We start from the raw sequence: 49,876 nt of genomic DNA, 5'->3' as shown, positions 1-49,876 counted from the left end.
CGGAACGACAGCGGGAAGCGGAAGTACAGCCACACGCAGTGGGAGATGACCTCGACCGGGTACCGGTGACCCTTGTATGACCGACACGGCCTCCACGGACAGCCCCCTCCGGCACGATCAACCAGAAGATCATCTCACCCGGTCAACCAACGTGACAGCGCCCTCAGCAGCCTTCGGCATGGCCTTGTTCCCTGTGCGGGCACCGCATGCAGCCAGCTCTGCCGCAGTGGCCCCGAGGTTAGGCTGCCTGCCAACCCGAGTCTCAGCCGGTGTCGCCGACGCATCTGGAGGAAGCCATGCTGGACCTGCACCGTCTGATGCTGCTCCGGGAAATCAAGATCCGCGGCAGCATGAGCGCGGCGGCGCGGAACCTCGCCTACAGCCACTCGGCGATCTCGCAGCAGATGGGCATCCTCGAGAAGGAGGCCGGTGTGCCTCTGCTCGAGCGTGTTGGCCGCGGTGTGCGGCTCACCGACGCGGCCGAACAGCTCGTCCGGCACACCGAAGAGGTGCTGTCGATCCTGGAACGAGCGGAATCCGATCTGGCCGCCGCGCACGAGGAGATCCGCGGCTCAGTCACCCTGGCGGCGTTCAGCACCGTCAGCCGGGTCGTGATTCCGAGCGTGGTGGAGCGGCTGGCGCGGCTCCATCCGCAGCTGCGCGTGGACTTCGAGGAGCATGAACCGGAGGAGGGACTCGCCCGCCTGGCCGCAAGACGCCTGGATCTCGTCATCGCCGACGAGTACCCAGGAGCACCGCTGTCGGTCGGCCCGGGCCTGCACGCCGAACTGCTCTGTCAGGATCCGATCGGTGTGTACCTGCCGGCCGGCGTGGACGCGGACGCCGTCGGCGACCTGGCGCGGCTGGCGTGGGCGATGGAGCCCACGGGCACCGGTTCGTTCGCCTGGACGGTGCGCATGTGCCGGGACCTGGGCTTCGAGCCACAGGTCAAGTACAGCTCCCCTGACCTGATGTTCCACCTGCGCATGGTGGCGTCCGGGCTGGCGGCCGCATTCCTGCCCGGACTCGTCGTACAGGAGTCAGGGACGGAGCTGGTCCCCAGCAGTCAGTTCCCAAGCGGTATGAGCAGGGGCATCTACGCGGTGTCCCGAGAGGGAAGCCAGAATCGGCCTGTGATCCTCGCCTGCCAGACAGCGGTCCAGGAGGCGCTCGCAACCGTCCTGCTTGATTCCCCTCAGACCTGCGACGACCCGGGCCCATGATCTGAAAGTTCAGCTAACGGATAGCTGTCAGTAATCTTCGCTTTTCCTTATACGAGGGTGAATCTACGCTCGCGGCAGCGGCCTGCTCCTCTTGGCCGCCGACCCTGCACTCGCCATTCGGCCGGGGTCGCTCACTCCTCGTGCAAGGACCCTCGATGACAGCCACATCTGTCCCCTTGGCCGATCGCGCGTCAGACCTGGTCGGCTCGATCATCGACTCCTCGACGTCACTGCTCGCCGCCCAGACGCACGACATCGTGCGGTTCGCCATGGGCGCGCCGGGTGACGATCTGGTTCCCGTCGAGCTGTTCGACGGATACTTCGCCGAGTCCTCGGACGGCAAGTACGGCTACGGCGCCAGCGAGGGTGAACCGGAACTGGTCGAGCAGGTTCTCGCCCTCAGCGAGGCACAGGGAGTGCGGTCCACGGCGGAGCGCGTCGTCATCACCACCGGGGGCATGCAGGGCCTGGACCTGGCGTTCAAGCTGTTCGTCGATCCCGGTGACCTGGTGATCGTCGAGGGCCCGACGTATACCAACGGCAACAGCACCGCCCTCAGCTACGGAGCGAACCTCCTGGAGGCGCCGCTCGACGAGCACGGGCTGGTGGTCGAGCGTCTGCCGGAACTGGTAGAACGCGCCGGGCGTACCCCCAAGGCCATCTACACCATCCCCAACTTCCAGAATCCGTCCGGCGCCACGCTCTCCCATGTCCGGCGGGAACAGCTCCTCGAACTCGCCGAACGCTGGGGGTCCGTGATCATCGATGATGACCCGTACGGGCTGCTGCGGTTCGAGGGGCAGCGGGTGCCGTCGTTCGCCGAGCTGGCCCCGAACCACCCGCTGGTCTTCTCGGTCCGCACCTTCTCCAAGATCCTCGCCCCGGGACTTCGCGTCGGCTGGGTGGACGCAGACCCCGGGCTGCGGCAGTTGCTGATCAACGCGAAGCAGGCCATGGACACATGCACCAACGTCCCGGCGCAGCGCATGGTGACCCGCTTCCTGTCCGACGGCCACCTGCCGGGCCACCTGGCCCGCATCCGGGGCCTGTACCGCGCCCGCAAGGACGCCACGGTGGGTAGCCTGCGGCGGCACTTCGGGGAAGGGGTGCGCAGCACCGACCCGGACGGCGGGTTCTTCCTGTGGCTGACCTTCCAGAACGCCTACGCCGGTCTGGACACCCAGAAGCTGTTCGAGCCCGCCCTGCGGCATGGCGTCGCCTACATCCCGGGGTCGGCCTTCTCCACGATCGGTTCGTTCTCCGACGCCCTGCGACTGTGCTTCGCCACCTCCAGTCCGGAGCGCATCGAAGAGGGCGTCGTGCGCCTCAGGCGGGCCGCCGACGAGTTGCTGGCAGGTGTGGCATGAGCACCGCACAGGCCCAGCAGTCCCCGGTGGCCGTGGTGACGGGCGCGACTTCCGGCATCGGCGTCGCCACGGCCCGGCGACTGCACCGCGACGGCTTCACCGTGATCATCACCGGCCGGTCCGCCGAGCGGGGCAAGGCCGTGGCTGCCGAGCTGGGCCAGCGGGCGCATTTCGTGTCGGCCGACCTCACCGTGGACGGGGAGCCAGAGCGGCTGCTCAGCCAGACCGTCGACCACTTCGGGCGGGTGGACGTCGTGGTGAACAACGCGGCCGCCGACCACACGGGCGATCTGCTCGACGTGCCCGGCGAGGAGGTCCGCCGCACGTTCGAGATCAACACCTTCGCCGCCATCGCGGTACTGCAGGCCGCCGGGCGTGCCATGCGCGCGACGGGCGCCGGGTCGATCGTCAACATCACCTCCCGGCTCGCCTCCATCGGCGTCCCCACGATGGGCGTCTACAGCGCCAGCAAGGGAGCGATCAAGGCGCTGACCACCGCTGCCGCGGTCGAGCTGGCCCCGTACGGCATCCGGGTCAACGCCGTTGCCCCCGGCATGACCCTCACCCCTCTGTACGAAGCCTGGCTCGGTGAGCAGGAGGACCCGGCGCAGACGGCCCGCCAGGTGGTGGACGGCATCCCGCTGGGGCGCCTGGCCTCACCCGAGGACGTCGCCGGCGCGGTGAGCTTCCTGGCCTCGCCGGACGCCGTCTACATCACCGGCGCCACGCTTCCAGTCGACGGTGGCTACACCGCTCGCTGACGCCCCGGCGGCCTCATCGCCCGCTGACGCAACCTCAAAAACCCCCGTACCCGGGAGACTTCCATGCCCAACGAAGCCAACCCCGTGCTGCCCGGGCCCGCTCTGTGGAGCGCCCAGGCCCACATGCCGTCCGTGCTCGGCCGCCAGCTGGTCGTCGAGCGCGCCGAGGGCTCGTACCTCTTCACCACTGACGGCCGCCGCTTGTTCGACGGCACCGCCGGCCTGTGGCACGCGAACGTCGGCCACGCCCGCCCGGAGCTGGCCGAGGCGGCGTACACCCAGATGCGGCGCCTGGAGACGTACCACATCTTCGGCCGCTACCTGAACGATCGTGCGGTGGAGCTGGCCGAGCGCCTGGCAGCCCTCTCACCCATCGCCGACCCCAAGGTCATCCTCAACAGCGGCGGCTCCGACTCCATCGACGTGGCCTGCAAGCTCGCGCGGCGCCACTGGCAACGCGAGGGCCGCACCAGCAAGACCGTCATCCTCAGCCGCGAGTTCGCCTACCACGGTCTGCATGCCTACGGCACCAGCATCGCGGGCCTGGACTTCAACCGAGCCGGCTACGGCACCGAGTCCCTGGTGCCGGAGACCGCCCGCGTCTCCACGTACGACATCGCCGCCGTCGAGCGGACGGTGCACGAGATCGGCGCGGAGCACATCGCGGCGATCGTCGCCGAGCCCGTCCAGGGCACCGGCGGCGTCATTCCGCCCGCTCCCGGCTACCTGGAGGGCCTGCAGCGGATCTGCCGCGAGAACGACATCCTCCTCGTCGTCGACGAAGTCATCACCGGCTTCGGCCGCACCGGCCACATGTTCGCCTGCGAGCGCTACGGCCTCGACGCGGACCTGGTCACCTTCGCCAAGGGCGTGACCTCCGGCTACGCCCCACTGGGCGGCGTACTGGTCTCACCGCGCATCTGGCAGCCGTTCTACCGCGACTCCGAGCAGACGCCGATCTTCCGGCACGGCGCCACCTACGCCGGGCACGCCACCGCCTGCGCCGTCGCCCTGCGCAACATCGACCTGCTGGAGGAGGAGAAGCTCCTGCCCCGCGTCGCGGAGCTCGAACTGCTCCTCACCGGCGAGCTGACGCGGCTGCGGTCCCGCGAGGCGGTCACGGACACGCGGGTCGCCGGGCTGCTGGGCGGCGTCACCCTCGCCGACCACCTCAGCGCCGAAGCGGTCACCGACGAGGTCCTCGAACGCGGCTTCGTCACCCGCCCGCTGCGCGGCAACACCGTCCAGATCAGCCCGCCGTTCATCACCACCGACGACGAACTCCGCGAGCTCGTCGCCGCCATCGACGCGGTCATCACCGCGCAGGAAAGCGAGTGACCGACATGACCTCCAGCACGCGGCTCCTCACCTCCGACCCGGCCGCCCGGGCCGCCGCAGACAAGGTCGGCGCCCGCCTCGGCGGCGGCCGGGAAGGCGCGCGGGGCACCATCGCGGTCCACGACCCCTCCGACAACTCCCTGATCACCCGGGTGCCGGACTTCGACGCCGAGCAGGCACTCGACGCGGTGGCCCGCGCCGACGCCGCCGGACGCGCCTGGGAGGCGACCACGCCCCGGCACCGCGCGGACGTGCTGCGCCGCTGGTACGACCTGCTCATCGAGAACGCCGAGGACATCGCCCTCCTCATCACCCTGGAGATGGGCAAGCCGCTCGCCGAGGCGCGCGGCGAGGTCAGCTATGGAGCCGACTTCGTGCGGTGGTACGCCGAGGAGGCGGTCCGGCCCGGCGGCAGTGTCCGTGACGCGCCCGCGGGCGGTGCCCGCCTGTTCACCCGGCGCAGCCCGGTCGGCCTGGCGGTGCTCATCACGCCGTGGAACTTCCCCCTGGCCATGGCCACCCGCAAGATCGCCCCCGCGCTCGCCGCGGGCTGCGCCGCGGTCGTCAAGCCGGCCACCCTCACGCCGCTGACCACACTGCTGGCGGTGCGGCTCGCCGTTGAGGCCGGGGTGCCGGCCGACCTCGTCCAGACGGTCACCACCAGCGACGCCGGCGCGTTCAGCCGCGCGGTACTGACCGACCCGCGCGTGCGCAAGGTGTCGTTCACCGGCTCCACCGGCGTGGGCAAGGTGCTGCTGCACCTGGCCGCGGACAACGTCCTGAAGAGCTCCATGGAGCTGGGCGGCAACGCACCCCTGCTGGTGTTCGACGACGCCGACCTCGAACGCGCCGTCGAAGGCGCCTTCACCGCCAAGATGCGCAACGGCGGCCAGTCCTGCATCGCCGCCAACCGCATCCTCGTCCAGGACGGCATCGCCGACGCGTTCGTCGAGGGCCTGACCGAGCGCCTGGCGGCGGTCCGCACCGGCAGCGGGCTGGCCCCCGGCGTCGGCCTCGGACCCGTCATCGACGACAAGGCCGTCGCACGGCTCACCGGCCTCGTCGACGACGCGACCCGGCGCGGAGCGAAGCTGCTCACCGGCGGCACCGCCCCCGAGGGGCCGGGCTCGTTCTTCGCGGCCACCGTGCTCGACGGCGTCCCCGCCGACGCGGACGTGGCCACCACCGAGATCTTCGGCCCGATCGCCGCCGTCCAACGGTTCTCCACCCAGGAGGAGGCCGTCGCCCGCGCCAACGACACCGAGTACGGGCTCGCGGGCTACGTCTTCACAGAAAACCTCGACCGTGCCTTCAATGTCGCGGACCGGCTGGCCACCGGAATCGTCGGCATCAACCAGGGCGTGCCCTCCAACGCCGCCGCCCCGTTCGGCGGCGTCAAGCAGTCCGGGCTCGGCCGGGAGGGCAGCGGCGAAGGGCTCGAGGAGTACCAGGAGATCCGCTACTACAACCTCGCCCTCCGCCCCACCACCTGACCGCCCCCGCTCACCCGCTGTCCGACAGAACACCCAAGCCAGCACTCAGAAAAGGCACCACCATGCGCATAGGCGTCGTCAAGGAAATCAAGACCAAGGAAGCCCGGGTCGGGCTCACCCCGGCCGGTGCGGCTGTGCTCGTCGAGGACGGCCACGACGTCCTCGTCGAACAGGGCGCCGGCGCCGACGCCGGCTTCGGCGACCACCTCTACGAGCAGGTCGGCGCGAAGCTCGTCGCCCAGGAGGAAGCCTGGGCAGGCAGCGAACTCCTGGTGAAGGTGAAGGAGCCCATCGCCGCCGAGTACGGCTTCCTGCGCGAGGACCTGACCCTCTTCACCTACCTCCACCTGGCGGCGGACCGACCGCTCACCGAGGCCCTGCTGGCCGCCGGGACGCTGTCCGTCGCCTACGAGACGGTCCAGGACGCCACCGGCCTGCCGCTGCTGGCCCCGATGAGCGAGATCGCCGGACGCCTCGCCGCCCACGCCGCCGCCACCTACCTCACCGCTCCCGAAGGCGGCCCCGGCGTGCTGCTCGGCGGATCGCCGGGCGTCGCACCGGCACGCGTCCTCGTCATCGGCGGCGGGGTCGTCGGCACCCAGGCCGCCCTCCTCGCCCTCGGTATGCAGGCCGAGGTCACCGTCCTGGACACCTCCGCCCGCCGTATCCGCGAACTCGACACCCTCTTCGCGGGACGCGCCCGCGTCGTCGTCTCCGATCCCGAGACCCTCTCCCGCGAACTCACCCAGGCGGACGTGGTCATCGGAGCGGTTCTGGTGCCGGGGCAGACCGCGCCCAAGGTCGTCCGGCGGGACCACCTTTCACTACTGAAGCCGTCGGCCCTGCTCATCGACGTCGCCATCGACCAGGGCGGAGCGTTCGAGACCTCCCGCCCCACCACGTACGCCGACCCGGTCTACGTGGAGGACGGCATCCGTCACTACTGCGTGGCCAACATGCCCGGCGGGGTACCGCAGACCTCCACCCGCGCCCTGACCAACGCCACCTTCCCCTTCCTGCGCAGGCTCGCCAAGGGGCCCGCCGCCGCAATCGCGGCCGACCCCGCCCTCGCCACCGGTGTCAACACCCGCGACGGCGCGATCGCGCACGCCGGCGTGGCCCAGGCGTTCCCCGACCTCCCGCGCGCCTGAGCCGCCCCGCACCGCAGTCCCTCTGCCTCACCGCCTCCGTGACCGGGGCCGTTCCGGCCCAGGTCGGCCGCGCACCCGACTGGCCGCCCTTTCCCCGCTCCCCGCACCGCAAAGGACACTCCCGTGGCAGAAACCAGAACAGGAACCAGAACACCGGCTTCCACCCTGCTGCGTCGCAAGCCCGTAGCCGTACTCGTCGCCGAAAGCGGGTCCAGCACGCTCCCGCCCGGGGCCCCCGAACACGGTGGGCGCTCCGGCATCCACCTCCGCCGCTCGATCGGGCTGTGGCAGCTGTCCGCCATCGGCATCAGCTGCACGATCGGCACCGGCATCTTCTTCGTGCTGAACTCCGCCGTCCCCGAAGCAGGCCCGGCCGTCCTGTTGTCCTTCGTCATCGCCGCGATCACCGCGGGACTGACCGCGCTCTGCTACGCCGAGCTGGCCTCCGCGATCCCCGTCGCCGGCTCCTCGTACTCCTACGCCTACGCCACCCTCGGCGAGATCGTCGCCTTCGGCGTCGGCGCCTGTCTGCTGCTGGAGTACGGGGTGTCGGCCTCCGCCACCGCGGTCAGCTGGGGCCAGTACCTGAACAAGTTCCTCGACCTGACCGTCGGAGTCACCATCCCCGACGCGCTCGCCGCGCCGCCCGGCGACGGCGGCTACGTCAACCTGCCGGCCGTGGTCCTGGTCGCCCTGTGCTGCCTTCTCCTGGTCCGCGGCGCCAGCGAGTCGGCCAAGGCCAACATCGTGATGGTCGGCATCAAGGTCGCCGTGCTGGTGCTGTTCGTCGCGATCGCCGTGACCGGCTTCAACTCCGGCAACCTCACCCCGTTCATGCCGCTCGGCGTCAGCGGCGTGGGTGTCGCCGCGTCCAGCATCTTCTTCTCCTTCATCGGCCTGGACGCCGTCTCCACCGCGGGCGAGGAGGTCAAGGACCCGCGCCGCACCATGCCACGGGCCATCCTCATCGCCCTGACCGTGGTCACCGTCCTCTACCTCGCCGTTGCTCTCGCCGCGGTCGCCGCCCAGCCGTGGAAGCGGTTCAACGGCCAGGAGGCCGGCCTCGCCCAGATCCTCCAGGACGTCACCGGGCACACCTGGCCCGCTCTCCTGCTCGCCGGCGGCGCCATCGTCTCGATCTTCAGCGTCACCCTGGTCACCCTCTACGGGCAGACCCGCATCCTGTACTCCATGGGCCGCGACGGCATGCTTCCCCAGCGCTTCGCCCGCGTCTCGCCCCGCACCGGCACCCCCGTCTGGAACACCCTGGTGGTCGGCGCCGGAGTCGCGCTGCTCGCCGCCTTCGTCCCGCTGGACGCTCTGACCGACCTGACCAGCCTGGGAACCCTCGTCGCCTTCACCGTCGTTTCGACGGGCGTCATGATCCTTCGCCGCACCCAGCCCGGCCTGGACCGCGGCTTCAAGGTCCCCGGCTACCCCGTCACCCCGGTCCTCAGCATCGCCTTCTGCCTGTACCTCATCTACGGCCTGCATCCCGTCACCTTCGCCATGTTCGGGGTGTGGCTCGCCGGCGCCGCCGTGCTCTACTTCGGCTACAGCGTCAAGCACTCTCGCCTGGCTCGGACCGAGCCGCAGGAGGAGCTGCTCACAGAGCCCCGATAGCCCCTCGCCGAACCTGTTCGCGCGCCGTGGCCATGTCCGGCGCGCGACAGGTTCTCCCGCTGCCGTGTCCCGTGGTCGCCGGGCGGCTCCAGCCCACGGCAGGCCGTCACCGACGACCGGTACGACCGCACCACCCGGAAGAACAACACATGACTGTCACCCACACCAGGCGATCCGAGGCCCGGCACCACCTCACCGACCGCTGGCGCCCCACCGTCGCGGTCGTGGACCTCGACGCCATCGCCGACAACCTCAGAGCACTCTCGCCCGCCGCAGTGGCCACCATGCCCATGGTGAAGAACAACGCCTACGGCCACGGCGACCTGCCCGTGGCACGCACGCTGCTGGCCGCGGGCGCAACCTGGCTGGGCGTCGCCCTGGTCGAGGAGGGCATCCGGCTGCGCTCGTCCGGCATCGACGCCCCGGTGTTCGTCACCACCGAATGCCCGCCCGGCTCCGCGGAGGCCGCCCTGCGCGCCGGGCTGACGACGACCCTCTGCACCGACGCCGGAATCGACCGGCTGGCAGCCGCGGGACGCGCGCTGGGCGTGCGGCCCGAGGCCCATGTGCTGATAGACACGGGCCTGCACCGGGGCGGCGTGACGCCCCAGACCGCCGCCTCTTTCGTCACCCGAGCGGCACAGGCGGGCGTGGAGCCGACGGGACTATGGACGCACTTCGCGACCTCCGAGGACGTCGACGACCCCTTCACAGAGGAGCAGATGAAACGTTTCCTCGACGCGGTCCGCGCCGTCCGCGACCGCGGACTGACCCCGCGAGTCCTGCACGCGGCCGCCACCGGGGGAATCATGGCCTGGCCCCAGTCGCACCTCGACTTGGTCCGGCCTGGCATCGGCCTGTACGGGATCGTCCCCGGCGCCGGACTGCCGCGCACTTTCGGGCTACGGCCTGCCATGTCGCTGCTCAGCCGGGTTCAGTCCACCTTCCGCATCCGGGCCGGTGAGGGTGTGTCGTACGGCCTTACCTACCGACCGAACCGCGAAACGACCATCGCGACCCTTCCCCTCGGATACGGGGACGGCTACCCGAGGAGCCTGTCGAACTGTGGCCACGTCCTGATCCGAGGACGGCGGTACCCCGTGGCCGGCGCCGTGTCCATGGACCAGGTCACCATCGACTGCGGGGACGATCCGGTCGAGCCCGGCGACGAGGTGGTCCTTATGGGCGATCAGGGAGGCGAGGTCATCTCGGCCGACGACATCGCCGGGTGGGCCGGGACGATCGCTGACGAGGTCGTGTGCCGCATCTCCGAGCGGGTGCCCCGCACGTACGTCGGTGAGCCCGGCACCAGCCTGAGCAACTGATTCCGAAGCCGCTTTCCCACGAAGCGGAGCGCGAAGCCGAAGAAGAGTTCAGCCGTCGATGGTCACGCATCAGGTCTTCGCCCCGGAGAAGCCCCTGCACGCCGGCACGATACGCCGGCTGCCCCTTTCCGCTACGCCAATGGAAGCCGGACATGGCCCGAAGCCCGTATCAACGCGTTGTGCCCCACGGGAACTCCCGTGGGGCACGGCGAAGGCGGTCGTGAGGTGCATTCGGAGTCGGCCGGGAACCTGCCGCATTCCTCATTCGTCGGAAGGTAGCCGTCCCGGTCCTGCTCTGCCCCGTCGTCACAGACTCACTTCTGACCGCTTCCGAGGCGCTGGCCCACACCAGGCGGATGTAGTTCAGGGCACTCGACTGCCCGGAACGGAGTGCGATGTTGCGGGCGTGCCGGCCGCCTTCGTGCTCGGGGTGCAGCAGGAGCTGCGTCAGATGGCCGAGGGTTCCGCCGGCACGGGCCACGTGGCAGGCGATGGCCGCAGTGATCCGGTGCCCGGGCTCGGCCGCGCCCTGACGGTCGCCGCGCAGGGCAACGGTCCGGCGGTCGGAGGCGAGCCTGCTGTAACTGGCGGTCGCGTAGCGCCCGGTGAGGTCGCCGAGCAGGATCAGGTCGGCCGCGGCCGGAGGGAGTTGGCGGAGGCCCAGCGGGCCGCGTGCGAGAGGGAGGTGTCGTTGGGGAGTGGTTGGTGGGTGCTGTGTGACGCGGTGGGGTCGTCTGGCAAAGACGTGGACGCCACTCAGGCCCGCTAAAACCACGGGCGGCATCCGGAACCGACCTCCATCGGCGCCAGCAAGGTCCCCAGGATGGCCGTCCTGGAGGCCCTCGTGCGACTGGGCCCGAGCGGAGGCAGGCGTCCCATCGCAGCTCGACCGAGGTCGAACCAGAGCCCCGCCAGAGTGATCCATTCTTGATCCACACCGGTCAACTCAGGTCCCTCAGAGCCCAGTTGCAGAGGTCGCTGCCTCTGACTGCCTCTGACTGCCTCTGAGCGGTCCGGGTCGAACCGGGGTCGAATCAGTGTGTTTTCCTCTGACTGCCTCCGATCGCCTCTGCAACCCGTCCTAGCAGGTCACAGCCTCATCGCCCCCACACAAGCGCAGGTCAGAAAGATGCGCTAGCTGTACTACTGGTTTCTGGCGAAGGCGGTCGTGTGGGGCATGGCGTTCCCGTCCCTGTCGGCGGGGCGTCGTCGCACCGCGTGCCGTGGTTGGGATCAGGGTCCTGATGGTTGTGGTTGCCGCGCAGGCGGCTTCTGACCGGATGATCACGACGTCACACAGGCCCTGGGCGTGCTCCTTGCGGAGCAGCGCATCGGCAGGTTGCGTCGCCCAGGGCAGTCGGACGGTGAGGTCATCTCCGAGCCGCCACAGATGCCTGTCCCAACCACGCGCAGCTAGCGCGCGTGCGCGACGATCTGGTCGACGAGGGGCCGGGTGATGGTCAGCATGTCGGTCAGGATAAGCAGAGGGCCGTCCCCGTACCGAGGGTGGCACGGGACGGCCCACATGCTGAGCCTCAAGGCTCGGATCAGTTGAGCGTCTTCGCGGTCTGAAGCTCCTCGTCCGCGTCCGGCAGGCCCGCCTTCCGGCGCCGGACGAACTCCAGGAAGGAGTTGAGCTCGCGCTTGACCACGGGGGCTAGCAGGTAGAGACCGATGATGTTGAACACCGACAGCAGGAAGAGCGCCGAGTCGGCCAGGCTGATCAGCGTGTCGAGGGAGAGCAGGGAGCCCGCGACGACGAACAGGCTCCAGATGGCCTTGAAGATGATCTCGCTGGTCTGGCTCTTGCCGAAGAGGTACGTCCACGCCTTGAGGCCGTAGTAGCCCCAGGTCAGGATCGTGGAGAAGGCGAACAGCAGCACCGCGACGGTCAGCAGGTCCGGGAACCAGGGCAGCACGGTCTCGAAGGCGTCGGAGGTGATGGTGACGCCGCCGATGTCCTCGCCCTCGCGGGCCGCGGCCCAGCTGGCCGGGTTGGCGATGGCGATGGTCAGAGCGGTCATGGTGCAGATGATGACCGTGTCGATGAACGGTTCCAGCAGGGCGACCAGACCCTCGCTCGCGGGGTGCTTGGTCTTGACCGCGGAGTGGGCGATCGGGGCCGAGCCCAGACCGGCCTCGTTGGAGAAGGCGGCGCGCTGGAAGCCGACGATCAGGGCGCCGATCACACCGCCCGCGACACCGTCGGCCTCGAACGCGCCCTTGATGATGCCCTGGACGGCGTCGGGTACCGCGGTGACGTTCGCCAGGATGACGACCAGGCAGGCCACGATGTACATGCCGGCCATCGCTGGGACCAGCTTGCTGGTGACCGAGGCGATGGAGCGGATACCGCCGAGCAGCACCAGGCCGACCAGCGCGGCGACCACCAGGCCGAAGAGGACGGCACCGGCTGAGGAGGCCATGAAGCCGTCCTCGCCGCCGAAAGTCGAAGCGACTTGCGCGTAGCTCTGGTTGGTCTGGAACAGGTTGCCGCCGAAGAGGCCGAAGAAGAGGATCATGATGGAGGCGAGGACGGCGAGCACCTTGCCGAACTTGGCGCCGCCGCTGCCGAAGCGCTCGGCGAGCCCCTTGGGCAGGTAGTGCATGGGACCACCGGAGACGGTGCCGTCTGCATGCTCCTCGCGGTACTTCACCCCGAGGGTGACCTCGACGAACTTGCTCGCCATGCCGAGCAGGCCGCACAGGATCATCCAGAAGGTTGCGCCGGGGCCGCCGATGGAGACGGCGACGGCGACACCGGCGATGTTGCCGAGGCCGACGGTGCCGGAGACGGCGGCGGTCAGCGCCTGGAAGTGGTTGACCTCACCGGGCGAGCCTTCCTCGTCGTACTTGCCGCGGACGACGTCGATGGCGAGCTTGAACTTGCGTACCTGGATCAGCCCGAACCAGGTGGTGAAGATCAGGCCCGCGATCACGAGCCAGGCGACGATGAGGGGGAGGTCGGCGCCGCCGACGGGCACGGTGTAGAAGACCACCTCGCCGACGTTGGTGGCGACAGGTTCAAAGAAATCGCTGACGGCGTCGTCGATGGATGTGGTGACGGACTCGAGTGACATCTGGTCTACCTCGGTGGGGCGGGGACGTGCTGGTGTGGCGCAGCAGTGGGGGGTGCAGGTAAAGGGACGGTGTATGCATGGCAAAGGCCGACCCAAGAAGGAATTGGGAAGTCCTATCACGTCCTCTACGCGGCCTTGAGTGACCCAAGTCACGCAAAGAGGCCCTTGGGGTACAAACCCCAGGGGCGGTAACGCGATCGTTATCCGGATTTGAGCGCCCGCTGAGAGAACGCAGCCTGAAACGGCTTGACAGGGTCAGCACACAAAGGTGCAGACGGTCATGACAAGAACGGCTGGCCCTCAGGTCACGGCATGAGCGTCTTCTGGAGTCCGCCCAGCCGGAGACACGCCATCGCTACGGTTTGTGCGCATCGTTGTCCGGCGGCCGGTAGAGGAGGTCGGTGTCCTCCTTGTTGAGGACGTCGAGCCAGGAGTCAATCGCGAGCCGCAGGTCGTTGCCTGCGCCCAGTGGACCTCCGGCCGGCGGCGGGCACGACAGGACGAGTGAGGTGAACAGGCTTTCGCCCAGTGGGTGAATGGACACCAGCGCCCGCAGGGGCGCGGCCTTCATGTTTTTGGAGTTCACGCCGCTGTGCTGGCGCTGGGCTCCGGTGCCGGACGGCCCGTAGCCGCGCCAGGCGAGCAGCCAGCCCAGGGCCTCGCCGGACGGTACGGGGACCTCCTGCGGGGTCCGGTCCAGCCAGGGCTGGTTCGATCCCGACGGCCTCGGCATCACCAGTTTCCCGGGCGGAGCCTGGCGCGAGCACTCCGCCGCAAGACGGGGATCCTGGAGAAACGGCCGGTGCGGGTCATAGAGGTCGAACCGGTGCCGCCACCGGTCAAAGTAGGCGTTCACGGCGCCCGCATCGAACCGGCCCGTCGACAGCAGCGCGTCGAAGCGGTCCTCCCACGCCTCCCGGTCGGGCACATCAAGGCCGCTGGCGCGGACCGCGAGCGCCGTCAGGAGGCGCCGCAGCATCGACTCCACCGCCGGGTTCGCCACCTCAAGGTCTGCCACTGCATGAGCGGCCAGAAGAGCCGTCCGCAGACCCCCTCCCCGGCGGCCACCAGGCTCGCCCCCCGGCACCAGGGCCGCTAACTCTTCGGGATCCACATCCCGACGGAACACCAGCGTGACGCACGGTTGGTCAGCCGTGCTGAAGGCACGCATGATCCCCCTCCTCACACTTTCGGAAACGTCAACAGCGCCAGAAAACCGACGAGTTCACACACCGTCGCCGATCCCAAGCAGAGAGCGACGCTAAGGGGATCTGTGGAGTAGGCGCAACCGGAACCATCAGACTCGCTGCAATTGTCAGAGCCACCCAATACAGTCCCCGTGGACGCATTCTGCGCATGCAGAGGTAGCCCGGGGATGTGTGGAGCAAATCGCCTTAAAGTGTCCCAGCTTCGCGTCAGTGGAGATTGACGCTCCGGCTCGCCCGATCGAATGGCTTGAAAGCGCGTCCAACGACTGGCTAACGGTCGCGATCGAAAGGGAGGGTCTGTCGTGACATGTAACAGAACGGCAAGGTCGCCCAGGCCTTGCGGGTCGGCAAGGGTTGGCTCCGCAGCAGCGGAGGTGTCCCGTTCTCGACGAACCGCCACATATGGTGCTCTTCGTTGGCTCCGCACCCGCGGAGGTATGTCGGCGTTCCCCGCGCCTGCCCAATGCGCCACTGTGTTCGCTCTGTGCCCCTGCATAGGTGTCCCGAACCGGGAGGGTTCCCTCGGCGACGGCCAAGTTGGCCGCCGCTGACAGAGCTCACGGCAGCGGAACTGACCAATGTCAGCAGGCAATACAGCAACTGCCCACGGCGCCGTGCTCCCTGATGCGAGCGAAGACGGGAGCAGCCTCTTCCAGCGCGGACCGTTGCCCAGCGGGGGCCTTCAGGTCGTAGCCCGCGATGATCTGGTCCATGACACCGGTTCGTAGCATTGCTGACCTGCACCGACGCGCGGAGGGTCCGCTGTGTGGACACGTGAGGCGTGGCTGTCGTTCTGTCTCGCTGACGTCGACCAGTCGCACCTTGTCGACCTGTAGAGGGGCGTGTGGTGGCGTGAGTGTCGGGGGCGCGCCGGCGATGCGGAGGGCACGCTGTGGCATGACGAGAACCCGGGGAACTTCGTCGCGCAGTTGTCCACGAGGTGGCGCTGACCTGCGGGGTGATGCAGATGCATCCGTGACTGACCTGCGCGGATGGGTCTTTCCGATGAGTGCGCGAAGGATTGTCGGCGCGATGTCGGGGCACCGCCCGAGCGGTGCTCCGACAGGTCCCGGTCAGACGCGGCGGCGGGTGAAGCGCTGGTTGGGGTTGCCGCTGTAGGTGTACTGGGCGATGCGGGCGCCGTCGGCGGTGGAGTACTCCCAGACATCCATGGCCAGGCCGGACTCCCGGTTGACGAGGCTGATCACACCTCCACCGTGATCGACCACGCGCCACTGCTGGCTGGTGGCGCTGGTGTCGGCCTGCTGGACGATATCCGCGCCGGTCGCGGTGCCCGTGGGCTGGAGGAACAGGCCACTGTGCAGCGCCTTGACGCGGACGTGGCCGTCGCCGGCGTCGACGAACTCGAATTGCTGGTTCGGGCGACTGCTGGTGGTTCGCTGGACGAGTTGTGCGCCGGCGGCGGTGGAGGCACCGTTGATCTCGGCGGCCTTGCCGCTGTGCTGGGCCAGCAGGGTGTAGAGGCCCGGGCCGCCGGGGGAGTCGCCCAGCTGGGCTTCCCACCTGGTGTTGGACCCGGACGCGTCGGCCGGGAGGCGGTCCCGTGCGGCGGTGTCGCCGTACATGGTCCAGCGGGCCCAGTCGACGACGGTCCTCGGGAAGCGCTGGTCGCTCCAGAAGCTGGTGTGGCTGCCGCCGACGAAGGTGAGGAACGCCTTGGGCCAGGTGATCTCCGAGTATGCCTGCCGGGCCGAGGAGTACGCCGTGGTCGAGTCCCGGTCGCCGTGGACGAACAGGACCTTGGCCGAGACCGAACCGGACGGGTTGCCCATGTCCACGCAGGACTGGGGGTTGGCGGACTTGATCCGGCTGTCGGGCCAGGAGGTCAGCAGACCGTGGGTGACCATGCCGCCCAGGGAGTGGCCCGAGACGCCGACGCCGATGCCGGTGTTGATGTGCCCGGCCAGCGGTCCGCTCGCGTTGAGCGCGAGGGTGTTGGTGAGGATCTGCGAGACGTCCTTGGAGGTGTTGCCGTTGTTGACGTCGTTGAAGTTGTGGTTGAAGTGCGGGGCGGGGACGATGAAGCCCGCCGAGGCCAGGGCCCGGATGATGAACAGGGAGTTCTGCGGGCTGCTCCCGTAGCCGTGGGTGAAGTTGTAGACGGGGAAGACACCGGCGGCGACCGGGGCGTCCGTCACCGGACTGCCGCCGGCGGTGCCGGTGGCGGGGTAGTAGACGTAGGTGGTGCACGGGCGGCTGCCACGGGTCCAGTCGTACCGGCGCACGCCGACCGCGAACGGCGTGGTCGGCGCGGTGTCCAGTGGCCCGGCGGCGGCTGGTGCCTGCCCTGCCCCTAGCAGGGACAGGCCCACGCCCGTCGCTCCGGCCGCGGTCATGCTGAGGAAGGTCCGTCGTCGCAGGGTCATGGTGACTCCTTGGGTGCGGGGATGAGTGGAGGGTTCGGCGTTCGGCTGGTCCCGTTGCCGGGTGCGTCCCGTCGGCGCCAGAGGTCGACAGATCGACGGGTCGCGCGGCGCGACAGCGGGTCTGGGTGCTCCTGCCACCCGCGAGGGGCGGCAGGAGCGGCATGCGGTTGGTCGGGTGCACCGGATGCCGGGGTGAGTGTGGCCGTTCCGGTCGAACACGGCCTGGTTCTCCCAGGCGCTGCTGCAGTTGTTGCTGTTGGCCACCGAGTGAGCGGAGCACTGCTGTGAAGCGGTGATGATGTCGCCGGTGCCGTCGTGGTCTCGGTGGCGCGACGTCGGTGAAGCAGGCTATGAGGTGGTCACGTCGTGTTCGCCGTGGCTGGGCATGACGTCGATGACCGCCGTGACCGGTCCTGTGCCGGTCGTCCCGGTGACTGTCACCTCACCCGGCCTGTCCGTCGCGCCAGGTGGCAACGGCTGCCAGCGGACTGGGACAGCGGTGATCTTGTTGTTGGCGGTGGTGAGCATGCGGATGGAGGAGGGCAGCTTTGGGGCGGCCCTCACCATCGTGCTGGTGTAGATGGCGTCCTGGAGGATGTGCTTGGCGCGGCTGGCGTTGAAGACGTTGATGGACGCGTGCGGCTCCCACGTGTTCGCCAGTCCGGGCACGGCCCGGAACATCGGCTGGTAGCCGGCCGGTTCCCACACCAGTGCCCCTGAACCTCGGTTGTCGACCACGTCGTTGGCGGCCTGGAACACCCTGCGGATCGCGTCCGCCTGCCCCTGAATGGTTCGCGGGTACGGCGAGTTGGGCAACGGCGAGCCGTCGCCGCCCGACGCGGGGTAGGCGGTTTCGGCGATGTCGATCTCGTAGCCGGGATAGGTGGTGGCCATGGTGTTCAGGTTGAGATCCAGCGCCTCGGGCGTACCGTGCCACTCCGGGTAGTACGAGATGGCCAGCACATCGGGGTTCTGGCCCTTCGCCTTCACCCGGGTGAGGAACTGGTGCCAGAACTCCATGGTTTTGTCGAGCTTGTCCTTGTCGACGATCACGTGTATCTCGACCTTGGATGTCGGTGACGCGTCGCGGACGGCCTTGATCCCAGCCGCGGCCAGGGTGGTGAACCGGTCCCACGACTGGTCGTAGAGCTGCCGCTCCACCGGGTCGGTTGACCCCCAGTACTTCCACAGCAGGCCACCGCCGGGCTTGGACTGGTAGATATCGGCCTGGTCGACGAAATACGGCGGATTCGTCGTGCCGATGTGGGCCGCCTCGCTGCCGTACATGAAGCCATTGATGATCTCGTTGCCGACGGCCACCTTCTCCGGCCTGGTGCCCTGCCGGATCAGCCGCTTCAGATAGTCGGCGGTGAAGTCGTACACGGCCTTGGACAGGTCCGCGAACTTCAGTTCGGCCCAGGCGCGTGGTTTTGGTTGCTTGCTCGGGTCCGCCCAGGAGTCCGCGTAGTGGAAGTCGATCCCCAGGCCCATGCCCCGCTGCTTGATCCACTTGGCTGAGGCCAGTGAGCGCTCCGGGCCCTGGCGCGGTATCGGCGTCGGTTGACCGGTGCTCTCGCTGCGCGGCTCGTTGAATATCCGCAGCCGGCTGTACTCGATGCCACGGTCCTTGGCCACGTCGAGCAGGTGTGGCCCGGCGCCGCGGTCTTCGGCCAGGGGGCCGACCCAGTACTGCTGGTCCTGGACGTCGTCCATCCAGGACAGATCGGCGCCGAGGGTGAGGTCGTCGCGCAGGTAGTTGAAGACCTGGAGCTCGCTGACACCTGCCCGGGCCCGGCCCGGCCCACCTGTGAACGTCAGCCGGACGAAGCGCGTTCCCGGCCGGGTGAACAGGTGCACTTCCCCTCGCGACACGGCTCGGTTGTGGGACCTGTCGGCGATGGCCTTCCACCGGCGACCGTCGGATGAAGCCTCGACGACGTGCTGGTGGGCCACGCCGCGGCCCGGGAAGAGCACCTTGACCTTACGCAGGTTGTCGTAGGTTCCACCGAGGTCGACGGTGAGCCACTGCCGGGCGCCGGCACTACCGGGTTGCCAGGACGTCGTCGGGTCGCCGTCGATGGCCAGACGGGCGCTGGACGAGCCGGAGGCGGCTGTCGCCGAGGCCCAGGGCTTGGCGGCGATATTGCTTTCGATCGGCTTGATGTCCGCGGTTCCGAAGGTCGCGTGGGCCGGCTCGGGCACCATGAGTAGGTTCGCGGACACCATGGTGACCAACGTCGTCGCGACCGCGATGGCGCGGGGCAGACGCGTTCTGCTCATGTCCTTCTCCTGACGATGTCACGTACGGGCGGCATGGGTTGTTCCGTACGCTCTGCCGGTCGCAAAGACCGGCAGAGCACGGGATGTCAGTCAGCCGACATCGAGGTAGTCGACGTTGGGCAGTCCGGTTGCCGTGGTCGGATCCAGCCGGATGGTGTTGCTGCCGGCGTTCAGCGGGACCGTCACGGTCTTGGTCGTCCACGTCGTCCACGCGCCGGTGGACTCGAACGAAAGCGCCCCTGCCGTGGCTCCGTTGACGACGAGGTTCGCGGGCCTCGCACCGGTGGTGGCGCCATTGGCGAACCGGATCCCCAACGTCGCCGTACGGGCGGTCGCGGAGTTCACGGTGAACTCCGCGAAGGCCCCCACAGCGCTGTCGCCGTCGCAGAACCCGCTGCCGGAATAGCCGGCTTGATTCGAGTCGATCGTGCCCCGGCACTGTGCCGGAGCGGTCTCTGCCTCGTAACGCCCCGGAGGCGCTGGTGTGTCGGCAGAGGTCTTGACGAGTGAGAGCTGGTCGACGGTGACGCCGCCCGAACCCGACGCCCGCACGGTGACGGTGGCGGCCCCGCCGGGCAGCTCGATGCCGGTGAGCTCGCGCTTGGCCCAGCCGCTCGACGACGGGATGCCGAGGGTGCGCTGGCTGCCGTTGGCGCCGGTGATCACGACCTGTCCGGCGCTACCCCGAGCGTGCAGGGACAGGGTGTAGGTGCCTGCGGGCACCGACTCGATCCGCTGCTCGACGCCGCCGCTGTTGCTCACCTGGAGGGCGAAGCGAGACCCGTTCACACCACCGTTGACGTTGGTCACCGAACCGCCGAGGTTCCGCCATCCCCGTACGCTGGAGACGATGACGCGGTCGGCCTGGATGTCGGGGTTGAGGATGTAGTTGTTCGCCGGCCCGACGCGCCACTCCCCGGTCGTGGCGTTGAACTGCCACTGGCTCACCGAGTGGAACTGCGGCCGTGCGCCGGTCTTGGTGATCGGCACCCACTGGTTGTACCCGATGCCGTTCCAGGCGAAGTCGGCCCAGCGGTCGCCGGCGTAGAGCACCGTGTTCTGCTTGGTGCCCTTGACCGTCACGAAGAACCCGGTCTGGGTCACGTGGCTGTAGTCCATCTCGGTGCCGGCAAGGACGTACTCGCTGCTGTAGGAGCCCTGGACGTTGCTGCTGGTCGACTCATTGACGTAGTTGACAGAGGTGTTCCAGCCGTGCAGGTCCGACGTCGCGTGGTAGTACCTGCCGTCGAGCTTGAACATGGCGTTGCCCTCGCGACCGGCGCCGCTGCGGATCTGCACGCCTGGCTCGATCCGCAGCGAGTCGGACTCCCGGAACTTGGCCACGAAGCCGCGCGACCGTCCTTCGCGGTTGGAGAAGATCAGGTAGTCCTTGCCGTCCTCGTCGGTGAAGACGGTCTGGTCTCCGGTGCCGGTCGTCGGCGAGTTGGTGATCTGGGTCTGGAAGTAGCCGTAGTCGAAGGTGTCGGTGGGTGAGTCGCCCTGCAGCAGCAGGACACCGTGCCCGCCTCCGACGTAGGCCTGGGTGGCGAGCACGTACTTGCCGGTGTTCTCGTTGTACGAGACCCCGAGCCGCCCGACCCATCCCGCCTGACCGAGGGTGGCCCCGTTGTTGATCTTGGTCGAGCGCGTCGCGACGTTGTTCTCGAACTTCCAGTTCACCAGGTCCTTGGACGAGTACACGGGGACCGAGACGAAGCTGACGTTGCCGTCGTACTTCTTCGTCGGATTGGCCCGGTAGAGCTCGGCGCCGGTGTAGTGCACGCCGTACCAGTAGTAGGTGTCGCCGAACTTGAAGACCCCACCGCCCTGCGAATAGATGGGGTTGCCGCTGGTGTCGTTCCAGAAGGTGTTGTTCGTGATGGTCTGGAACGTGCCCTCGTCGGCGGCCTTCAGATCGCCGGCGGCGGTCATCAGCGCCGTCTTCGCGTCGGCGACGTCCGACGTGATGGCCGAGGAGTCGTCGGCGACCTCAGCCGCGGCGGTCAACGCCTTGGCGAAGGGCTTCCAGGAGTCAGCCGTGTACTTCGTCGGAGTGCGCGTCTGGTAGTCGGACACCAGGTACTCGAGGCCGCGATCCACCACCGGTCCAGCAGCCGCCCCCTGGTCCTGGAGGTCCGTTGCCTGTCTCTGCGTTGCAGGTGTCTCCGCCGCGGCGGTGCTCGCCGAGAGCGGTGCCGCCAACGCCACGGACAACAGGGTGGCGGCGGCTAACTTCCAGTACTTGGAGACGACACGCGATCTTTGTTTCAAGAGGTCACCTTCCGTCATTCTCAAAGGCGCCGAGATCCGGCGCGCTTCCGTTGAAGGGCAGTCCCACGTCGGTGCCCTTGTCGATCAGGGCACTGGTCGCTGCGAGACGCAGGTGGGGCAGCACGGGCAGATTCCCGTCGGTCTGGCGGGGCGCGTCCCAGCCGGACGCCGACACACTCCGGAACTGGGAGTCCGACAGGGGGACGCCGAGGTTCCAGGTGTTGTACGCGGCGTTCGTGCCGCTCATGTTCGACGTCGCCGTTCCGGTGTAGGCGATGTTGTTGCGCAGGGTGCCCCGGCCGACGGCGGCGCCGCGCGAGTCGGTTCCCAGCATGTTGAAGTTGGGGTGGTTTCCGTAGCCGGTGTTGTTGAAGAAGTCGTTGGCCACCGGGTGGTGGTTGGCGTAGAAGCCGGCCGCTTTGTTGAGGAACGCCACCGAGTAGCGGACGGTGTGCTTCGGCGCGTTGGCCTCGTAGTCGCCCCCGTAGCCGCCGGACTTGAAGCCGGCTCCGTTGCCGGAGGGCGTCGTCGTCCCCGGCACGTACCCGTTGCGCCAGGCCCACGAGTTCTCGATGATCACGGGCGAGTAGGTGGAGATGAGGTCGAACCCGTCATCGGCGTTCCACCACGCGCGGCAACCCCGGAACACGTTCGCGGGGCGGCCGGCCGGCGTGTAGTGCGAACCGAACCCGTCGGCGTTCTCGCCGGGCCCGTCGTTGCTGCGCAGGTCGTAGTTGTCATGCGCGTCCGAGTTGAGGACGAGGTTGCCGCCCCCGCCGCTGATGAACAGGCCGGTACCCATGTGGTGGTGGGTGTTGATCTGCTCGAAGACGTCGTTGCTGCCGGAAACCCAGATCCCCCAGGACTCGGCGTTGCGGTTGTTGTTCTGGGGAACCCCCTTGACTTCCAGTCCTTTGAGGTGGATCCAGCTGCCGGTGACGCTGAAGCCCTTGATGCGGCAGTTGTCCGTCATCCGCGAGAAGTCGAAGACCGGTTTCTCGCCCGGCTGGGCCCAGTACCGGATCGGGTTGCCCGAGCTGCCGCTCTTGTTGAGGGTGATCGCGTCGACCTTGGCGGTCTGGCTCGAACAGGCGCTGTTCGCGCGGGAGTAGGCGTAGGTGCCGCCCCGGAAGTAGACCGTGTCGCCCGCCGTGGCGACGGCCTGTGCACGGGCGATCGATGCCCACGGGGCGGCCTGGGTGCCTGCCGCGCCGTCGTTCCCGTTCGGGGCGACGTAGTAGGTGTTTCCGGCCGTCGCGGCGCTCGCGGACGCCGAGCCGGGGGCCATGGCGACGGAACTCGCCGTGACCACCGAGAGCAGGAGGGCAGGGGTGCCGAACTTCGCGGTTCTCACAGCTTCATCTCCCGAGTCAGGTGATTTCCCGTGCGGCAGTGGGGCTCGTGCCTGCCTGAAGAACTCAGCGCAGGCGAAAGCTGCTTTTCGAGGGGTGGGACCACGCGCGTGTTTCTTCAGAACTTCATGGCGCCGGCGGCCAGGTTGGCGATGAAGTGGCGCGAGCCGATCAGGAAGACCCCGATCAGCGGGATCACTGACATGAGTGCTCCGGCGATGACCATCGACTGGTCGGTGGTGTAGACGCCGTTCAGCTGCTGCACGGCCACCTGCAGTGTCACCTTGCCCGGGTCGGTCATCACGATCAGTGGCCACAGGTAGTCGTTCCAGATGTGGAAGAAGGTGAAGATCCCCAGGAACGCCAGCCCCGGGCGCAGCACCGGCAGTCCCACCGTCCACCACTGGCGGAAGAACCCGGCCCCGTCGACCCTCGAGGCCTGGATCAGCTCGTCGGCGATCGCCCCCTGCGCGTACTGGCGCATCCAGAAGATCCCGAAAGCGTTGGCCGCACCGGGAATGATCAGCGCTTTGAGCGAGCCGACCCAGCCGAGCCAGGCCAGGGTGACGAACTGCGGCACCAGCGCCAGCTGCATCGGAATCATGAAGGTGGCCAGCACGATCCAGAACAGCACCCTCCGCCCGGGGAAGGCGTACTTGGCGAAGGCGAAGGCGGCCAGCGAGTCGAAGAGCAGCACCAGGAACGTCACGGTTGTGGCGGCTACGACGGTGATGCCCATCGACCCCCAGAAGTCGATCCCGTCGAACACCTTGTTCATGTTCTCCCACAGGTGGGAGCCCGGGATCAGCCTGGGCGGGTAGGCGAAGATGTCCCCGGTGGTGTTCGAGGCCATCACGAACATCCAGTAGAACGGGAAGATCGTGATCAGCGCGCCCAGCAGGAGCACGGCGTGGCCCACGATGGTCCGCGACCGGGCTGCGGTCTCAGCGCGCACGGGACTTCCCCTTCCGCTTGCCGGTGCCGATCGCGTCCTCGTCCCGGCCGCCGATCAGCCGCCAGTTGATGACGGAGAACACCGCGATCAGGAGAAACAGCGCCCAGCCGACGGCCGCGCCGTAGCCGAACCGGTTGAAGATGAACGCCTGCTGGTAGAGGTAGAGCACGATGGTGGTGGCCTCGCCGCCGGGCCCGCCGACGTTCCCGTTGTCGTCCACCGGAACAGCACCTGCGGCTCGGTGAACAGTTGCAGCCCGCCGATGGTGGAGGTGACGGCGACGAACAGGATCACCGGGCGGAGCGTCGGGATGGTGATCCGGAAGAAGGTCTGGCGGTTGTCGGCGCCGTCGACCTTGGCGGCCTCGAACACGTCGCTGGAGATGGCCTGCAGGCCGGCCAGGCAGATGATGGCGTTGTAGCCGACCCATCGCCAGATGGTGATCGCCGCCACGGAGATCTTCATCGCCCACGGGTCGGACAGCCAGCCGACCTCGCCGGAGTTGATCGCCCGCAGCGCGCTGTTGAGCAGCCCGGAGCTGTCGCTGAAGACGGAGCCGAGCACCAGGGTCATCGCCACGATCGAGGTGATGTTCGGGACGAAGTAGGCCACCCGGTAGAACGCCTTGAACCGCACTGCGGTGTGCAGCGCGTAGGCGATGACCAAGGCCAGAAAGACCATCGGGACGGTGGACAGGATCCAGATGATCAGGGTGTTGCCGATCGACTGCCAGAAGTCGGAGTCGGTCACCAGGTACGCGTAGTTCTCCCAGCCGATCGGCCGCGTCTCTCCGATGCCGTCCCACGACATGAATGACAGGTAGATGGAGAAGCCGACCGGGAAGACGCCGAATACGGCGAAGAGGAGGAAGAACGGGGAGAACCGCCGTGTACATCGGCCAGTAGCGGCGCCAGCCGGGCAGCGGCCTGGACCCGTCCGGTGGCGGCTTGGCGGTCCTCCCGCGCAGCGCATCGGCGAGGCCCATTCAGATCGCCCCCTCGCGGGTGAGTTCACGCTCGATGGTGTTCTGGGCGTCCCTCCATGCCGTGTCGACGTTCTTGCCGGACTCCACGTTGGCGAGCTCGGCGGCGAAGACGGGGTCCATCACCCGGTCGTACGGGCTCTTGTAGACGGTCCTGACCTGCCGCGCCGACGGTCCGAACACCTCGATGGTGCGCTGTCCGCCGTAGAAGGGCCGGGACTCACGCATCTCCGGCCTCGTGAAGGAGTGCGGGGAGGACGGGAACAGCGACATCTCCGTGAACGCCTTGACCTGGTTCTCAGGAGACTGCAGCCAGGTGATGAACTTGTAGGCCGCTTCGGGGTTCTTGGAGTACTTGGTGATCGCCAGGAAGGACCCGCCGACGTTGCCGGAGCCGCCGGGCGGGTCGGCCACCCGCCACTTGCCCTTGGTCTTCGGCGCGGCCGACTCGGGGAAGGCGAGGCCCCACCACACCGCGCCGATACCGACCGGCTGGCGGCCGCTGGTGATCACTCCGTACAAGTCGGGGGAGCCCTCCGGGGCGCCGGCCGACAGGCCGTCCCTGCCGATCCGGTAGGCCAGTTCGAATGCCTCGCGCAGTTCGTCTCTGTCGCCGATGTACCGGCCGTCCTGGGTCATGAACTTGCTGCCCAGCTGGCCCAGGCGGATGCTCCAGACGTGGCGGATGTTGGGGCAGATCACCGCGCGCTCCTGGGACTTCCGCAGTTCCTTGCCCAGGGCGATGAAGCCGTCCCAGTCCGGGGCGCGGGCGGCGAGCTCCTTCGGGTCGGTGGTGATCCCGGCTTCCTGAAGCAGGTCGGCGCGGTAGAACAGCCCGGTGGGGCCGGTGTCCATGGGGAACGCGATCATCCGGCCCTCGGGCGTGACGCACTCGTGCCACTTCCAGTTCAGGTACCGGCTCTTCAGCTCGGCCGCGCCGAAGTCGTTGAGGTCGACGAAGACGTCCTGGTTGGGGAAGTACGTGGCCACGTCGGAGTTGATGCCGATGATGTCCGGCACCAGGGACTTGCCGGCGAGCGCGGTACGCACCTTGGTGTTGAAATGGCCGCCGATGTTGGTGCGGCTGAGTCTGAAGCCCTGGGCCCCGGGTATGCCCTTCGTCTCCGCCCGGGCGACCAGCTCGTCGCTCACCGACCGGTCCCAGGTCCACAGCGTGATCTCATCCGGGTCGCCGAGCGAGCGCTGCGACCCGCAGCCGGCCGGCCCGAACCCTCCGGCGGCCGCTCCGGCGCCCAGCGCCAGAAACCGTCTTCGTGACACTGCCATGGACGCGTGTACCACCTTCCGAGCGAGCGGCCCACCCCCTGATCGCTCAGGCGGTGGCCGAACAGACATCGCGAACGGCTGCTCTGGTTGAACGGGGGGCGGCGTGCTTGAGGAGGCTCAGCACCGCCGCCGACACGCTGCACACATCGCTGCCCACGAGCGCCGGTGCGGACCTCATGGCCCACAGGACGAAGTGGCCGCGCAGCTCCGTGTCCGTAAGCCGGGCGGCCGACCTCCGGCATGCCCCGGCCGTTGATTTCGGTGATCCACGCGAACGCGGCCACCGTGGTCGCCGATGATGGCCTTGGGCGAGCACCAGTCGTACGTGAGGCAGCCCAGGCCCGAAGCGGCGAACTGGCGGGCGTCCTGCGTGTGCCCGGTCGCACCCTCGCCCCGGCCTCCTTCTTCGTCGCACGCCGCGGCCTGGTCGGAGCCAAGCCGTTTCCGTACGCCATCGTCAGGTTCAGGTAGGGACGACTGCGTCCTCGGTCTGCTGCACCGCCGTCGTTGAGGCCACCCGCGAACCGACCGGCCTCGGTTCGCGCCCACCGCCGCGTGCTACGTGAGATACACGGCGAGCGGGAGGTTCTGGCGGCGCACGTCACCGGCGACGAGCCCTGCGACCCGCTGGGCGCCGTAGGTGTCGAAGTGGGTGTGGTCGTTGCAGAAGAAGGTGCCCAGGGGACCGCTGCCCCCGTAGTCGCCGTTGTTCGGGCAGAAGTGCAGACTGTTGTAGAGCGAGACACTGAGCGTCTGCAGGTCGATGACGGGCGCCCTGGTGACGGCGCCGGCGGCGAGGGTCTGGGTGACAAAGCCGCGGTTCTTGGTCGCTGTGCCGCCGGAGCAGGTGATGGCGGCCACCGGGGTGAGCAGCACCGGGTGCGCGCCCCGGGCCAGGGCGGCCTGCGCCATCTGGGTCATCAGCTGTTGGTACCGGGCCGGGCCGACGTGCCGGGGGCAGGTCGAGGAGGAGTCATTGATGCCGAACTGGATGAGCAGGTAGTCACCGGCCTTCATTCCGGTGGTCGAGTTCAGCATCGCCTGCCAGCGGGACGAGTACGTGGTGGACGTGAGGCGGCACTCACCGTCCGAGCCCTTGGTGCCGCTCACGTTCCCCTCGTACAGCCAGGTCTGGATGCTGCGGCCTCCGACGGCCTGGTTCTTGACGGTCACTTCGCTTTTGAACAGGGCGTCGAACTGGCTGCCCCAGCCGACCGGGCACCGGCCGGAGCTCGGGTTGGCCATGGTGGAGTCGCCGGCCAGCCACACGGTGACCGGCGCGGCGGCCGCCTGTGCGGCCGGGGCCTGGGCGCGGGAGGCACTGGTGCAGTCCGTGGCGACGCGGTCCGCCGCGGATGCGGCGCTGACACCGAGGCTCGACAAGGCGATCATGAGCGCGGTCGTGATGAGAATCCGTAAGTTCCTCAACGGGTCCCTCCTTGGGACTGGCGCCGGGCGTTCGGTCAGCGCAGGTACGCGGCCAGGGGCAGGCGCTGCTCGCGGATGCTCTGGAGCACCAGCCCGCCCATCTGGCTCGCGCCGTACTGCGAGAAGTGGGTGTTGTCCGTGACACCGTCGACGGATGAGCGCAGGAAGAGCTGTGCGGAGGCGGACGGGCCGAGGGACTCGACCAGCGTCTTGCTCTTGGTGGTCAGATCGATCACTGGCACGTTCTGCGCCGTGCCGACCGAGCGCATCTCGGCGGGCAGGTTCACTCCGAGGCCGTTGACGTGCAGTGCTGTGGGCGTGAGCCGGCTGCCGTTGAACTGGCGGCGGACCGGCGGGGTCACCAGAACGGGAACGCCGCCCTTCGCACGGACCTGCGTGATCATGGAGGTGAGGTTGCTCCGGAAGGCTGACGCGCTGGTCTGCTTGTCGTTGTGGCCGAACTGGATGAAGACCGCGTCGTTTGCCTTGACCTTCGGCAGCAGGGCCGGGAAGAGCGCCGAGTTCCTCAGGAAGCTGCCCGAACTCTCCCCCGAGTCGGCGTAGTTGGCGACGGACGCTCCGGGACCCACCGCAGGCGTGATCATCTGGCCCCATCCCGTGTACGGGGCCACGGGCTGGTCGCACACGGTCGAGTCGCCGGCCAGGTAGGCGACCAGCGGCTGGGCCGCCGGTTTCACCGAGACGGCCGACACCTGCGGGTTGGTCCCCGAGAACCGGATGTCCAGACCGGGGTTTCCGGTGCCGCCCTGGCCGGTGGGCTGCCCCTCCGGCTGCCGCACGTTGACCGTGAACGAGTACGTGGCGGCGGCACCGGCACCGCCGATGGAGACCGTCACGTCGTAGTTGCCGGGTGAGACCGCGTAGTGACACTTGATCGGCGCGCTGCCGGAACAACCGGCCGGCAGCGCCCGCGTGGCGGCATCGGCATGCGCCGCACCGGTGCCGACCAGCGTCGCGAGGGTCAGCAGACCCACTGCTCCCAGCCTGACGCCGTGCCCTTCGAGACTCGATGTCATGCTCATTACAATCACCAATCCCAGTCCTTGACCGGAGAGTTGCCCGGGTTGAGGTCCATGGCCCGCCGCTCAGGCCTGGGTGAAGCCGTTCATGATTGCGGTGGGCCGCTTGCTGGAGGAGTCCCAGGCGCCCATGTTGTAGCCGGTGAACGGGGACATGCACTCCGGCTCCCAGTAGAAGATGCCCTGCCCGCCATTGGCCTTGAGGGCCTTGATGTAGGCGACCAGCGCGGCCTGGGTGGAGGAGGCACGGTCCACCCGACCACCGAACTCGCTCTGCAGGAACGGTTTGCCGTAGGCGTCGGAGATCTTCTTCATGTTCGCCACGATCCCGGGGGCGAGCTCGGCGCTGCCGTAGGACGAGAACACCGACATGTCCCACTTGCCGCCGCTCGCCGCGTAGCGGCTGAAGAACGTCGTCATCACGTCGTACTTCTGCGGCTGGGCCAGGTGGATACACACGGTCGAGTTCGGTGACACCGCCTTGACCTGGTCGTATGCGGCGTTGAGCAGCCCTGTCATCTGCGCCACGTTGGAGACGCTGCCGACCGGGCGGCAGATCCCGCTGTTGATCTCGTTGCCGATCTGCACCCAGGTGGGCAGCACGTCGTTGTTCCTCATGACCGTCATGGTCTGGTTCACGTACGTGCCCATCGCGGTGAGCATCTGGCTGTAGCTCATGTTCTTCCAGGCGGCGGGCGGGTTCTGCACACCCACGGAGTTCCAGGTGTCGCCGAACATGTAGTCCAGCATGATCGACATCCCGGCGGCCTTGACCCGCTTGGCGAAGGCGGCCACCTCGTTGATGCCGCAGTGCCCGTTGGCCGGGTCGTTGGACGGGTTGACGAAGGTGCGCAGGCGTACGGCGGTGATGCCGTAACCCTTGAGGATCGTCAGCAAATCCTGGGTCTGCCCGCCGGCGTTCTTCCAGGAGTAGCCGCGCGCCTCCATCTGAGGTGCCCAGCTGATGTCGACGCCCTTGACGAAGCTCGCCGCGGCCTCGGCAGGCGTCTCGAGTTCGGCGAACGCGACAGCGGTGGCGAGCGCCCCGGCGGTGGCGGTGGTGGCCTTGAGCAGGGTTCGCCGGCTGATGTGTCCGGCAACTGGTGTGGGGGGTTGCGGGGACATGTTCGGTCCTTTCCTTCCGTCGTTCGCAGGGGAGACGTCGCGGTCGGCGGAGAGCGGGTCAGTGAGGAAGAGACTTCCAGGAGCGAGGCGGGTGATTGGGGCAACTGGCTCTCACGCCCGAGGAGTTGGTGTAGCCGCGTGCGATCCAGCCGATGAGCCTCCCTCGGTGTGGCAGCAACTAAGGCAGGAGTGCTTACGAGTGGCACGTGTCGAAGGGCGCGGCCGTGGCATGCCAGGGACGCTCCTCCAAGTCTGAACTGTGAGCGATCACAGAGGTCTTGCGACGTATGTGCGTAATCGCATCACAACGAACTTGAGGTACATCACGCAGCTTCTCGATCGGGCACGAAGCTGTCAACCATTGCTCACCAATCCATGGAAGAAGCAGTGCGATCCTGTGGGTGGGGGTACGCCGCGCCTCGGCCGTGAGCTGTCTGAAACAGCGGGAGTCGGCGCAGTTCAAGTGCCTTTTAGAAGGAATGCAGCGACGGGGCGAGGCTGCGCACGGAACATCTCGTTGACTCGCATCCGAACATGCGTGAACAGAAGAGCCCAACAGAATGCTTGACGGGCCATCAGTGAACATCTATCTTCCCAGCGAATGGGAACGTTCCCACATCTGTGGTTGGACCGCCTTCTCCGCGATCTTCATACCCCCACACCGGAGGTCGTAGTGACCGTCCCGCACCGGCGTCCGCGCACCGCATTGCGCCCATGGCGATTCCAACGCAGGTCAAACAATTGGCTGTTCGGCGGCCTGACGGCCGCCACCGCACTGACCCTCTCCGCACTCACCGGAATACCGCAGACCGCGCACGCCGCGACCGCGCGGCAGGTGGAACGCCTCGACCGGGGCCGGACGCGATGCACGTGGGCGACCTCGACCTGCCCCGGCCGGGTCTGGAGGAGTTCAAGGTCGACGAGGACAGCTCCAAGCCGTCCTCCTGGATGGCGGACGCGAGGACCGGCCAAGTCCTCTGGTCCACCCCGGCCGGCGGTGACAACGGCCGGGGCGTGTCCGGTGACATCTGGTCCGGCAGCGCGGGCGCAGGGTCGTGGTCGTCGCTCGTGAGTGGCGTCCGCAACCCCAAGGGCGCGGTGGTCGCCAGTCGTAAGCCCGGCCCAGCAACTTCCTGGCGTGGTGGGACGGCGACACTACGCGCGAACTCCTCGACGGCACCGACATCGACAAGTACGGCACCTCCGGGCGACACCCGCCTGCTCACCGGCGCCGGGGTCCACTCCAACAACGGCACCGTCGACGCGGTCCTTGTCCGGCGACATCCTCGGCGACTGGCGCGAGGAAGTCATCTGGCCGACGTCCGACAACACGGCCCTGCGGATCTACTCCACGCCGTACCAGACCAATACGCGGATCACGACCATCCTCCGCGACACCCAGTACCGCACGGCTCTGGCCTGGCAGAACACTGCCTACAACCAGCCCCCCGCACCCCAGCTCCTTCATCGGCAGCAAGATGCCTACGCCACCCCGCCCCACCGTCGCGCTGCCGAACAGTCAATGAGCTGGACAGCGGTGTGCGGTTCCGGTCGGGCTGGGCGAGCCGGATCAGATGGTCCCGTTCCTCCTCGGCCAGACGCAGGGCGTGGGCCACGGCGGCCATCACCTCGGTCGACATGGTTTCGCCGTAGCCCTGTTCCAGGCGTGCGTAGTACGCGTATGACACTCCCGCCGGCTCCTCGCGCCGCAGGCCGGGTACCCACCGCCGCTCGTATGAGGGCAGGCCATGTCCTCCGGATTGAGCCGGGCTCTGAGAGACCGCAGAACCTCCTGAGCGCGGCACGCCGGCCAGCCCGGCAGACACCTCGTCGTCGGTCGTACATGTGAAGACATCGCTGTCCTCCGTTTGTCAGACGTGCTCCCAGATGCGGAGCAGCGTAGCTTCTCCGGCTGGTCGGCGCGCAGTTGGCGAGATTGCACACCGTGTGGCATCACCACTCGGCCCAACTGCGCGCCCACGAGGTGTGTAGAGGGATGTACCCGTCGCCGAGACTCGGGTCCTGCTACGTGCCGGACGGAAGGCCGGAGCCGGCGACACTGCCGCTGACGCCGGTCATGATGGCGTTGATGATGCCCTGCTGGGTGACCGTGAGGGAGCGCCGGTTGAACAGCCCGAACCCGTACCGATCGGTTGCACCGTTGTCCCAGTAGATGGAGGCCGCGCCGTACTTCTTGGCGGTGGCCGCGACGGCCCGTGCGAAGTCCGCGCGATACCTATTGTTCGACGAATCGAAGGATGACTTGTCGATGGCGCCGTATTCGCCCACCACCACCGGATACCCCTTCGTGACGAACACGTCGCGCATCATCTTGAACTGCGCGTCCAGATAGTCCTCCTGTCCCCAGGTCGACGTCCTCGACGGGTTGGTCGCTGCCCGGCCCCACTGCGTGATGGTGCCGCTTTCCTCTCCGGCGAAGTCCCACGGGCTGTAGTGATGAACGGAGATCATGATCCGCCGCTCACTTGCGGGAATGGAGGAGGAGCGGTACTGGTCGGACGGAAGGGCGAAGCCGTAATTCCCCGCGGTGTAATCGATGTTCGTGTTCCAGCCGGCCACGAGCAGCCACCTCGAACTGTTGTTGCCGCCCGTCTTCCGCACGGTGTCCACGAAGATCTGGTTGTAGCTGTTGATGTTCGAGTAGCACGGTTGGGTCGGGCGGCCGTACTGCCCGTCGAACACTTCGTTCATGGACTCGAGGATCAGACGCTGGTCGTAGTTCTTGAACCTGTTCGCGATCTGCTGCCAAGCTTTCTCGTACTTGGCCTTGATCGTCGCCTGGGAGGGTGAATCGCAGATCAGCCAGGAGCCGTTGACGCTCTTGTACCCGTCGCCGTGCATGTTGATCAGCACATGCAGGCCTCTGTTGTAGGCGTAGTTGACGACTTCTTGGACTCTGTTCAGCCAGGCTGCGTTGATCGTGTAAGTCGGGCCGGGCCCTATGGCTCCCAGGTAGGAGACCGGAATCCGGATCGTCTTGAACCCCGCCGCCCTCACTTTGTCGATGAGGGCCTGCGTCACCGTCGGCTGGCCCCACGCTGTTTCGCTGGGGTATCCGTTGGTGGTGGCTTCGAGTTGGTTCCCCAGATTCCATCCCGCGCCCATGTCGGCCACGATCTGAGAAGCGCTTGACTGTGCCACGGTATCGGCCGATGCCTGATGCGCCGCGCCGTACACAGATGCGGCAACTGTCAACAGGACGGCAAGGAAAGTGACTCTGATCTTCCCTGCTAGTGAAACCATGTGCTTTCCTCTCTCGTGCCGTTGAGGGTGTCGGACCCCCAAGTGGATCTATCTGTACGAGTGGGAGCGGCCGGAGCTGTCTTCTGTCCGGGCGGTGGTGTTCACGCCGGCCTGGACACGAACACAGTCGATTGCCCACGCACGCTGTACGGCCGGGATGCGCGGCGATCACGGCAGACGCGCGCACACGGCCCTTGCGTGGTTGTTCCTCAGCTCAGGGCGGATTCCCAGCTGGTCGTGCTGGATGCGGCGTCGGCGCGAAGGCGGTCGCGGGCCCCGGTGTCGCCGTAGAGACTCCACCGCATCCAGTCCACGGAGGTGTTGACGGTGCGGGAGTCGCCGAAGTAGTTGCTGTGCCCGGCGCCGCGGAAGGTCAGGAACGCCTTGCCGGCGGGCAGTTCCCGGTACGCCTGGCGGGCGGAGGAGATCGGGCACGTTCCGTCCCGGTCGCCGTGCGTGAACAGGACCTTGGCGCGGACCGACGGGCTCGGGTTGCCCATGTCCACACAGGACATGGGGATCGCGGCGGTGATCCGTGCGTCCGGCCAGGCCGTGAGCAGGCCGTGGGTGGTCATGCCGCCCATCGAGTGGCCGGAGACACCGACTCCGACCGCTGTGTTGATGTGGCCGGCCAGCGGGTCGCTCGCCGTGTTGAGGGCGAGGGTCCGGGTGATGACCTCGGAGACGTCCTTGGACTGGTTGCCGTTGTAGACATCTTGGCCACTGAGGTTGGCGAAGTGGGGGGCGGGGACGATGAAGCCGGCCTCGGCCAGGGGGCGGATGATCGCCAGGGAATTCTGAGGGCTGCTGCTCAAGCCGTGCATGAACTCGCAGACCGGGAAGACGCCTTGGGCGACGGGGGCGTTGGTGACCGGGGAGCCACCGGGGGCGCCGGTGGCGGGGTAGTAGACGTAGGTGGTCCACCGGCGGCTGCCGCGGCTCCAGGCGTACTGGCGCACGCCGAGCGCGAACCGCTGGGTCGGAGCTCCCGCCCGCGCGGTGGCACCTGCCTGGCCCGTGCCGAGCAGGAACATGCCTACGCCCGCGGCTCCGACCGCGCTCAGGGTCAGGAAGCTACGCCGTTGCATGGTCATGAAGACTCCTGGTGGGGGGTGTGCGGAGCGCTGCTCGGTCAGGCGCCGGGAAGAGACGTCGGTGATGCCGCGGCGGTGAGGCTGACCCAGGTGGTGGGGGGAGTGGTCGTGGGGGTGGTCAGGTCGGCGAATCGCGCACGGCGGAGGACGTTCCGGTCCTGCCCGTGGTGGTCATCGGCGTGGTGTGGCCTTGCCGGCAGAGACGCGGCGAGCCGCTGAACACCGGCCGAACCGTGACTCATTGTGGGAGCGGCCCTCCGCGCCCACCTGCCCGCCTGTCTGATGGGGAGGTGTTGATTCTGCGGAAGCGGCGCAAGGGTGCCTCTCCTTCCACTCGTCGTGTGCCGCAACTCTGGGAGCGTTCCCACATGTCCTGCAACAGGTACATTCCCGATCGGGCGCCGATCTGTCAATCATTGGCGCCCAACTCTGTTGTCTTCGACGCGGATTCGACAGATCGCAGGCGCTGGAGGCACCGTGTGACGCCTTCGAAGCCCGCCCGATCACACTCTCGGCGGCCCGCCGTCAGCCGTGGCCGACACCCGCACTCATGCCGGCGATCGTATGGGCCCTGATGTCGGGGTGCGGCCCCTGCGCGAATCTGGTCACCACGGAGCGGACATGGTCCTGGGCCGGCTGGAGCAGTCCGTCGTACACCGCGACGCAGACTTCCCGCGCCCGCGACCGGGGCCAGCCGGGCGGCAGCAGCCCGATGGGGAGCAGCGGGTCCAGAATGGGGAAGTGCCGGTAGGCGTGCATGACCTCGGTCCGTGCGCGCACCGCGTCGGCACCGGTGACACGGTCGGTGCTGATGTGCGGAAGCAGTCCGCACCAACGGTCGATGAAAGCCCGGTAGTGCTCGGCGATGCCGGGCAGGTCCCACGCCTCGACCGGGTTGCGGTCGGCCTCCGTGTCCAGTTCCTCCTGCCGCGCGCGGAACACGGTCACCGCTCCCCGCGCCAGGTCGGCCACCTCGATCCGCCCCTTGGGGGTCAGGGGGTGCGGCGACACCCAGAGCGCGTCGTACAGCGGCGCGAATCCGCGCCACCGCAGCGCGGTGCGCAGCGCGCGCCGCCGCGTGCTCTCCTGCTCCGGGACGGAGAAGGCGATCAGTGTCCACCGACCGTCCCATGAGTCGGGTTGGGTGGTGAAGGTGGCGATCGAACTGGCGCCGCTCCACAGATCGACGGCGGCCTGCGATGTCAGCCGGTAGGAGCTGTACCGCCCTTGCCGGCTGCTCTCCAGCACCCCTCGGCGCATCAGCCTGCTGATCGTCGTACGGGCGGCACCCGCGGTCACGTTGAACTCTCCGAGCAGTGCCACGATCGCCGCCGACGGCAACCACGCCCGGACGGGGAACGTGTAGTCGGCGATCAATGTCACCGTGAGTCCCTGCGGCGATACGTCGCTTTGCCAGCCGGGCGACCGCACGGGGCCGGCGGCACCGTCACCCTCGTCGGAGAAGATCTCCTCGAGGTGGGACAGGTTCGGCAAGGTCGGCTCCGGCGCGGTGGACAGGGTCGGAATCACTGTAACGGTTGTGGAATCGCCGGGTGCAGCTCCGCCGCGATTGCTCCACCAGGCGAGGTCTCCGCGCGCAGGCGAAGGCGCCCCGGCAGCGCCCAGGTGTGTAACACCGGTGTACTTGGAGGGTGACGGCAGCGAACAGTCGTCCTTGGCACCGTGCTTGCGGGGCCGCGGCGCGTTGGGCGATGTGGGCGTTCGTCATCGTCAATGTGGTGGTCGTCGAGGTGCTGTTCCTCAGCGCCGGGTCGGGCAAGAACGAGGTGCTGGCCGTCGCCCTTCGTGACGACTCGCCACTACGGCGAAGTGGAGGCGGCCTGGACAGAATCGGCCCGGTGCAACGTCAACGAGGTTCTGGAACTACTTGGGGCCACGCGCGTACACGAGGATGCACTCCACGACGGCTGCAGCACCAAAGGTGAGCGACGGCGGCAGTCCGCGACCAGTTCGGCAGGAATGGCTGCGAGCGTCCCGTTAGCTGGATCAAGGCTTGGGCCAGGTGGTCCAGGATGTACAGGCGGCGCAGGCCGCGAGAGGCGACGGCCAGCTCCGGGTCGAGTTCGTGCAGGAACCGGCGCAGCTTGTTGCCGATTGCGGTGCGCTGGGTCACCGGGCCCCGTTGGTCGACCAACAGCTTGATATGCCGACTCGGGCCGTCCAGGCATGCCTTGGGCAGGTTGGGCTCGCGCGGAGCGACCTGGGCCACCGCCTCGGCATCGCTCGGGACGGACTTCCCGCGTTCCCGGGCTGAGCGTCGTGCGCCGGCCATCAGCCGGGTGTGAACCCGCACTACTGCGTGCCCACAGTCGAGGAAGTCTGCCTCGCACCGACGGGTCATGTGGCGGCAGTCCTCGACGGGCCGGGGCCTGTGGCATCAGCGGGCGAAAGGTGACGCAGGCGGGGGACGTCCTGCGTTCGAGCGGACAATCAGGGCCACCATCGGCCTCGTACGTGTCTGGTAGTGCCTCGCTGACGTTCGCAGGCACTTGCGGCTACGGCGATCGCAGCAGCCGGGGTAGCGAAGAAGGCGTGCACTCCCTGGTGAGCGGGGAGTGCACGCCGGGGGGTTACAGCGAGCAGGGAACGGATCACTCCGTCCCGAAGCGCCCTGCAGAGGATTCTGCGGCATGTGCGGACGGCGTACCCGACGGTGTGAGCACCCGGCGTACCGCGTCGGCGAGTGCGGGAGCCGCGTTCGCGTCGGCATCGGCGATCCCGACGCCGTAGCGGAACCGCACGGTCGCGCCGTCCGCGACGGTCAGCTCCTCGCTGAAGAACGGTGCCGGGTTGAGGCAGGCGAACTCCTCGGTCCGGGCGAACCACTGCGGCGGGTGACTCGGGTTGGCCGCGTCGTCGACCATGAGCACGAGCGACTGCGCGTCCGTCTCGTCGTGGCGGCCCGCGAAGCCCATCCACTCCATGCGCCGCCCGCGGACCTCGTCGCCGCCCAGGCCTTCCTCGGTCACGAACTGCCCGCCGGTGAACGACCGAGGGCCCCGCCAGAACAGGCCGCCGTAGCCGGCGTTCTCCCGTCCCTTGGTGGTCGGGGACCCCAGGGCGACGTCCGTTCCGGAGACGTTCGTCATCCGCGTCTCGAACGTCAACGCCCAGGCGTCCGGGGAGAGCAGGCTCGCTCGCAGTGTCCTGCGTTCGGTGAAGAAGAGCGCGCCGGACTGCGTGGTCCAGTCCAGGTCGTGGGCGAACGTCGCCGTCCCGTCGGCCCTGTCCAGGTCGACGACCCGGCGGTGCGCCTGGGTTCCGTTGTTCTGCAGCTGGACGTAGAAGCGTCCATGGATGTACGTGGGACCGCCCCAGAAGTTCTCCTCGCCGACGTGGGGCAGGGACCACGCGATGCCCTTGTGCCACACGTGGTCGTGGGGACGGAACAGGCTGACCACCTTGCCGGCCCGGGTGCGCAGGGGGTGGATGTAGGGCTTGGGCGATTCCAGTTGGACGGTGTCCGGCTGGTACACGTAGCGGAACAACTCGGTGCCGCCGTCGCGGACCGTGACCGAGGTACCCAGGTCGTGGCGGATCTCAAGAGCGTTCATACGAGGGCCCCCTTGACCGGTTCCCACGGCACGGCGCCGCCGTCCATGCTGAGCGCGAACGGGTCGTCGTCGGTCAGTTCGCCCGCGGCGACGGGGACACCGCGGAAGGCGGAGGCGTACGTCGCCGCCGCGAACTCCAGCGTGCGACGCGCGTCCAACAGGCAGACGCCGGGTTCCTCACCGGCCTCCCAGGCATCGAACACGGCCTCGATCTGGAGCCTGTGTCCGCTCGTGATGTCCGGCTCGTCACCGTCGGTCCAGAGGTCCGAGAGATCCTCGTGACCGGGGGCCGGCGTGAACCGCCAGTGCTCCTCGCGGTAGCCGTAGAGGTGTTCGAGTTCGACCGTGGCGTGTTCGAAGTCGAAGCGCAGGCGCGAGGTCTCCCGGGGGGACAGCAGGGAGTTGACCACCGTGGCGAGGGCCCCGTTGTCGAACCGGACGGCGGCGATCGAGACGTCCTCGGTGTCCGTGGGCCGGGTCTGGCGCTCGGCGAGTGCGGTGATCTGGGACCAGGGGCCGAGGACCGACAGCATGAGGTCGAACTGGTGGATGCCGTGTCCCATCGTGGGGCCGCCGCCCTCGACGTCCCAGCGCCCCCGCCACGGCACCTCGAAGTACGCGTCGGGCCGGTACCAGAGGGTCTCGCAGGTGGCGACCAGTGGCCGGCCCAGTGCGCCGGAGCCGGCCAGCCGGCGCAGCCGTACCGCCGCCGCGCCGTAGCGGTGCTGGAAGACGGTCAGGACCTTGGAGCCGGTCTGCTCCTGCACCGTGGCCAGTTGGTCCATCTCGCGCAGGCTCAGTGCCGTCGGCTTCTCCACCAAGGCGGTGACGCCGGCCCGCATCACCGTGGTTGCCAGCGGTACGTGGGTCTGCGGGGGCGTACAGATGTGTACGAGATCGAGGTCTTCGCTCTCCAGCAGAGCCTGCGGGTCGTTGAAGACGTGCGGCACGGAGAATCGGTCGGCGAACTCGGCGGCACGGGTGGGGTCGAGGTCGGCGGCGGCGACCAGCCGGGCGCGTTCGGAGAGTTCGGTGAGGGCTTCGGCATGAGCGTGGGCGATACCGCCGGTGCCGATGATGGCCACGCGGTACGGCGGCCGGGGGCTGGGCATGGGTGTTTTCTCTCTCTTGGTTCCTGACCCACTTCTCGTGGGGGCTCCCGGGGGCCGTGGGCAGCGGCGACGGCCCCCGGAAGGAGGTCACTTGGCCGCGTCGATCTCGCCCTGGAGCTCCTTGATGAAGGCCTTCGCGGCGGCTTCGGGCGAGGTCTTCTTGAAGTAGACCTCCTGGCTGTAGCGCTGCAGCTCCGGCTCGATGCCGCTTCCGCCGTTGGGGGTCACGACCGGCGACTCACCCGGGGTCACGGCGTTCATGTAGTCGGCCGCCGCCTTGTCGGTCCCGGCCAGAGTCGGCTGGAGGTGCTTCAGCATCTCCTTGTTGGCGGGGATTCCGCGCTCCGTCTTGAGGATGTCGGCGGCCTTCTGGTCGTTGAGCACGAAGTTGACGAACGCGGCCGCCTCGGCCGGGTGCGCGCTCTGGCTCGAGACCGCCCAGTACATCGAGGGCTTGAAGAAGTTCGCCTTGGTGTTGCCGACGCGGGGCATCTGCAGCAGTTGCACCTGGGCGCCCGTGGCCTGCTGGATGGCGGTGATCTGGGTGTTGTACACCCCCATCATGGCCGCCTTGCCGGTGGCGAAGCTGCCGGCGGTGACACCCGCGGTCAGGTCCTCGACCATCGTCGACGTATTGACGCTGGCCCCGGAGGAGAGCAGGTCCAGACCGTACTTCCACATCCCGGCGAGCGTCTCGGGCTTCAACGAGACGTTGCCGTCCTTGTCGAAGAGGTTTTCACCGTGCTGACGAGCCCAGTACTTGACATCGCCGGCGGAGAAGCCGGGCGCGCCGGCCGCACCATGTATCTTGCCGCCACTCTTGTCCGTCAGCTCCTTCCCGATCTTGGCGTAGTCGTCCCACGTCCACGTCTTGTCGTCGGGAACCTTCACGCCGTACTTCTTGAACAGGTCGGTGTTCACAAGGATGGACAGGACGCCGACGCCGACGGGAAGCGCGTACTGCGTTCCGTTGACCTGTCCGGTGGCCAGGGCCTGGTCGTCGAACTGCGAGGTGCTGAGGAGCTTCTTGGCCTTGCCGAGGTCGTACAGCGCTCCGCGGTCGGCGTACGAGGCGAGATACAGCTCGTCCATCTGGACGACGTCGGGAGAGTCCTTGGCCGCGGTCGTCGTGGCGAGCGCGTCCCAGTAGCCGTTCCAGTCCTTGTACTGGCCCTTGACCTTGATGTTGGGGTACTTCTTCTCGAACGCCTTGATGACCTCGTCGGTGAGCTGGGCGCGGGCGTCCGCACCCCACCAGGTGGCACGGATGGTGACCGGCTTGTCGCTGAGCTCGGGAGCGGACCCGCTGCTGCCGCCGCTGCAAGCGGTCAGTACGAGCGAGAGTGAGGCGACCGCCCCGATCGCGACGCGTCTGAAGGGGCTGGGGTTCATGTGGTTCTCCTGTGGCTGATAAGTGGGTCGGATCGGTGCCTGCGGTACTCCCGAACGGCCATGACTCGGTCGCCTCCGCGTGTCCGGCAGTAGCCCCCGCGGTTATTTGCCGCCGGTGGTCGCGATGCCTCGCAGCAGGAAGCGCTGCCCTGCGAGGAAGACGAGGAAGACGGGAACGAGCGACACGACGCTCATGGCGAACACCGAGCCCCAGTCCGTCGCGCTCTGCTGGTCCACGAAGGTGCGCAGCGCGAGGGGAGTGGTGTACATGTCCGGGTCGGTCAGGTAAATGAGCTGGGTGTAGAAGTCGTTCCAGGTCCAGATGAAGGTGAAGATCGCGGTGGTCGCCAGGGCCGGGACCATCAGCGGGAGGATGAGGGAGAAGAAGATCCGCGCGTGCCCGGCTCCGTCGATCCGTGCGGCCTCGTCGATCTCGCGCGGGATGCCCCGGATGAACTGCACCATCAGGAAGATGAAGAAGGCGTCGGTCGCCAGGAACTTCGGCACGATCAGGGGCAGGAACGTGTTGACCCAGCCGAGCTCCGAGAACAGGACGTACTGCGGCACGATGATCACGTGGATCGGCAGCATGATGGTGACGAGCATGACGGCGAACCAGACGCGCTTCGCCCGGAATTCCAGCCTCGCGAACGCGTATGCGGCCAGGGAACAGGCGAGGAGGTTCCCGAGGATCGCGCCGGTCACGACGATTGCTGAGTTGATCATGTAGTGGCTGAACGGTTGGGAGAAGGCGTTCCAGCCGTTGCTGTAGTTCTCGAAGTGCGGGTGCGTCAGGGCGAGTCCCGCGCTGCGGAAGATCTGGTTGTTGGGCCGCAGCGAGCTGACCACCATCCACAGGACGGGGTAGAGCATCGTCAGGGCGCAGAGAGCCAGCAGGCAGTGCTTGAGAGGGGCGCGCACCGCACGCCTGATCCGGCGTATCGCGTGAGGGCGGGGGGCGGGCAGCGCGGGGGGTACGGCTGCGGTGCGGTCAGTCATCGTAGAACACCCAGTACTTTGAGGCCCAGAAGTTGACGGCGGTGAAGGCCGCGACGATGAGGAGCAGGACCCACGCGAGCGCGGACGCGTACCCCATGTCGAAGTGGCCGAACCCGCGCTGGTACAGGTACAGCGAGAAGAAGAGGGTGGAGTCGGCGGGCCCTCCGGTACCGCCGGAGACCACGAAGGCCTGGGTGAAGGTCTGGAAGGCGTGGATGATCTGCAGCACCAGGTTGAAGAAGATGATGGGTGTCAGCAGCGGAATGGTGATGCTGCGGAACTGGCGCCAGCGCTTCGCGCCGTCGACGGAGGCCGCCTCGTAGAGGGAGGTCGGAATCTGCCGCAGCCCGGCGAGGAAGATCACCATGGGGGAGCCGAAGGTCCAGACGTTCAGGACGACGAGGGTCGACAGCGCCGTTCCCGGCTCCGAGATCCAGCCCTGCCCCTGGACACCGACGAGGGCCAGGGCCTCGTTGACAAGGCCGTTGGTCCCGAACATCGCGCGCCACAGCACGGCGATCGCCACGCTGCCGCCGATCAGGGACGGCAGATAGAAGACGGAGCGGTAGAAGGCGAGACCCCGTACTCCCTTGTCCAGCACCAGGGCGAGCCCGAGGGCCATCGCCAGCTGCAGCGGGACGGAGACGAGGACGTAGCTGAACGTCACTTCGAGCGACTTGTGCAGACGCTCGTCATCGAGCATGCGCGTCCAGTTTTCGACTCCGTTGAACTGCGGCGGCTGCAACAGGTTGTATTTGGTGAAGCTGAGGTAGAGCGAGGCCAGCATCGGGCCGAGAGTGATCCCGAAGAGCCCGACGAACCATGGCAGTAGGAAGAAGAACGCCGCCTTGTTCTGCTGTCGCACGCCCTTTTGGGACCCGCGCAGCCGGCGTAGTTCGTTGATGGAGCTCACGGCACTGCTCCCTTGAGCGGCGGCATCGGCACACAGTGGTGCGGGCCCGTCCCGGGCCACGCGTCACCCGAAAAGTGATCGTTCACTTTGTGGGTTGCGAGGACCATAGTGAACGATCACTTTTTGCGTCAAGAGTGTGTAGTCTCTGACTTCACCGAACGTTGGCGGAAGGGTGGGGGAAGCGGATGGATGGCGCTGACACGGCGCGACGACGGCCTACGATCACGGATGTGGCGCGGCTCGCCGGTGTGTCACCCCAGACGGTGTCGCGGTATCTGCGGTTCAACGGTGGGCTGAAGCCCGCGACCCTGGAACGCGTAGAGAAGGCCATACGGGAACTGGACTACCGTCCCAACCTGGTGGCGCGGTCGATGCGCACGCGAAAGACCGGCCGACTGGCGATCCTCATGCCCGCCATGGCCTTCAACCCCTCACGCATGCTGGCGGGTGCCAGCGCGACGGCGCAGGCCGCAGGGTATTTCGTGGATGTCGTGAGCGCCGGGGGCGGCGTACGCTCGAGGAGCGAACGCCTGCTGGAGCTCGCCGATTCGGGACAGTACGAGGGCATCCTCTCCCTCGCCCCCGTGCTGCCCGCCGTGGAGAGCAAACTGCACCAGAGGACGGCCGTGGTGATCTCGGCCGACTTCGACGACGAGATGCGCGGCATCGGGCAACTGGCCGACGCCACGCCCCTGGTGCGGATGATCGAGCACTTGGCGGCGCTCGGTCACTCCCGGTTCCTCCATGTGGCGGGCGACGCGCAGTTCGCCTCCGCGAGGGCGCGCAAGCAGAGCTATCTGGACACCGTCGAACGCCTCGAGGTCGAGTCCGTCGGGGTCTTCGACGGAGACTGGTCGGGAGAGTCCGGCATCGAGGCGATACGGTCGCTCCCGAGCCATGCGCGGCCGACCGCGGTGATCGCGGCCAACGACCTCGTCGCAGCCGGCGTCGTCCGGGGCGCCCGGGAGCGCGGCTGGGACGTGCCCGGCGACCTCAGCGTGACCGGTTGGGACAACGCCGGGGTCGGACAGTTCATGACCCCGTCACTGACCACCGTCGACGTGGAGCTCGAACAACTGGGCAGTACGGCCATGGCCAAGCTGATCGCGGGTCTGAGGGGCAGCCCGCCCGAGACGACTGAGGGCTCCCTGTTTCGGATCGTCTGGCGGGAGTCGACGGCCGAGCCGCCGTCGGCAGGGCGTCTCAGCCGCATGCGGTGACCAGCGCCGCTGCCGGAGTGGGCGCGGAGCAGGCGGACCGTGTCCGTCCCCTGCGCCTGCACCGCCCATCCGGCCCGGCCGTGGGTGCGGGCCGAACCGGCCGCGCACGCCGCGCGTCCTCAGGTGCGCATCGCCCTCAGTTCGCGTAGACGTCAAGCCGGCCACACATCCCGAACTTCCCGTGGGCAGCGGGCTGTTCAGACCGCACGGCGGCATCTGCGAGGTGGGGGGACTCCCCCCGCTCCAGCCAGTCGAGTTGCGCCCCGGTGGCCGCGGCGGAGGCCTCGGCACCTTGTCGCCACCGCTCGCGCCACTCGGCGATGCGGGGCCGTACGAGCGCGGCGGCGGCACGGTGGAACGCGGCCAGGGCCTGTGGCCCCTCGGCCTCCCGAAGTGCCCGGTAGCCCTCCAGAGCGAGGTCCCGCCGGGCCCGAGCGGCGCGCTCCTGCTCCTCCTCGGGCGCGTCGGCCGGGATGACGGTGGCGCGGGCGTACGTCTCCGGATCGGTCAGGTACCGCGGGGGCAGCGTGAGGACTGCGTCCCCCGCCTCCGGCAGCCCGCTGTTCTGCATCAGAACGGTGATCCGCAGATCACCCTCGTTGACCAGCCGGTGGATGGTGCCCGGCGTGAACCAGGCGACCGTGCCGGCCTGGAGCGGAGTGACCTCGTACCCGGAAGCGGTCAGCGTCTGCACGGCCCCGCGTCCGCCGGTGACGACGTAAGCCTCTGAACACGCCAGGTGCATGTGAGGCGTGCCGCCGCACGCCCCGTCGGCGGCAGGCCAGTCGTACACCGACAGATGCGAGATGGCGACGCCCCCGGGCAATCCGGTGTTGATTGTGTCCATGTGTGTGTCCACACTCCAATTCCCTACACAGTAAGCGCTTTCTATCTCTCTTAATTTACGCGCCGGTCGCCCAACTCGTCAATGTTCTGTCTAAAATCAGACCCGAATAGCGAAGCCGCAAGGAGGACGATGTGAACAATGGGTTGGTAGGCAAGAGCGTCTATGCCTTCGGTGACAGCATTGTGTACGGACATGTGTACCCGCACAGTTTCGTGGACGTAGTTGCAGAGCGCGAGGGCATGTCCCTCACCAAGTTCGCCCGGAACGGCGCGACCGTAGGCGCCGACCCGCATGCTTCCGGAGGACAAATACTCACGCAGGTCGAGCAAGCGACCGACATCGCGCCGGCCTTCGTCATCTTCGACGGAGGCACCAATGACGCGCAGTCCATTTTCCGGGACCGCGCGTACACGCTCAGCACCTACGCGGAAGAGTTGGAGAAGACGCTGCACGTCATGGGGCGGAAATGGCCGACCGCCCGCATCGTGTACGTCGCCGCCCACAAGCTCGGTTCGCGGGACTGGGACACTCAGGTGGCGCTGCGCGAGGCGACCCTGCAAGCCTGCCGCAAGTGGGACGTCGCCGTTGCCGACGTCTTCGGAGAGACCGCGTTCGACACGCGCGATGACACCCAGCGTGCGAAGTACACATTCGACGACCTGGTCAACGGTTTCCCTGGCACAGAGGGATCGGGAACACATCCCAATGAGGCGGGTATCGCCACTTTCTATGTGCCGGTGGTGAGCGCCACGCTGCAGCAGATTTCATCACGTTGATCAGTCGGCAATCGAATCTGCCTGGCCGCTATTGGCCAGGCAGATTCGATTCCTCATTTTCATGACGTCATCCTGAGCTGAGCATCATGGCGGACGAGGAAGCGCTTACCGTGTCGGCAAACTTACCGAAATGCTCACGCCACCAGACTGGCCCTGGCTTTCACTGGCCGAATCCGGTGCCGCGCGAGATCCGGACGTCGTCCATGTGCACCGCCCCGCGCTCACCCCCGTTCGAGTACCACGCGACCTTCGCGATCCCCGGCATCGAGGTGCGGAACGCCGCGTCGTTCAGCACGCGATGGCCGTCGATGTCCAGGTCGAAGCGCTGGTTCACGGTGTCCACGGTGAGCGTGACCCGGTACCACTTGCCATTGGTGTACGTACCGATCACGGAGTCCGTGGTTCCCTGATACGCGTGGATCTCGCCGCGGGCGAACGCGACGCTGACGGCTTGGACGCCGCTGGCGTTGTACACATAGGGCAGCCCGAACCAGCCGGCCTGCGTGTCGTTGCGCATCACCTGCGTGTCGATGGTCACCACGCCCTGCAGCGGGGTGCTGAAGAGCCGGGCGAGGTTGGTCCCGTCGGTGCCGCCGCCTTCGATGGTGCGGGTCAGCCGGACGCTCTTGTCGGTGGCGGACGGCGTCTCCACCACGGAGACGTCGTTGTTGGTCGAGATGACTCGCCACCCGTTGGTCCCGTTGGCGAGCGCGCCCGTGGCCAGGCCGTCGAAGGTGTCCGTGAACGCGATGTTGGGCGCGCCGCGTTCGAAGGCACCGATCTCCGGACCGTTCCCGATCGGCACAGGAGACCCGGCGTTGTCGAGGCCCCCGTTGCCGGTGACCGTGGCTCCGGCGTCGACGAACACCGAACCCGACTGGAGCGCGAAGTTCGCCGCCGTGCCGAGCCTCGGACCGTTCTCGTCGCCGTACGGCCCCGTGACGGAGGCATTCACGAACTGCGGAGCGCCGACCACGGCGTTCGCGTCGGACGTGGGCACGGTCGTCAGGTTGTCCGAGTAGCCGTTGTTGTTGTAGGTGATGGTCGACTTTTGTACGAACGTGGGCGCGGACTGCCCGGAGACGAACAGGTTGTTGGTCAGCGTCGCCCTGCCGGAGACGCCGCCGGTCACCATGTTCGTCGAACTGGTGTTGGCGAAGGTGTTGTTGTAGATGTTCGCCACCGTGCCGCCCGTCTGCGACAAGTGGAGGTTCCACCGCGTGCTGCCGGTGATGACGTTGTAGCGGACCACCACGCTGCCGAACTGGACGTTGGAGTTGCACGCGCAGAGCAGGATGCCGTCGCCGTTGTCGTGGAGGTAGTTGTACTGGAACAGCTGGTTGGTGGTGCCGATGTCGGGGTCCAGGGCATTCTGGTCGGCACCGCCCGACGAGAGGTGGGTACCCATGATCTCGTTGTGCTGGACGGTGACGCTGTCGGCCATGTTGGTCTCGACGCCGGAGACGCCGACCCGGTCGATCACGTTGCCTTCGACCAGTGCGCCCTTGACGCCGGTGAGGTAGATGCCGTTGCAGCCGAAGGGCGTGTTCGCCTGCGTGATGTAGTTGCCGCGGAACGTGACGTTGGTGTACGGGGTGAATCTCGAGTCGGTGGCAGTGGCTCGCTTGCCCCAGCCGGTGAAGACGGCACCGGGCGCGTCACCGGCGTACTGCTTCGTGACAATCCCGCTGAACGAGGTGTTCTTGATGGTGGAGTTCTCCACGGTGATGCCGTCGAGAACCGTGGGGGCACCGGGCGCGGTGATGTCCTGGACGCCGGTGAGGAAGGCGATGCCGCCGGTGTCCTTCGAGCGGTCCCAGCCCTGCTGGAAGGTGATGCCCGGCTTGTTGTCGGCGGTGCTGCCGCCGACCCACTTGACCTCGCCGGTGACGTCGTGCACGTCCACCGAGTCGATCACGAAGTGGTGCAGGGTCTGGCCGTTGTCACCGTGCACGCCGATGCCGCGGAAGTCGCCGAGTTTCGAACCGTCGGTCGTCCCCGTGGGTACCGCGTTCGACACGTCGAGGTTGCGGATCTCCCAGTACTGCTGGTTGTTCAGCCGCACCGCGTCGCCGACTGTGCCCTGGCCGGCGATCTTCGGCTTGGCGCCCGTTCCGTAGCTGTCGATGGCGATCGGGGAGCCGTCGGCGCCGGACCCCTTCGGCCACAGCTGCCCGGTCCAGCTGTCCCCGGACTCGAAGCGAATGGTGTCGCCGGGCTGGAACGTCTTCGCGTTCACCTTGCTCAGCGAGCGCCAGGGCGTGCTGCTGCTGGTTCCGGTGTTGCTGTCGTTGCCGCTCGCGCTCACGTAGTACGTCGTGCCCGCGGCGAAGGCCCGTTGCGCGGGGATGAGCACGATCGACGCGAGCACGACGGCCAGCGCACACAGTGCGGCGGCTGTCGCTCGTGACACAAGTCTTCGGTTTGCTGTCATTGTCCTCTTCTTGTCGTCTGTGGTGGTGAGGTACCGGCTCCTGTCGTGACGCCTCCAGCCGAGACGTCGCGTAACGACTCGGGGCGCTGGCGGCTCGGGACCGTACGGTGGACGCACCAACGGCTGCGCGACGACATGGGCACTGGTCCGGCCGGACACCCATCGGGGGCTGAGCTCTGCGGCGGCTCCAAGATCCGTGCTTCCTGTGTCACAGTGCCCTCCCGGATGTACAGCGGGCCTTCGAGAACGTCATGCCTGCCCCTCGGGGCGCGTTGGGAAAACGTATTCCGCGCAGTGTGCCCAGCGGTGATCGAGTGCGTCAAGGTTTCGAGCAGATGAACGTCAGCGTTGTGGAGGCCCCTGCCGGAAAGCCGACGGCGCCATGCGACAGCGAGCCGTGCGGCAGCCCGGCTGCTTCGGTAAGGCGCTTGTCACTGGCTGCTCAACCCGTCGCCCGGCGGGGGCGCCGCAGAGCAGGCGGATCTCATGGCCCCCGGCGCACGGGTGGGGCAGGCCGGGGGTCGGGCCTGCCCCACCCAAGGGCTCGGTTGCTCAGCCGGTCATGCCACCTTGACCAGCTTCCAGCGCTGGTTGCTGCCGCCGTTGGTGTACCACTGGTCGATGGGGGTGTTGTCGGTGGTCCCACCCTTGTACACGTCCACCTTGTACCCGTTCGACCGGGACTCGATGGTGTAGCTGCCGCTGTCGCCCGGGGCGATCAGCCACTGCTGGCTGACGCTCCCGCTGGGGGTCTTCAGCTGCAACTGGGTGCCGGGCCAGGTGGAAGCCGCGTTGATGTCGAGGGACTTACCGCTGGTGACACCCGTGATGGTGAGGTAGCCGCCGCTGGTGTAGGCCAGTTTCCACTGCTGGCTGCCGCTGTTCGCGTCGGTCTTCTGAACGACGGGCGTGCCGTCGCTGGTTCCACCGTTGTAGGCGGTGAGCACCTTGCCGGTGCTGGCGCTGATGATCTTGTAGGTGCCGGACAGGTCGCTGACCGGCTCGTGGGTGACGGAGAAGTTGGAGTATTCGACGGGGTAGTAGCCGGCGGTGCCCAGGCCGGCCAGGCCCGCACCGTAGCTCGTGTCGGTGACCGTGCCGACGGTGTTTCCGTCGATCTTGGCGATGATCGTGCTGCCCTGGAAGGTCAGCGACAGGTTGTGCCAGGTGCCCGTGCCGGGAGCGGTGACGGTACCGCTGGCAAGGGTGGTCCAGTTCCACGCTTTGTTGCCGGCGGTGTCGGTCTTCAACAGCGACCAGGATCCGGTGTCGGACAGGCGCAGGTGGTAGGCGTTCATCCCCCCGGCGCTGAACTTCGTCTGGGTGCCGACACGGCCGAGGAGCTCTGCGGAGCTGCTGCTCTTCTCCAGCAGTACGTCGGAGCTGACCGTGTAGTTGCTCCAGCCGACGTCGCCCATGAGGGTGTAGGGCTGGAGGGCGTTCGTGGCCGGGTACCACCAGACGATCGGCTTCTGGGGTGCGGTCTGGCGCAGGCACTGGCCGGTGCGGCCCCCGGTGCAGGGGGCGGCCTGGAACGCGCCGTTCATGGAGGCGAAGTACTTCGCCTCCTGCCCGGTGCTGTAGCCGGCGAAGGAGTCCGAGTAGGGCATGACGAGCCGGTTGCGCGCGGGCGAGGTGGCCGTTCCGGCACCCTGGCCGGTCGTGGTGGTCACGGTGTAGACGTGACCGGGGTCCAGGGTGAGGGTGTACGTGCCGTTGTTGGCCGTCAGGTCACTGTTCTGCACCATGCGCGGGGTGGCGCCGCCGGGCTGTGACAGGTCGGTGGACCACACGTGCAGGGTGCCGCCGGGCAGGCCGCCGGCGATGTCGAGGGTGACCGTCTGGGACGCGGTGGCGTCCATGGTCTCGAAGACGGTGCTCCAGGCGCTCTTGTCGGGCGCGGCGTAGCTGACGTAGCTGCCGTTGGCGCGGTCGCCGCCGAGGTAGCCGGAGGCGCTGTCGAGGTACTTCCAGCCGGGTGAGGTGAACTGCGTGGTCTGGGCGATGGACCAGGCGGTGCGGGAGACACTGTAGGCGCCGGACCACGGCTGGTTCGCGGTGACCAGGCCCTGGTCGTGGAAGTAGAGGTTCTGGTAGTCGGCGGCCAGCATGGGCCAGTTGATGTACGCGCTCATCTTGGCGTCGAGGTAGCCGCGGTTGATGGCACGGGCGACCGGGGCCGCCCCGGTCTCGGCGTTCTCCGAGCCGTTCTCGCTGGCCCAGAGCTGCTTGCCCAGCGACTGGGCGTCGGCGGAGGAGGAGCAGGTGGTCATCGCGGACGCGTACGTGCAGGGATAGTGCGCGCCGACGATGTCCACGGCGTTGTTCAGGGCGCTGGCGGTCTTCATGGCGGTGGCGATGTTCCAGTTGGTCTCATCGCTGCCGACCAGCTTGGTCGAGGTGTAGCCGTTCGCGGCCAGGGCCGACTTCAGGTTCTCGTAGAAGGAGGCGCTGTACGTCTTCTCGTTCTGGCCGCCGAGGTAGTCGATGCTCAGGCCGTGCTGCTTGGCGCAGCCCATCCAGTCGATCAGGTAGTTGATCCCGTCCGTCGAGTAGAAGTTGCCGTTCCCTATC

35 protein-coding genes and 2 pseudogenes (1 of these 37 cut by a window edge) are annotated in these 49,876 nt (G+C 67.8%); 12 read left to right on the top strand and 25 right to left on the bottom strand.

The features are described from left to right. Positions 1-269: 269 nt before the first annotated feature. The 9 genes from AC5P09_RS25800 to AC5P09_RS25760 all read left to right on the top strand — a co-directional run bounded on the left by AC5P09_RS25800 (position 270) and on the right by AC5P09_RS25760 (position 11,050). A complete protein-coding gene (locus tag AC5P09_RS25800; RefSeq protein WP_493876148.1) occupies positions 270-1,223 on the top strand; it encodes a LysR family transcriptional regulator in 954 nt (317 codons plus the stop codon). Positions 1,224-1,378: 155 nt separating this feature from the next. Beyond that, a complete protein-coding gene (locus tag AC5P09_RS25795) occupies positions 1,379-2,590 on the top strand; it encodes an aminotransferase-like domain-containing protein (RefSeq protein WP_493876147.1) in 1,212 nt (403 codons plus the stop codon). Beyond that, a complete protein-coding gene (locus AC5P09_RS25790) occupies positions 2,587-3,351 on the top strand; it encodes an SDR family NAD(P)-dependent oxidoreductase (protein WP_493876146.1) in 765 nt (254 codons plus the stop codon). Before AC5P09_RS25795 ends, AC5P09_RS25790 begins: the two co-directional genes overlap by 4 nt. Before the next feature lie 63 nt (positions 3,352-3,414). Continuing rightward, complete coding sequence (locus tag AC5P09_RS25785) at positions 3,415-4,689, top strand: aminotransferase family protein (RefSeq protein ID WP_493876145.1); 1,275 nt, start codon at positions 3,415-3,417, stop codon at positions 4,687-4,689. Positions 4,690-4,694: 5 nt separating this feature from the next. Beyond that, positions 4,695-6,182, top strand: a complete 1,488-nt coding sequence (locus AC5P09_RS25780) for an NAD-dependent succinate-semialdehyde dehydrogenase (protein WP_493876151.1) — start codon at positions 4,695-4,697, stop codon at positions 6,180-6,182. A 62-nt stretch (positions 6,183-6,244) separates the two neighbouring features. Beyond that, a complete protein-coding gene (gene ald, locus AC5P09_RS25775) occupies positions 6,245-7,333 on the top strand; it encodes an alanine dehydrogenase (RefSeq protein WP_493876144.1) in 1,089 nt (362 codons plus the stop codon). Between the two features lie 123 nt (positions 7,334-7,456). Continuing rightward, the gene (locus AC5P09_RS25770; RefSeq protein WP_493876143.1) at positions 7,457-8,956 is read left to right on the top strand and encodes an APC family permease; all 1,500 of its coding nucleotides are present in this window, start codon (positions 7,457-7,459) and stop codon (positions 8,954-8,956) included. A 149-nt stretch (positions 8,957-9,105) separates the two neighbouring features. Beyond that, positions 9,106-10,281, top strand: a complete 1,176-nt coding sequence (alr, locus tag AC5P09_RS25765) for an alanine racemase (RefSeq protein ID WP_493876142.1) — start codon at positions 9,106-9,108, stop codon at positions 10,279-10,281. 406 nt (positions 10,282-10,687) lie between these two features. After that, a complete protein-coding gene (locus tag AC5P09_RS25760) occupies positions 10,688-11,050 on the top strand; it encodes a hypothetical protein (RefSeq protein WP_493876141.1) in 363 nt (120 codons plus the stop codon). A 537-nt stretch (positions 11,051-11,587) separates the two neighbouring features. On the opposite strand, the pseudogene AC5P09_RS25755 reads toward AC5P09_RS25760, so the two are convergent. The 14 genes and pseudogenes from AC5P09_RS25755 to AC5P09_RS25690 all read right to left on the bottom strand — a co-directional run. Next, positions 11,588-11,806 (bottom strand): annotated as a pseudogene (locus AC5P09_RS25755) (hypothetical protein); the annotation flags it as partial. A 22-nt stretch (positions 11,807-11,828) separates the two neighbouring features. Further along, positions 11,829-13,361, bottom strand: coding sequence for an alanine/glycine:cation symporter family protein (locus tag AC5P09_RS25750; RefSeq protein WP_493876140.1), 1,533 nt, complete (start codon positions 13,359-13,361; stop codon positions 11,829-11,831). 355 nt (positions 13,362-13,716) lie between these two features. Then, complete coding sequence (gene casA, locus AC5P09_RS25745) at positions 13,717-14,532, bottom strand: type I-E CRISPR-associated protein Cse1/CasA (RefSeq protein WP_493876139.1); 816 nt, start codon at positions 14,530-14,532, stop codon at positions 13,717-13,719. Positions 14,533-15,150: 618 nt separating this feature from the next. Further along, positions 15,151-15,282, bottom strand: a complete 132-nt coding sequence (locus tag AC5P09_RS25740; RefSeq protein WP_493876138.1) for a hypothetical protein — start codon at positions 15,280-15,282, stop codon at positions 15,151-15,153. A gap of 360 nt (positions 15,283-15,642) precedes the next feature. Next, positions 15,643-16,956, bottom strand: coding sequence for an RICIN domain-containing protein (locus tag AC5P09_RS25735; protein ID WP_493876137.1), 1,314 nt, complete (start codon positions 16,954-16,956; stop codon positions 15,643-15,645). A 348-nt stretch (positions 16,957-17,304) separates the two neighbouring features. Beyond that, positions 17,305-19,236: a glycosyl hydrolase 53 family protein gene (locus AC5P09_RS25730; RefSeq protein ID WP_493876136.1), complete on the bottom strand. Its 1,932-nt coding sequence runs from the start codon at positions 19,234-19,236 to the stop codon at positions 17,305-17,307. 90 nt (positions 19,237-19,326) lie between these two features. Further along, positions 19,327-21,525, bottom strand: coding sequence for a family 43 glycosylhydrolase (locus AC5P09_RS25725; RefSeq protein ID WP_493876135.1), 2,199 nt, complete (start codon positions 21,523-21,525; stop codon positions 19,327-19,329). Continuing rightward, positions 21,512-22,861 carry a right-handed parallel beta-helix repeat-containing protein gene (locus AC5P09_RS25720; protein ID WP_493876134.1) on the bottom strand — a complete coding sequence of 450 codons (1,350 nt, stop codon included), beginning with the start codon at positions 22,859-22,861 and terminating at the stop codon, positions 21,512-21,514. The genes AC5P09_RS25725 and AC5P09_RS25720 overlap by 14 nt, the downstream gene beginning before the upstream one ends. Positions 22,862-22,977: 116 nt before the next feature. Further along, entirely contained in the window at positions 22,978-23,814 is an 837-nt protein-coding gene (locus AC5P09_RS25715; protein ID WP_493876133.1) for a carbohydrate ABC transporter permease, read from the bottom strand. An 87-nt stretch (positions 23,815-23,901) separates the two neighbouring features. Further along, positions 23,902-24,624, bottom strand: coding sequence for a carbohydrate ABC transporter permease (locus AC5P09_RS25710; RefSeq protein ID WP_493876132.1), 723 nt, complete (start codon positions 24,622-24,624; stop codon positions 23,902-23,904). Between the two features lie 175 nt (positions 24,625-24,799). Further along, on the bottom strand, positions 24,800-26,083 hold the full coding sequence (locus AC5P09_RS25705; RefSeq protein WP_493876131.1) for an ABC transporter substrate-binding protein: 1,284 nt from the start codon (positions 26,081-26,083) through the stop codon (positions 24,800-24,802). A gap of 558 nt (positions 26,084-26,641) precedes the next feature. Further along, a complete protein-coding gene (locus AC5P09_RS25700; protein ID WP_493876130.1) occupies positions 26,642-27,511 on the bottom strand; it encodes an SGNH/GDSL hydrolase family protein in 870 nt (289 codons plus the stop codon). A gap of 35 nt (positions 27,512-27,546) precedes the next feature. Next, the gene (locus AC5P09_RS25695; protein ID WP_493876129.1) at positions 27,547-28,548 is read right to left on the bottom strand and encodes a rhamnogalacturonan acetylesterase; all 1,002 of its coding nucleotides are present in this window, start codon (positions 28,546-28,548) and stop codon (positions 27,547-27,549) included. Positions 28,549-28,617: 69 nt separating this feature from the next. Continuing rightward, entirely contained in the window at positions 28,618-29,676 is a 1,059-nt protein-coding gene (locus AC5P09_RS25690) for a glycosyl hydrolase 53 family protein (RefSeq protein WP_493876128.1), read from the bottom strand. A gap of 714 nt (positions 29,677-30,390) precedes the next feature. Between AC5P09_RS25690 and AC5P09_RS25685 the strand changes: the two are divergent. Beyond that, positions 30,391-31,525, top strand: a pseudogene (locus tag AC5P09_RS25685) (rhamnogalacturonan lyase family protein). Positions 31,526-31,701: 176 nt separating this feature from the next. Here AC5P09_RS25685 and AC5P09_RS25680 read toward each other — a convergent pair. The 8 genes from AC5P09_RS25680 to AC5P09_RS25645 all read right to left on the bottom strand — a co-directional run bounded on the left by AC5P09_RS25680 (position 31,702) and on the right by AC5P09_RS25645 (position 42,016). Continuing rightward, the gene (locus AC5P09_RS25680; protein WP_493876127.1) at positions 31,702-32,940 is read right to left on the bottom strand and encodes a glycoside hydrolase family 5 protein; all 1,239 of its coding nucleotides are present in this window, start codon (positions 32,938-32,940) and stop codon (positions 31,702-31,704) included. 209 nt (positions 32,941-33,149) lie between these two features. Next, positions 33,150-34,034 carry an alpha/beta hydrolase family protein gene (locus AC5P09_RS25675; protein WP_493876126.1) on the bottom strand — a complete coding sequence of 295 codons (885 nt, stop codon included), beginning with the start codon at positions 34,032-34,034 and terminating at the stop codon, positions 33,150-33,152. Positions 34,035-34,559: 525 nt separating this feature from the next. Continuing rightward, positions 34,560-35,564, bottom strand: a complete 1,005-nt coding sequence (locus tag AC5P09_RS25670; RefSeq protein ID WP_493876125.1) for a PaaX family transcriptional regulator — start codon at positions 35,562-35,564, stop codon at positions 34,560-34,562. A gap of 1,082 nt (positions 35,565-36,646) precedes the next feature. Next, positions 36,647-37,609: a DUF6807 domain-containing protein gene (locus AC5P09_RS25665; protein ID WP_493876124.1), complete on the bottom strand. Its 963-nt coding sequence runs from the start codon at positions 37,607-37,609 to the stop codon at positions 36,647-36,649. Continuing rightward, entirely contained in the window at positions 37,606-38,721 is a 1,116-nt protein-coding gene (locus AC5P09_RS25660) for a Gfo/Idh/MocA family protein (RefSeq protein WP_493876123.1), read from the bottom strand. Before AC5P09_RS25660 ends, AC5P09_RS25665 begins: the two co-directional genes overlap by 4 nt. 87 nt (positions 38,722-38,808) lie before the next feature. Next, positions 38,809-40,113, bottom strand: a complete 1,305-nt coding sequence (locus tag AC5P09_RS25655; protein ID WP_493876122.1) for an ABC transporter substrate-binding protein — start codon at positions 40,111-40,113, stop codon at positions 38,809-38,811. Between the two features lie 102 nt (positions 40,114-40,215). Then, positions 40,216-41,112, bottom strand: a complete 897-nt coding sequence (locus tag AC5P09_RS25650; RefSeq protein ID WP_359314581.1) for a carbohydrate ABC transporter permease — start codon at positions 41,110-41,112, stop codon at positions 40,216-40,218. Then, positions 41,105-42,016 carry a carbohydrate ABC transporter permease gene (locus AC5P09_RS25645; protein ID WP_435844942.1) on the bottom strand — a complete coding sequence of 304 codons (912 nt, stop codon included), beginning with the start codon at positions 42,014-42,016 and terminating at the stop codon, positions 41,105-41,107. Before AC5P09_RS25645 ends, AC5P09_RS25650 begins: the two co-directional genes overlap by 8 nt. Positions 42,017-42,255: 239 nt before the next feature. On the opposite strand from AC5P09_RS25645, the gene AC5P09_RS25640 reads away from it, so the two are divergent. Further along, positions 42,256-43,245, top strand: a complete 990-nt coding sequence (locus tag AC5P09_RS25640; protein WP_493876121.1) for a LacI family DNA-binding transcriptional regulator — start codon at positions 42,256-42,258, stop codon at positions 43,243-43,245. A gap of 136 nt (positions 43,246-43,381) precedes the next feature. On the opposite strand, the gene AC5P09_RS25635 is transcribed toward AC5P09_RS25640, so the two are convergent. Further along, positions 43,382-44,092 carry a cupin domain-containing protein gene (locus AC5P09_RS25635; RefSeq protein WP_493876120.1) on the bottom strand — a complete coding sequence of 237 codons (711 nt, stop codon included), beginning with the start codon at positions 44,090-44,092 and terminating at the stop codon, positions 43,382-43,384. A 131-nt stretch (positions 44,093-44,223) separates the two neighbouring features. On the opposite strand from AC5P09_RS25635, the gene AC5P09_RS25630 reads away from it, so the two are divergent. Further along, positions 44,224-44,868 (top strand): SGNH/GDSL hydrolase family protein, encoded by a 645-nt coding sequence (locus AC5P09_RS25630; RefSeq protein ID WP_493876119.1) that lies wholly within the window; start codon positions 44,224-44,226, stop codon positions 44,866-44,868. Between the two features lie 160 nt (positions 44,869-45,028). Here AC5P09_RS25630 and AC5P09_RS25625 read toward each other — a convergent pair whose 3' ends face one another. Then, positions 45,029-47,281, bottom strand: coding sequence for a right-handed parallel beta-helix repeat-containing protein (locus AC5P09_RS25625; RefSeq protein WP_493876118.1), 2,253 nt, complete (start codon positions 47,279-47,281; stop codon positions 45,029-45,031). Between the two features lie 581 nt (positions 47,282-47,862). Continuing rightward, positions 47,863-49,876 carry the 3' portion of an RICIN domain-containing protein gene (locus AC5P09_RS25620; protein WP_493876150.1) on the bottom strand. It continues 185 nt past the right edge of the window, so the window shows 2,014 of its 2,199 coding nt (coding positions 186-2,199); its start codon lies off the right edge, out of view; its stop codon occupies positions 47,863-47,865.

It is taken from the genome of Streptomyces sp. a15, from assembly GCF_059026085.1.
Note: the sequence above shows the minus strand (reverse complement) of the source record. Positions and strands in the feature narration are given on the sequence as shown.

What these genes read in the sequence shown, in the direction of transcription:
- AC5P09_RS25725 (WP_493876135.1), bottom strand. Translation starts at nt 21,525, where the DNA reads ATGACGGAAGGTGACCTCTTGAAACAAAGATCGCGTGTCGTCTCCAAG.
- AC5P09_RS25705 (WP_493876131.1), bottom strand. Translation starts at nt 26,083, where the DNA reads ATGGCAGTGTCACGAAGACGGTTTCTGGCGCTGGGCGCCGGAGCGGCC.
- AC5P09_RS25795 (WP_493876147.1), top strand. Translation starts at nt 1,379, where the DNA reads ATGACAGCCACATCTGTCCCCTTGGCCGATCGCGCGTCAGACCTGGTC.
- AC5P09_RS25655 (WP_493876122.1), bottom strand. Translation starts at nt 40,113, where the DNA reads ATGAACCCCAGCCCCTTCAGACGCGTCGCGATCGGGGCGGTCGCCTCA.
- AC5P09_RS25740 (WP_493876138.1), bottom strand. Translation starts at nt 15,282, where the DNA reads ATGGACCAGATCATCGCGGGCTACGACCTGAAGGCCCCCGCTGGGCAA.
- ald (WP_493876144.1), top strand. Translation starts at nt 6,245, where the DNA reads ATGCGCATAGGCGTCGTCAAGGAAATCAAGACCAAGGAAGCCCGGGTC.
- AC5P09_RS25780 (WP_493876151.1), top strand. Translation starts at nt 4,695, where the DNA reads ATGACCTCCAGCACGCGGCTCCTCACCTCCGACCCGGCCGCCCGGGCC.
- AC5P09_RS25730 (WP_493876136.1), bottom strand. Translation starts at nt 19,236, where the DNA reads ATGAGCAGAACGCGTCTGCCCCGCGCCATCGCGGTCGCGACGACGTTG.
- AC5P09_RS25650 (WP_359314581.1), bottom strand. Translation starts at nt 41,112, where the DNA reads ATGACTGACCGCACCGCAGCCGTACCCCCCGCGCTGCCCGCCCCCCGC.
- AC5P09_RS25710 (WP_493876132.1), bottom strand. Translation starts at nt 24,624, where the DNA reads ATGTCGTGGGACGGCATCGGAGAGACGCGGCCGATCGGCTGGGAGAAC.
- casA (WP_493876139.1), bottom strand. Translation starts at nt 14,532, where the DNA reads ATGCGTGCCTTCAGCACGGCTGACCAACCGTGCGTCACGCTGGTGTTC.
- AC5P09_RS25660 (WP_493876123.1), bottom strand. Translation starts at nt 38,721, where the DNA reads ATGCCCAGCCCCCGGCCGCCGTACCGCGTGGCCATCATCGGCACCGGC.
- alr (WP_493876142.1), top strand. Translation starts at nt 9,106, where the DNA reads ATGACTGTCACCCACACCAGGCGATCCGAGGCCCGGCACCACCTCACC.
- AC5P09_RS25690 (WP_493876128.1), bottom strand. Translation starts at nt 29,676, where the DNA reads ATGTCCCCGCAACCCCCCACACCAGTTGCCGGACACATCAGCCGGCGA.
- AC5P09_RS25735 (WP_493876137.1), bottom strand. Translation starts at nt 16,956, where the DNA reads ATGACCCTGCGACGACGGACCTTCCTCAGCATGACCGCGGCCGGAGCG.
- AC5P09_RS25695 (WP_493876129.1), bottom strand. Translation starts at nt 28,548, where the DNA reads ATGACATCGAGTCTCGAAGGGCACGGCGTCAGGCTGGGAGCAGTGGGT.
- AC5P09_RS25790 (WP_493876146.1), top strand. Translation starts at nt 2,587, where the DNA reads ATGAGCACCGCACAGGCCCAGCAGTCCCCGGTGGCCGTGGTGACGGGC.
- AC5P09_RS25635 (WP_493876120.1), bottom strand. Translation starts at nt 44,092, where the DNA reads ATGGACACAATCAACACCGGATTGCCCGGGGGCGTCGCCATCTCGCAT.
- AC5P09_RS25750 (WP_493876140.1), bottom strand. Translation starts at nt 13,361, where the DNA reads ATGTCACTCGAGTCCGTCACCACATCCATCGACGACGCCGTCAGCGAT.
- AC5P09_RS25675 (WP_493876126.1), bottom strand. Translation starts at nt 34,034, where the DNA reads ATGACCATGCAACGGCGTAGCTTCCTGACCCTGAGCGCGGTCGGAGCC.
- AC5P09_RS25785 (WP_493876145.1), top strand. Translation starts at nt 3,415, where the DNA reads ATGCCCAACGAAGCCAACCCCGTGCTGCCCGGGCCCGCTCTGTGGAGC.
- AC5P09_RS25680 (WP_493876127.1), bottom strand. Translation starts at nt 32,940, where the DNA reads ATGGTTTCACTAGCAGGGAAGATCAGAGTCACTTTCCTTGCCGTCCTG.
- AC5P09_RS25665 (WP_493876124.1), bottom strand. Translation starts at nt 37,609, where the DNA reads ATGAACGCTCTTGAGATCCGCCACGACCTGGGTACCTCGGTCACGGTC.